The following is a 57,671-nucleotide window of genomic DNA, read 5'->3' as shown; positions in this document are numbered from 1 at the left end:
CTGGGTTTCATCGCCGGGGTTCTGCCCGGTGCCGGGGCTTCGCTCGGGTCGTTCATCTCCTATTCGATGGAGAAAAAGCTGGTCGATCCCAAGGGGAAGACATTCGGCAAGGGCGATCCGCGCGGTGTCGCGGCCCCCGAGGCGGGCAATAACGCCGCAGCCGGTGGCGCGCTGGTGCCGATGCTGGCGCTGGGTGTTCCCGGGTCGGGCACCACTGCCGTTCTGTTGGCCGTGCTGCTCAGCCTGAACATCACACCCGGGCCGTTGTTGTTCTCGCAGAACCCCGATGTCGTCTGGGGTCTGATCGCAGCGCTGTTCATCGGCAACTTCATGCTGCTGGCGCTGAACCTGCCCATGGTCGGGCTGTTCGTGCGGGTTCTGATGGTTCCGCCGCGTATCCTGATGCCGGTGGTGGCGATGATCAGCTTTGTCGGTATCTATGGCATTTCGGGCAGCAGTTTTGATCTGATGGTGATGGTCGCCTTCGGTGTCTTGGGCTGGGGTCTGCGCAAGTTGGACGTGCCTCTGGTGCCGGTGATTCTGGGCACGCTTCTGGGCAACGAGATGGAGGTGAACATGCGCCGCGCGGTCACCATTAACGACGGTGACTATTCGATCCTGATCGGCTCGCCGCTTACCATCGTGCTTTGGTCGATCGCGATTGTCGGGTTCATACTGCCGATCTTTGTCGGTGGCGTCTTGAAAAGCAAAATGAAAAGCGCCCGCGATCAGGAAGCCGCGCAGAGCGACTGAGCGGCGTAAAGATATCCTGCCCGGTCGTGCCAAAAACAGCCGACCGGGCAACTCAGTGCGCGCGGTTGGTCACGCAGGCGACGATCGGGCGGCGACCGGCCCCACATCAAAATACTCTTTACCCACGGCTCCGCATATGCGATAAGGCCTTGGCGACGTCACCTCTATCGACCCCTGCTCTCTGCCATAGGCTTTGGCGCATTCGATCCAGAACTGACAAAGCCGCGCTGTTGCACTTCCGCGAACAGCATTTGCAAGGAGTACACGGAATGGCCAACGGCACCGTGAAATGGTTCAACACCACCAAGGGTTACGGCTTTATTGCCCCTGAATCCGGTGGCAAGGACATCTTCGTTCACATTTCAGCTGTCGAACGTTCCGGTCTGACCGGTCTGCGCGACGACCAGAAAGTAACATTTGACATCGAAAACGGTCGTGATGGCCGTGAAAGCGCCGTGAACCTGCAGTTGGTATAAACCGCTCAGTCACGGCCAATTGGTTTCAGGGGCGTCCGTGTCAGCGGGCGCCCCATTTCATTGGGTCTGATTCAATCGGGCCGGCTGCAATCAGGCCAGCGCGGTCTGCACCTCGGCCAGCAGGGCCTCGATCTCGTCGCTGGCGGTGCATCGCCCCTGTTCCTGAACGCCGCGTCCCAGACCCAGCGTTTCGGCATAGACAACCCGGTTGCCCAGCGTCGTCTTTGCCAGTTCCACATCCATCTCACTTATGGCCGCGCGCACATCCGCCGCAACGCGGGTGCCTGCCTTGTATCGGTTCAGCACGACCAGCGCCGATTTACGCTCTCGTGCGGTAAGTTCCAGCACAGACTCAACTGCCCAGACATCGACCTGGCTTGATGCAACCGGCACGATCACCAGATCGCTGACCTTGAGCGCCGGACGCAGATCGGCATCCGCCTTGGGCGGCGTATCCAGCAGCACGATATCGCAATTTTTTTTCAGCTTTTCGCATTCATACCCGACGCCCCAGGCACTGGCGGTCGAAAATTCCATATCCTCGATCCCCGCCGCGCGCCGCGCCATGAACCAGCGCCCCAGCGACCCCTGAGGATCGGTATCCAGCAGCGCCACAGAAAACCCCGCCCGCGCGTATGCGACGGCAAGGTTGGCCGCGATTGTCGTCTTGCCAGCGCCACCCTTTTGCTGCGCCACCGTAATCACTTTGCCCTTCATGTCGCGCCTCCGGTTATTATTCTGCACCGCAGCATATGTCGCCAACCGCTGTTCTTGCCAGTTCGGGCGAGGTGTTGCTGCACGCCGCCCCCGCATCCTGTCATGGTTCAGCCTGCGTAACGGTCATCTGACCGGGACGTTCGAATTTCAGATCGGAATTCGGGACCGGGTTCGGCATGGCGGTTGCTCCGCTAACACTGCGTAACTGTCACCGATAAGGCCCGTTTGGGCAAGCCTGCTATCCGCTGACCACCTGACTGACGAAAAGTGCCGGAACAAGGGCCGCGATCACCCCCAATCCGCTGGCCAGCAACAGGAACACACCGTCGCGCACCATCAACCCGACCGCGACAAAACTGACCATCGCGCCAAATAAAGATGAGGAGAACGGCACCAGTTCAAGCACCGGAATGACCAGCCCTGCCACCGCACATAACAACAATGCGCCAAGGCTGAACGGCGGACTGACCAAACGGACCAACCGTTCACGCGAATTTCGGTCCAGCCAGTCTGCCACACGCCCAAGCGCAGCCGCGCCCCGGTGCAGAACCCGCCCCTTGATCGACCGGCGCATCAGAAAACCCGGAAGCCAAAGGGTCTTGCGCTGCAGTGCAGCCTGCAACGCAATCATAGTGATCGTCAGGCCGCAAAGCGTTGAGAAGAAAGGAATCCCGCTGAGCGGCGACACAAGAAGCAATGCGGGGACAAGCAGTACGGGCAGAAAAGAAGCACTGCCGAATGAAGTGGCGATCTGGCCGAATGTCACCGTCTCGGTGTCGCTGAGCGCGTCCAGTCGTTCGACGATCTGGCGAACGGGGCGGCGTGACGCGGCAATTGCGGGTGCGTCGTCATATTCAGACACGGGTTCCGCATCACAGACGGATTTAGAATCCGTTCCGGACAACAAACGACCGTCATCGCAGGCAACGACTTTGTCCGACCGTATCATGCAAGACTCTCCGGATGCTTCGGCCTCAACGCGTCTGACGTCAAAACAGTTCCTGTCCTGCGATGTGCCGGGATGCGGTCACAGTGTCAACTGCGCCGATGACGCCCTGAAACGCCGCCGTTCACCGCCTATCGGTAAACTTCTCCCAACCCAAAGCATCGATCGCGCCTACAATGCTCTTATATGCCTGAAAAGTGCTGTTCCTTAGGAAGAAAACGTTTAATTTTCTCGGGATATACCCAATTAGTGTCAGCCTAGACATCAACTCTTAGCAACTGCTGTGCGCTCAAAGCCGCACCACACAGGCGGATCCGCGATAAACCCAAAGTGATCTCAGTTGTGTCGCCGGATTTCGATATCCCGGGTTCAGTCGGCCAGCCAACCAGTTCCAGCCGGTCCCGAGCATTCCAGTCGGTGATCAAAGCGACTCCGCCATAGGCCACACGGTATTGCGTCGCCCCCGGCCCGCCGGTCAGTTCATTATGACCGGTGCCCACGTGAATCACATCATCACCGCCCAAAGACGTCACCAAATTGCGCCCCGGACCGGTGAATATCTCGGACGCTCCGTCGTCGTCGATGATGGTGTCGTTACCGGGACCGCCCCGGATGACACTGTGCCCGGTTCCGCCGTGGATGGTGTCGTCGCCGGGTCCGCCATCCAGAATGTCGCGGCCGGCCCCACCTTGGATAAAATCGTCGCCCGGCCCGCCAAAGAAGCGGTGCACCGATTTCCCTCGCCCGGAACGCGCGATGAGCCGGTCATTGCCCGCCCCGCCGTGAAACGTTGCACCGTCGTATTTCGGGCCGATCATTTCGTCATTGCCGTGGCTTCCGGTCACCTCGACCGTCACCCGCTCAGAGGTTTCGAAATTGATCGGACTGTCGGGATGAGCAACGATGCGCAGCACCTTTTGCGTCGCCGGATCGTCCTCGTACCGAGCTTGCACCGTGGCGACGCGCACCGCTTCGACATTCTTCGGCAGGTTTAGGGTGAAATCATCCGGGCCGCCCATGTACCACAGGGTATCATGGCCGCCGTCGGAGTCTTCGACGATGCTCTCGGCATCCGCGCCATACGCCCAATAATGGTTATCGCCACTGCCCCCGGCCATGGCCACCGTACCGTCCACCGCCATCATCGCATTCACTCCGACCGCCGGATCGGCCATCCCGCTCAGGTCAAGGCCCAGATCCAGTGCACCGCGCACCAATTCGTCACGCAGCAGCGCAAGAGGCGCGGTTTCAGCCAGATTTACCGTCTCACCGGGGTCGGCGACCACGTCATAGACGTGCTCCTCGCCATTGGGATAGCGGAAGTACCGCAGATGCTCGAATCCGGGCACCGAAGGGCGCACCGACAGGGTGCCGAACACACAGGTGATCGGCGATTTCGTTTCATCGAAGCTGCCGAAGGACGGATCAATCAGCGGCAGCAGGCTTTGCCCCGATGTCCAATGCGCACGGGGCGGCCGCCCGGCAAGGTCAAGAACGGTCTTGGGAAGATTGTGCAGCGATATCGGCAGGTCGATCACCTGCCCGCTCTGCATCCTTGGCGACCACAGACCAAGCGGCACATGGGCCGCACTGTCCCACTGGCTCATCTTGTGGAAACTGTCGTGGGTGCCAAGGTTGAACCCGTTGTCCGACAGAAGGACCACCGTCGTGTTCCCGGCAATGGGTGACGCGGCCAAGGCATCGAGGAACCGCCCCAATTCGTAATCCATATGCGAACAGGCAGCGAAATAGCCGCGCACAACTTCGCGCCAGCCATCAGTGCCGAGCTTTTCAGGCGTGAACTGACCGGTGACGATATAGGCGTTCTCATAGGTCGCCATGCCCGGTTGCGGGCCGGTGAAGTCTTCGGGCGATGCGACCTGTGGCCAATGGATCGCATCGGCGTCGTACATCTGATAAAACCGATCGGGGCAGACCAGATCATAGTGCGGATGTTTGAACCCGAGTTGTATCAGATGTCGCCGCGCGGGATCGATACCCGCCAGATGGTCAATGGCATTCTGCGCCACCCAGTAATCATACAGTTTGCAGTCCTGCGATCCGTCGTCGTCGGGCGCATTGATCGATCGGATGCCGGGGCCTTTCTCTAGATAGACCCGGTGACCCGTGCGTTTGCCGAACGCCTCGGCCTTCGCATCCTCGTGAAACAGCACCCGCCGGTATTCCTCGGGCATAGGGTTATAGTTTCCGTCGGTCTTGCCGGTGGTAAAAGTACGGAACCCCGCGCGCCGCAGATCGTATTGCCATGCCTCGGTCGGGGGCAGAACATCGCGCCACAGCCGGTTCAGATCGACCAGCCCGGTGCGAAACGGCGACAGTCCCGTTGTCAGTTCGGCGCGGCAGGGCGCGCACAGCGGCACCGTGGCATAGGCGTTGGAAAACCGCACCCCGCTCCCCAGCAACCGGTCCAGATTGGGGGTCTGGATCGTCACACCATAAGCATCGCGCCAGGTGAACACGTCGATCAGATCGTCGATCCAGATGACCGCGATGTTGTCGCCCGCAATGCTGTCGCGATCAAACCCCATGGCCGAACACCTTTTCCACATAGGCGCGCACGGTATCGCGCAATTGTGCGGCGTCGGGCTGACAGATATCCATGTTGGGCAGGCAGATCACCTCGGCCAGCCGGAGGTCGCCCAGCGTGTTGTGCAGACCCGCCCGCCCGCGTCGGCAGGCCATGAAAACATCGCAGGGACCGGGCTGAAAACTGCCCGGCAAATTGGCCGTCACAGCAGGAGCCTCGGGTCCGATCAGGGCGATCTGATCCGGCGCAATGGTGGCGAACACCGCCTGCATGCCGGGCTGTGCCGCAACCGATGCGACTGCGCTGGCATTGCGGTCGGTCAGGGTAATGGTGCCGCCCCGCTCAACCAGAACGAGGGCACTGTCGCCCTTGCGGGAATCGACACAGGCGATGGTTTCTGCCGCGCCGGTGGGCGAAGCGAAAACACAAATCAGCCCGATCAATGCGCAGTCGATCCTTTCGGTCAGGACAAAGCCGCAGTTTTCGCGTGGCCGGGTTTCCAGAACATCGGCGCCGTTGAACCGCCCCAGCCGGCCATTGCCGGTGTTTGCCTCGGTGCGTCGCGCCCTCATGGTGCCAACGCGAGCGCGCAGAGTGGCGATGGCGCCATCTTCGATCTCGGCCAAGGCGCTGTCGAAACTGAACCAGACACCGCCAAGGTCGCCCAACATCTCATCCAGCGAGACTTGCCCGTGATCCAGCAGCGCGCCTGCGGGCAGGGTCAGCGGCAGGCTCAGCATGGGGCCACCGGCAGATCGGCAGGAATCGCCCAGCGGTGCAGCCCGTCCTGCGCCCAGCCATCGCGCACCCCGCCGCGCCGCCCCACGGCATAGTGCAACCGGGTCAGTGCGCCCTGCGGATGATCTAGCAACAACGCCAGCGGATCACCCGGATCGACATGCACCCCTGTCACATGCACTGCGGCATCCCCGTTAAACAGCGAGAATCCCAGATCGCCCGCCACGCCCCGCAGGGTTTGCCCGTCCAGCACCAGACCGCCCACCCCATCAAACGTCACGCGGATCTGCGCCGGGCCGGTGCTCTCGGCCAGCAGGGGCCGGGGGCAGGACCATGGGGTGCGGGACAGATCCGCGTCGATGGCATGGGATTCCATCGCCGCCATAGCCTCCATCGCAGTGGCCGTGGGCCGGTGATCATCGTCGAAATCGAACATATATCCCGGCGCACTGACCGTTACTCGATGGACCCCGGGAAACACCGCCAATTGCCAATGTTCGCGCACACGCGCCCCGGTTTCGTCACTGCGCAGGTGGAACAACGGCGCTTGCATATGCAGCGCGGCACACAGAGCCGCGATCCGGTCCATGATCCGGTGCATCGCAGCGACAAAGGCGGTCTCACCCTCCACCACATCCTCGGCCCCGAAATCGAGAGCAACCGAGGCGATCCGCGCCCGGGTTCCCAAGACGGTTGCTGCTGCCGCAGTGTTGCGGATCACCTGTTCCAATTGCGCCATCGCCGGTCCATCGCAAAGAGCTGTCGCCGAAACGCTGGCATCGGTTTCGCAGCGCGCGACGATCAACGGCTGCGCCCGTCCCGCCGCGACGCGCCGCCGCAACAAGGCATCTGCCGTCATTGTGTCGAGCGTCGCTTCGGTGACCTGCTGCAACCTGTCGCACGGCACCGCAGGCGACTCTCCCCCGCCGCCGACCGGTCCCAGATCGTCGCCGGGGGACAAAACATGCGCCGGAAATGTCGGGCGCGCCGCGCCTGTCCATGCCCGTCGCGCACCCCCAAGCGAAAGGACCGCCAACACGGGCCCGGCGGTATCGGCCATGATATCGCCACCGGTGACATGCCTGCGAAATCCGCGCGGGCCGTCATACCCCGCCAGCCGTGCCTGAAACCCGATCCAGTCCCCCACACGGCGCAGCCCCCAGGCATCGATATCGCCCAGTGTGGCCGGATCAATCCAGCCATCCGCACCGCCGCCGCCCTGCCCCTGTCGCAGATCAAGCCGCGCCCGAAGATCGGCAAGCGTGGTGTCGGACAGCCGCAGGATCAGCCCGGTTTCATCAAAGCCGATGACGGTTCCATTCTCGACCCGCAGCAGGACGCCGGTCTGACCTCTCAGCATCTTGTCTCTCCCTTCGGGATTGCGGGATCGGTCCGGTTGCACATGGCCGCCAGAAACACTTGCTCGATTGCGTTCGGCCTGACCTGTTCTTGCCCAATGCCCGGCAGGGACGCAACCGTGTTCGCCACCGGATTCAATGCCGTGCAGATGTTATCACGGATGGCCGACCTTGCGCCGCTGGCCAGCGTGATCAATGGCAATGTGGTGTTCGATTTTGGTGACGGCAACACATTGACGCTGGCCAACATCGCTCTGGTCGGTTCGATCATGGATGACATCACCCTGATCTGATCTCGGTTGACCCGGCGGCGGCGCGTGCCGCCGCCGGGTAAGTCCATAAGCGGAAGCCCACAAGCAGCAAACGTCTGAAAGCCACGTGCCGGAGATATTTGGATATGGTGGAGTCGATCGGGATCGAACCGACGACCTCGTCGTTGCGAACGACGCGCTCTCCCAACTGAGCTACGACCCCACTGGTGTGATTTAGGTGGACCATCGACATCGTTCTGTCAAGGTTTCGGCAACGAGCCTGCGCTCAGATTTCCTTGGGAACCTGTTCTGTCCTCGGGTATTGGTGATATATGTCAAGCCCGGCCCAGTTCCTGTCCAGCAACCTCTATAGCCTGCGCCGCTGGTCGCGAAAGGTGTGGGTCCGCTCGGCGCTGATTGCGGGTCTCGGGATCGTGGCTGCGGTCGGCTCGGGACAACTTGCGCCTTTGGTTCCAGACCAAATTGCCAAGGCGGTCAAACCGGAAGCGGTTGAGAAGATACTGCAGATCGTGGCGACCGGTATGTTGTCCGTGGTGATCTTTTCGCTTTCCGTCATGGTCTCGGCGCGTCAATCCGCCAGCACGCAAGGGACGCCGCGGTCCCATCAACTGTTATTGGAAGACACAACGACGCAGAACGTTCTGGCGACGTTCCTTGGTGCCTTCCTGTTTTCGCTCGTTGGGGTGATAACACTGGGAACGCAACTGTATCAGGGGGATGCGGCGGCGGTGATCCTGGCGTTTACCCTGCTGGTGATCGGGCTGATTGTTGTGGCAATCTTGCGCTGGATTTCCCACCTCAGCGATCTGGGCAGCGTCGTGGAAACCACGCGCACGGTCGAAACTGCGGCCAGTCGTGCAATGACCGTTTGGGTAGAGAATCCCTGTATGGGTGGAACGCCGCTGCACGGAGAGCCGTTGGGCGCGCCTGTCCTGTGTCGGCGCACCGGATATGTACAGCATGTGGACATCCCGCATCTGTCGAAACTGGCCGAGGATGGAGATTTTGAAATCTATCTTACCGCCTGCCCCGGCAGCTTTTTGACCGAGGGTCAGATTCTGGCCCATCTGACCGGCATCTGTGATCTTGATCAGGTCCACGAGGCATTTACCGTCGGTGACTCGCGCGAATTCGATCAGGATCCGCGCTTTGGCATTATCGTATTGTCCGAAGTCGCCCAGCGCGCCCTGTCACCCGGCATCAACGATCCGGGCACTGCGATCGACGTGTTGACGCGGCAGCACAAACTGCTGGCACGGTTCCGCGACCGGACAGAACCAGGCGCTGAGCGTTTGTATCCCCGAATTCATGTGGCACCGTTGTCCGCCGGGGCGCTGATGGAAGACGCTTTTGATCCCATTGCCCGGGATGGTGCCGCAATTGTCGAGCTTCAGATCAGATTGCAAAAGGTGCTGGCCGATCTTGGCCGCGATCGCGACACCGAATTCGGTACCGCTGCCCGCGCCTGCGCGCGCCGATCAAAAGACCGCGCGATGCAGGCGCTGACCCTGGAGGACGACCGAAGCCGCCTCCAGGACGTGATCAACGAATTGGCCGACTGACCGCTTATTCCGCCGCGTCCAGATAATCTTCCAGCGGCGGGCAGGTGCAGACCAGATTGCGGTCTCCAAAGGCGTTGTCGACCCGATTGACCGGCGGCCAGTATTTGTCGACCCGGAACGCACCCTTGGGATAGCAGCCCTGTTCGCGGGTGTAGGGCCGATCCCATTCGCCCACCAGATCCTCGACCGTGTGCGGGGCGTTCTTCAGCGGGTTGTTCACTGCATCGCCGCCTTCTTCGATCGCACGGATTTCGGCGCGAATATCCAGCATCGCGTCGCAGAACCGGTCGATCTCGGCCTTGGTCTCGCTTTCTGTGGGTTCGACCATCAGCGTGCCTGCGACAGGCCAGCTCATCGTTGGTGCGTGGAAACCGTTGTCGATCAACCGTTTGGCCACGTCATCGACAGTAACCCCTGCGGACTTCTCGAACGGGCGCGTGTCAAGGATGCACTCATGCGCCACCCGGCCCTGCGAGCCGGTATAAAGCACGTTGAAAGCGCCCTCCAGCCGCTTGGCGATATAGTTCGCGTTCAGGATTGCCACTTTCGTCGCCTGTGTCAGACCCGCGCCGCCCATCAACAGGCAATAGGCCCAGCTGATCGGCAGAATCGACGCGCTGCCGTAAGGTGCCCCGCTGACCGGTCCCTCGGTGCCCTGTTCCGGATGTCCGGGCAGATAGGGCGCAAGATGCGCCCCGACGCCGATCGGACCCATGCCGGGTCCACCGCCGCCATGCGGGATGCAGAACGTCTTGTGCAGGTTCAGGTGCGACACGTCACCGCCGATTTCACCGGGCTTCGACAGGCCAACCATCGCGTTCAGGTTGGCACCGTCCAGATACACCTGACCGCCATACTGGTGGGTGATTTCGCAGACTTCCCTTACCGTCTCCTCGAACACACCATGGGTGCTGGGATAGGTGATCATGCAGGCCGCCAGCTTATCGCCTGCCGCCTTGGCCTTGGCGCGGAAATCCTCGACGTCGATATCGCCGCGCTCGGTGCATTTCACCACAACCACCTTCATGCCGCACATCTGGGCACTGGCCGGGTTGGTGCCATGGGCATTGACCGGAATCAGGCAGACATCACGCTGATCATCGCCGTTCGCCTGATGATAGCCGATGATCGTCAGCAGTCCGGCATATTCGCCCTGCGCGCCGCTGTTTGGCTGCAACGACATCGCCGCATAACCGGTGATCTGGCACAGTTTCGCGGAGAGATCGGTCAGCATCTCGGTGTAACCCACGACCTGATCGAGCGGGGCGAAGGGATGGATCTGGCTGAATTCCGGCCAGGAGATCGGCATCATCTCGACCGCGGCATTCAGCTTCATTGTGCACGAGCCAAGCGGGATCATCGCGCGGTCAAGCGCAAGATCGCGGTCCGAAAGGCGGCGCATATACCGCATCATCTCGGTTTCAGCGCGGTTCATGTGGAACACCGGATGGGTCAGGTATTCAGAGGTGCGCAGCAACCCTTCGGGAATGCGGAAGTCAGCATTCAGACCGTCGCGGCGCCCCTTGATCCCGAACGATTCCCACAGACGTTCGACGGTTTCGGGGCGCGTGGTTTCATCCAGCGTGATCCCCAGCTTGGTCTTGCCGACAACGCGCAGGTTGATCTTCTGACGCCGGGCTTCGTCCAGGATTGCGCCCTGCATCGCACCGACTTCCACGGTGATCGTGTCGAAGAACGCGGCGGGCTCAACGGTGAACCCTTCGTCTTCAAACACTTGCGCCACGCGCACCGTTTTGCGGTGAATCCGTTGGGCGATGGCTTTCAACCCTTCCGGTCCGTGGAACACCCCATAGAACGATGCCATCACAGCCAGCAGAGCCTGCGCGGTACAGACGTTCGACGTGGCCTTTTCCCGGCGGATGTGCTGTTCGCGGGTCTGCAGCGCAAGACGGTAAGCCTTGTTGCCGCGCGCATCGATGGAAACGCCAACGATCCGTCCGGGCATTGTCCGCTTCAGCGCGTCCTTGCACGCCATATAGGCCGCGTGGGGCCCACCATAGCCCATGGGCACGCCAAATCTCTGGGTGCTGCCAACGGCGATATCCGCGCCCATCGCGCCCGGCTCTTTCAGCAGGGTCAGCGCCAGCGGATCGGCGATGACCACGGCAAGCGCGCCTGCCCCATGCAGACCGGCGGTGATATCGGTGAAATCCATCAGATATCCGTGGGTGCCGGGATACTGGAACACCGCACCGAACACGGTGGACGGGTCAAGATCGGCAGGATTGCCCACCACAACCTCGATATCCAGCGGGGTGGCCCGGGTGCGAATGACCGCGATGTTCTGCGCATGGCATTGCTCGTCCACGAAGAACTTCATGGACTTCGATTTGCTGGTTCGCAGCGCCATTGTCATCGCTTCGGCGGCCGCTGTCGATTCGTCCAGCAGCGAGGCGTTGGCAATATCCAACCCGGTCAGATCGCAGACCATGGTCTGATAGTTCAGCAGCGCCTCAAGCCGTCCTTGCGAGATCTCGGGCTGATAGGGGGTATAGGCGGTGTACCATGCCGGATTTTCCAGAATGTTCCGTTGGATCACGGGCGGCGTGACGGTGCCATGATACCCGTGGCCGATCATGCTTGAGAAAACCTGATTTTTCTTCGCCACCTGAGCCATGTACCACAGCAGTTCACGCTCGGACTTTGGCTTGCCGAAATCCAGCGGCTCGGCCTGCCGGATCGATTTGGGCACCGTCTGGTCGATCAGTTCGTCAAGAGTTGCAACGCCCAGCGTCGCCAGCATATCGGACATTTCCGCAGGCGAAGGCCCGATGTGGCGGCGGTTGGCGAAATCATAGGGCAGATAGTCAGTGGGCTTGAAGGTCATCGCAGGACTCCGCGGCGGAAATGAAAGGGAAAGGCCGCAAGCGGCCGTGCCACCGGCAGGGATAATCCAGGAAGCGGTGATCGGGCGGTCGCCACAATCCATTTTCCCGAAATACCCCTGCCGGAAGCGTCGAAAACTCATCCGGGCCGGTTCAGCGCCCGATCAGCCTCCGATCAACCGATGAACTTGAGATAGGCTTCTTCGTCCATCATATCATCAAGCACCGACATGTCCTCGATCTTGAGCTTGAACATCCAGCCGTTGCCTGTGGCGTCTTCGTTGACCAAAGATGGGTTGTCGGTCAGCACGTCGTTCACTTCGACGATTTCACCATCAACCGGGGCCAGGATGTCGGATGCGGCCTTGACCGATTCGATCACCACAACCTCTTCGTCCTTGGTCACGGGGCGGCCCACATCGGGCAGCTCGACGAACACCAGATCCCCCAGCTGTTCAGCCGCGTGCTCGGTGATGCCGACGACGACAAGGTCGTCTTCGACCCGCAGCCATTCGTGTTCTTCGGTAAATTTCATGGGCAGGCTCCTGTCTGCGTTTAAATATGTCAGCGTTTGACCGACGGGGGACGGAACGGCATGGCGGTGACCGTGACCGGCACCCGCTTGCCGCGCAACTCGGCGTAAATCGCAGTTCCGGGCGTGGCAAGGGCTGTGGAAACGTAACCCATGGCCATGGGCCGTCCGATGCTGGGACCAAATGCGCCCGACGTGACCTTGCCGATGGGTTCACCACCCGCTTCGGCGGCAAACAGGTCAATGCCCGGACGGATCGGTGCGCGTCCTACGGGGAGCATTCCGACCCGGCGGCGTTCGGTTCCACCGTCGATCTGTTGCAATATCTTGTCAGCGCCGGGGAATCCGCCAGCACGTTCGCCCCCCGTACGGCGCGCCTTCTGGATCGCCCAGGTCAGTGCCGCCTCGATCGGAGTCGTCGTGGTGTCAATGTCATTGCCGTAAAGGCAAAGTCCGGATTCCAACCGCAACGAATCCCGCGCGCCAAGCCCGATGGGCTCGACCTCGTCCATCGCCAAAAGCGCCTCGGCCAGTCCCATGGCGCCCGCGTCCGGCACCGAAATCTCGAACCCGTCCTCGCCGGTGTACCCCGAGCGTGAGATCCACAATTCGCCAAACAGAGTGTCGACTGAAATGACATCCATGAACCGCATGGCCGCGACATCGGGCACCAGCCGGGCCAGAGCATCTTCGGCTTGCGGCCCCTGAAGCGCGAGCAAACCGCGATCGGTGATAACCTCGATTTCGCAGGTGTCAGACAGCTTTGCGCGCAAATGCGCGAAATCGGCCTCCTTGCAACCGGCGTTAACGACCAAAAACAGGTGATCGCCACGATTGGCCACCATGAAGTCATCCAGGATTCCGCCGGCCTCATCGGTGAACAGCGCATAGCGCTGCCGGCCCTCGGCCACCCCGATGACGTTGACCGGAATAAGAGTTTCCAGCGCCCGCGCTGCGTCAGTCACATCGCCGGACTTGGGGCGCAGGATCACCTGCCCCATGTGCGACACGTCGAACAACCCGGCCGCGGCGCGACAATGCAGATGTTCCTTCATCACGCCCGCAGGATACTGCACCGGCATGTCATAGCCCGCAAAGGGCACCATACGCGCACCCAGCCGCAAATGCAGATCGTGCAGACCGGTTTTCAGCAGCTCATCCATATACTTCCCCTCTGCCGGCACGCAGCCGGGCATGTGTCCGGGCCTTCCGACCCGCTCCATGCCCCCTCTGTCCTTGTGCCTGAGATCGCTATCCCTTCGGCGGGCGCGCTAACGCCACTCTCCAGAGTTCCTAAGCCGTCGACGGTCCGTTTGCCTGAGAGTTTACCGGGGCGGTTGCTCCTTCGGCACCTCGGGACGGTAAAACCTCCCCGGGGATTCTCCCGTCGATAACTTTTATCAACATGCCACAATTGGCAGGATTGGCAAGAGGTTGTGTCAAGACTTGCGTCGAGCTTCGTGGCGGGGCAAGGCTGTGTCCCATGAATGATCCGGTTTTCTTTGGCTATGGATCGCTCGTCAATCGGGCGACCCATGGATACCCTGACGCGCGGCCTGCCCGGCTTGAAGGCTGGCGCCGGGTCTGGCGTCATACCGATGTGTCGGACAAGGCATTTCTGACGGCAGTTCCCGCAGCCGGCGCAGCCATTGACGGGCTGGTGGCACGGGTGCCCAATGGAGACTGGGCAGCGCTGGACCTGCGCGAATCGGGCTATGACAGAGTACAGAGCGGCGGCATTTCGGGCGCGCATGGACCTCTGGCGGCGGTCGCCGTCTATTCCATCCCGCATGACAAACACGGCGCACCACCCAGCGCCCTGCCGATCCTGCTCAGCTATGTCGATGTGGTGGTTCAGGGGTTCCTGCGCGAATTTGGCACCGATGGGGTGGCGCGGTTCTTTGCCACCACCGATGGCTGGGACGCGCCGGTACAAAACGACCGCGCCGCGCCCGGCTATCCCCGCCACCAGACGTTAAGCCCGGCAGAGACCGCATTGGTCGACCGCCATCTGTCGGCGGTCGGTGCGCGGGTCATCCCCCGGTGAGATGCAGCCGCGCCGGGCTCCCGGTCAAGCGGGCGAACCCGCGCGTTACAGCTTTGGCGGGGTCTGCAACAGTGGCATCAGATCGGCCATCTCCGGCCCCCGCGCCTGTCCGGTCACGGCAAGACGCAGCGGCATGAAGAGCCCCTTGCCCTTGCGGCCTGTCGCCTCTTTCACCGAACCCGTCCAAGCGGCCCAAGTGCCTGCGTCATAGGGCTGTGGCGGCAACAGGGCAAAGGCCTGCGCGATGAATTCGCGATCCTCGTCGGCCACCACCGGCACCGCCCCGTCGCGCATCAACGCCCACCAAGGGGCGATATCGGCGCGGGTGGCGACGTTGCCCTTGACCACATCCCAGAATTGCGGCGCGATGGCGTCGGGCACGCCCAGCGCAGCAATCTCCCCCGCCACCCGGGCAAACGGCATGGCAGCCACGGCCCGCGCCGTCAGGGGTTTCAGATCGTCGGAATCGAACTTGGTCGGCGCCGATCCGAAGTTCGAGATATCGAAGCCTTCAATCAGGTCATCCAGCGATTCGAACAGTTCGACCGGCTGGCTCGACCCGAGCCGTGCCATCAGTGACAAAAGCGCCATCGGCTCGATCCCGCCAGCACGCAGATCGCGCAGCGACAGGGTGCCAAGGCGTTTCGACAACGCCTCGCCCTGCGGACCGGTCAACAGCGAGTGGTGGGCGAACGTGGGCAGGGTACCGCCCAGCGCCGCGATGATCTGAATCTGCGTTGCCGTGTTGGTCACATGGTCCGATCCGCGCACGATATCCGTAACGCCCATCTCGGTATCGTCGACCACCGAGGCAAGCGTATAAAGGACCTGCCCGTCACCGCGGATCAGAACCGGATCGCTGACGCTGGCTGCATCAATCGAAATGTCGCCGAGAATACCATCGGTCCACTCGATCCGTTCGTGATCCAGCTTGAATCGCCAGTGCCCCGAACGGTCGGCCCGCAGGCGGGCCTTTTCATCGTCCGACAGGGCCAGCGCGGCGCGGTCGTAGACCGGTGGGCGGCCCATGTTCAGCTGTTTCTTGCGCTTCAGGTCCAATTCGACCGGCGTCTCGAACGCCTCGTAAAACCGCCCCTTGGCCCGCAGATCATCGGCGGCTGCGTGATAACGGTCCAATCGGTCGCTTTGGCGTTCGATCCGGTCCCATGTCAGGCCGAGCCATTCCAGATCAGTCTGGATACCGTCGGCATATTCCTGCTTGGAGCGTTCGGCGTCGGTATCGTCGAGCCGGAGGATAAAGGTTCCCCCCGCCTGTCGCGCGATCAGCCAGTTCATCAGCGCGGTGCGCAGGTTGCCGATGTGGATATATCCGGTGGGCGATGGTGCGAAACGGGTTGTGGTCATGGGGTTCTCCTGTTGCGCGTTCTGTCACACAAGCCGCGGCGCTTGTCCAGAAAACGCGGCACCGGACCTGCCATCGCCAATACCCGGGACTATGCCGGATGAACCGGCCAATGCGTCGCCAGATCATCCAGACCAGCGCGGATCAACCGCGCCAGCACGTCGCAATCGATTTTGTCCAACGGCCCCAGATACAGGCAGGACTTGCCAATCTTATGCGGCCCAAGATCGGCCAGAATATGGGAAAAGTCTTTATATCCCGGCAGGATATAGACCACCATATGCGCCTTGCGCGGCGCGAATCCGGTGGCCAGAAACGATCCCGTCCGCCCCGAGTCGTAGCGATAATCGTACCGCCCGTATCCAACGATGGACGGCCCCCATATCTGCGGCGCATATCCGGTTACCTTGCGAAATAGCGCATCCAACGTCACAGCATCATCGCGCCGGCGGGCCGGTTCCACCCCGGCCAGAAAATGGGCAACGTCGGCACCTGTGGGGATCGTCTTTGCACCAGCCACACCCCGATCATAGCACAGGCGGGCCGCCACAGCATCTTGCCGATCCGGGCGTCGCTCCGCATATCCACCGGATGGATACGACCCAGACAGCCCCTGACATCGACACGGTGCACGCACTGGCCGAGGCGGCGCGTGACGCGCTGCCCGAACCATTCCGCGCCCCGGCCCTTCAGGTTGCCATAAGGGTCGAGGATTTCGCCCCCGACAGCCTGCTTGACGAATTGGAGATCGGCGACGCGTTCGAGCTGACCGGGTTGTATGACGGTATTCCGATGACGCAGAAGTCATTTGCCGATCAACCCTCTGCTCCGGATACAATATGGCTGTTCCGGCGTCCCATTCTGGATGAATGGGCTGCGCGGGGCGACATCGGGCTGAGCGATCTTGTGGCGCATGTGTATGTGCACGAACTTGCACATCATTTCGGCTGGTCTGACGCGGATATCGCGCGGATCGACCGCTGGTGGGAATGACCGCGTAACGCCAGCCTGCCCAGTGACAAGAAACCAACCGGGAGACTGCAACATGACCCTTCGCACCCCATATCTCACCCGCCGCAGCGCGCTGCTCGGGGCTGCCGCCCTGCCCGCCGCCGCCGCGCTGAGCCGTCCGGCGCTGGCCGCTGCCCATGCAGGCGCAGCTGCCCCCGCGCCAATCCACAATGCCTTTGCCATTGGCGATTTCAAGGTCTCGACCCTGCTTGCCGGGACACGGCCGGTGCCCGATCCGCAGACCATCTTTGGCATGAACGTACCGGCCGAAGAATTCGCCGGGGTCAGCGCCGAGAACTTCCTGCCCACCGATGTCAGCCAGTTCTTTTTCACTCCCACCGTCGTGCAATCGGGCGATGAGGTGGTGCTGTTTGACACCGGGCTCGACCCTGCAGGCATCACCGCCGCGCTTGCCGCCGCCGGACATGCGCCCGACGACATTACCACCGTGGTGCTAACCCACATGCACGGCGATCACATCGGCGGTCTGATGACGGACGGCACACCGACCTTTGCCAACGCGAAATATGTGACCGGTCAGGTGGAATATGACGCATGGGCCGCCATGGGCAACGAAGGGTTCGACGCCAATGTAAAGCCGCTGGCCGACAGGATGAGCTTTGTCAAAGAAGGCGACAGCCCCCTGCCGGGTATCACGGCTATCGAGGCTTTCGGCCACACGCCCGGCCATATGGCGTGGCACCTTGAATCCGGCAGCGACCGGTTGCTGCTGATCGCGGATACGGCCAACCATTATGTCTGGTCGCTCGGCTATCCCGAATGGGAGGTAAAGTTCGACATGGACAAACCGACCGCCGCCGCCAGCCGCAAAAAGGTGCTGGGTATGGTCGCGGCTGACCGGATTCCCATGGTCGGCTATCACATGCCGTTCCCGGGCATCGGATACGTCGCACCGCGGGGTGAGGGCGGTTTCAAATACGTTCCGGTCAGTTATCAGTTGATGCTGAAGGGCTGACCACCGCCGAAGTCTTTGCGATCCGGCGGATTGATCGCCGCCGGATCTTCATGATTTCAGGTCGGATCGCGCCAGCGGTTGACGATGGGATATCGCCGGTCCAGCCAGAACGAATGCTTCGTCAGCCGCGGCCCCGGCGCCGCCTGAAACCTTTTGTATTCGGAAATATAGATCAGGTGCTCGACCTTTTTCACCATGTCCCGGTCAAACCCCAGAGCGACGGTGTCGGCCACTGAAGCATCACGGTCGATCAACTGTTCAAGGATCGCATCCAGCACCTCGTAGGGGGGCAGCGAATCCGCGTCTTTCTGATCGTCGCGCAACTCGGCGCTGGGTGGTTTATCGATGATCGCCGGGGCAATGACTTCACCCGCCGGGCCCATCATCCAGTCGCGGTGATTGGCATTGCGCCAGCGGCAGGTTTGAAACACCCGGGTCTTGTACATTTCCTTGATCGGATTGTACCCGCCCGCCATATCGCCATAGATCGTCGCATATCCAACCGCCACCTCGGACTTGTTGCCCGTGGTCAGCAGCATTTCGCCGAACTTGTTCGACATCGCCATCAGCAGCAAACCGCGCAGGCGGCTTTGAATGTTCTCTTCGGTCAGGTCGGGCGCATGCCCGTCAAACAGCGGCGCTAAGGTTTCGGTGATCGCCGTGCGCCCCTGCGAGATCGGCACGAAATCGTATTGGCAACCGAGCCGCTCTGCCACATCCTTGGCATGCTCGAGCGACGCGCCGGACGTATATTCTGACGGCAGCATGACACAGCGCACGTTGTCCGCGCCCAGAGCATCCACCGCAATCGTCGCAACAATCGCCGAATCGAGCCCACCTGACAGGCCCAGCAGAACCTTTTTGAATCCGGTCTTAGCCATATAGTCGCGCAGCCCGGTGACCATGACGCGGTAATCCTGCTCCCATTCATCGGGCAGCGGCGCTTTTTCGCCCGGCACGATCCGCCAGCCGTCAGCCCCGCGTTCGAGATCGACATGGGCCAGCCCGGCATCGAACACCGGCATCTGAAACGCCAGCCCACCGCCGGGGTTCAGACCGAACGACCCGCCGTCAAAGATCTGATCGTCCTGCCCGCCGACCATGTTCAGATACAGAAGCGGCAGTTCGGTTTCGATCACACGCGCGACCATCATGTTGACGCGCGTGTCCATTTTCCCCCGATAATAGGGCGATCCGTTTGGCACGATCAGGAATTCAGCCCCGGTCTCGGCCAGGGTTTCGGCCACTTCCGCGTGCCAGGCATCCTCGCACACCGGGCTGCCGATGCGGACATCCCCGATGGAATACGGCCCGCCAAGTGGCCCCGGCGCGAACACCCGCACCTCGTCGAATACGGTTTCATTGGGCAGTTCGTGTTTCATCACCCGATACGTCACCTTGCCGCCCCGGCAAATGTGATAGGCGTTGAACAGTTCGGCGCCCTCGATCCATGGCCCGCCAATGGCCAGAGCCGGACCATCCGCACAGCGCACGGCAAGGGTTTCGATCGCGGCAATCGCCGCCTGATGGAACACCGGCTTTTTCACCAGATCCTGCGCATTGTACCCGGCGATGAACATTTCCGGCAGCGCCACCATGTCGGCACCTGCGTCGCGCGCTGCCGCCCATGCGGAAAACGCCTGTTCGGCGTTGCCGTCGATATCGCCGACGGTGGGGTTCAGCTGTGCCAGCGTAACGCGGAAACGGTCGGGCGGGGTCTGGGACATGGGCGTTCCTTTCGGCTGTTTGCCGATCTAGCAGACTGGTCGGGAATGGGAAGCCGCCAGCCCGCATTTTGCCCCGTTCCGGGCAGTATCCGACGCAACCCTGCTGCTCCGAGGGAAAAACCGTTGCGGGGGCGCTGGCCCACGGTTAGGTTCTACATCGATCCGGCAGGCAGGATAGGGGCAGTCGTGCAGCAGCAGAACGTCAGTGGAAAATCGCAACTGAAACGCACCTTGATCGGCGGGGTTGCCGCGCTGGCTGTATTGGCCGCGCCCATGGTCGTGGCGCAATCCTCGGATATCGAGACGAAACAGTATGACGATGGCGGCGTCTATGAGGGCACGTTCAAAAACGGCCGGCAAGACGGCAGCGGCACCTATCGCCTGCCCAACGGCTATGAATACACCGGCGACTGGGCCGAAGGCGAGATTCGCGGCACCGGCACGGCGCGCTTTCCCAATGGATCGATCTATGAAGGTCAGTTCGCCAAGGGCAAACCCGAGGGGATCGGCAAGATCACATTTGCCGACGGCGGCACCTATGAGGGTGACTGGACCGACGGCACGATCGAGGGCTCTGGCGTCGCAACCTATGCCAATGGCGTAACCTATGAAGGCGGGTTCCAGAACGCGCTGCATCACGGGTTGGGGCGGATGGAGACGCCGAACGGCTATGTCTATGAAGGGGCCTGGGTGAACGGCGCCAAGGAAGGCCGCGGCAAGATCACCTATCCCGACGGCGCCGAATATGAAGGCGATCTGATCGCCGGGCTGCGCGACGGCGAAGGCACGCTGATCATGACCGACGGACTCACCTATGTGGGCGCTTGGAAAGCGGGCGAGATCAACGGCACCGGTGTGCTGACCCAGCCCAACGGCGATGTCTATGAAGGCACGCTGGTGGCGGGGGAAAGATCGGGGTCGGGCAAGGTCAACTATGCCAATGGTGACGTGTTCACCGGCGAATTCCGCAATGACCGCCGCGAGGGCGAAGGCACATTCACCGGCAGCGACGGTTATGTCTATGTGGGCGAATGGGTTGCCGGGCGGATCGAGGGTCAGGGCACCGTCACCTATCCCGACGGATCGGTCTATGTCGGTCAGTTCCGTGACGATCTGGCCGATGGAACCGGCAAGATCACCTACCCCAATGGCAATACCTATGACGGCGCATGGGTGGCCGGGGTGATTGAGGGCGAAGGCATCGCCACCTATGCCAACGGTCTGGTCTACGAAGGTGAATTCAAAGGCGCACGCAACGAGGGTCAGGGCACGATGACCTATCCCGACGGTTATACCTATGTCGGCGCCTGGAAAGACGGCCAACGAGACGGTCAGGGCAAGGCGACCTATCCTGACGGCACCGTCTATGAGGGCGAGTTTTCAGGCGGCCAACGCGCCGGCACCGGCACGATCACCATGGCCGATGGATTCACCTATACCGGCCAGTGGAAAGACGGCGAAATCGAAGGAACCGGCAAAGCCACCTATTCCAACGGCGATGTCTATGAGGGCGATTTCGTCGCGGGCAAGCGCGAAGGCCGCGGCACCATCCAATATGCCACCGGGCAAGAGGCGACGGGCACTTGGCAGAATGGCGCGCTGACATCCAGCGGGTCGAACTGACGCAGCACGCCAACACAACGAGGCGCAGCAATTCGAGACCGCCGCGATGGCCGATCCGATCGAACCTGCGCGCCGTAGCCATCCGCGACATTTCGGGGTTTTCAAATCGAAAAGCAGGGTTATAGTGGTCGCCATGGAACACCGCGCCCATATTCACGTCCTGCCTGCCGTTTCGGCCGGATGCGCGTTGCGTGGTCTGCTGCTGCTTAGTCGCCTCTGAGCGTGCCTTCGGCGCGACCGCTCAGGGGTGGACCAGCGCCGAAAACTTCAGACACTGCCAAGACGGCACTCAGCAGAAAGACCCCTGAAATGGCCTCCAACATGAATGACGACAAGAACCGCGTGGTGATCTTTGACACCACTCTGCGCGATGGCGAACAATCCCCCGGCGCGACGATGAGCCATGCAGAAAAGCTCGAGATCGCCGAGCTGCTTGATGAAATGGGCGTCGACATCATCGAAGCCGGATTTCCCATCGCATCCGACGGCGATTTTGCCGCCGTGGCCGAGATTGCAAAACGCTCGAAAGACGCGGTGATCTGTGGGCTGGCGCGGGCCAACATCAAAGACATCGACCGTTGCTGGGACGCGGTGAAACACGCCGCGCAGCCACGCATCCACACCTTTATCGGCACTTCGCCGCTGCATCGCGCAATTCCCAATCTGGACAAGGAACAGATGGTTGAACGGATCCACGACACCGTGACCCATGCGCGCAATCTGTGCGACAACGTCCAGTGGTCACCGATGGATGCGACCCGAACCGAGTTGGATTACCTGCGCCGGGTGGTCGAAGTGGCGATCAAGGCGGGCGCCACCACGATCAACATACCCGACACCGTGGGCTATACCGCGCCGGTCGAATCGGCTGCGCTGATTGCCATGCTGATTGCCGAGGTTCCGGGCGCTGACGAGGTAATTTTCGCCACCCATTGCCACAACGATCTGGGCATGGCGACGGCCAACTCTCTGGCCGCCGTGGCCGGTGGCGCACGACAGATCGAGTGCACGATCAACGGTCTGGGCGAACGCGCCGGCAACACCGCACTAGAAGAGGTGGTGATGGCGCTGAAGGTGCGTCGCGACATCATGCCCTGGACGACCCGCGTGGACACAACCAAGATCATGCACATCTCACGCCGGGTTGCCGCCGTGGCGGGCTTTCCGGTGCAGTTCAACAAGGCGATCGTCGGCAAGAACGCCTTTGCCCACGAATCCGGCATCCATCAGGACGGCATGCTGAAAAACGCCGAAACGTTCGAGATCATGCGCCCTTCTGACGTTGGACTGAAGGAAACCAACATCGTCATGGGCAAGCATTCGGGCCGCGCGGCGCTGCGATCCAAGCTCAAGGATCTGGGGTTCGATCTGGCCGACAATCAGCTGAACGACGTGTTCGTCCGGTTCAAGACGCTGGCCGACCGCAAGAAAGAGATTTTCGACGAGGACCTTGAGGCACTGATGCGCGATCAGGGCAATGTCGGTCAGCGAATCGAGATCAAGCACCTGCGCGTGGTCTGCGGCACCGAGGCGCCCCAGACGGCGGATCTGATCCTGACCATCGACGGCGTGGATCACTCTGCGTCAGTTCAGGGCGACGGTCCGGTCGATGCAGCGTTCAAGGCGGTGAAACAGGTGATGGGTCACAACGCACGGCTGCAGCTTTATCAGGTGCATGCGGTTACCGAAGGCACAGATGCGCAGGCAACCGTCACCGTCCGGATGGAAGAAGACGGTATGATCACCACCGGCGAAGCGGCGGACACCGACACGGTGCTGGCCTCGGCACGGGCCTATGTATCAGCCCTGAACCGTCTGGCGATGCGCCGCGACAAGGCCGGGCCCGATGCTGACCGGCGTGAAGTAAGCTATAAGGACGTTGGGTAAACCCATCGAGGGGCGGCGCATCCTGTGCCGCCCCTAACCCATATATTGTCGGGTTGTGTACAGTATCCTTGCAGTTTTTCGACAGGCACAGAACGGCCCAAACCGCCCGATCAAACTTTTTTCAAACCGTTCAATCTTGCATAAATCTCGTAATCGCGACGAAAAGATGCGATATTTAGCGTCGAATTCTAGTACTTTTTCAACAATCGTCCCATTTCCCAACCCCGCCCCGAACTTCACAAGGGCGGGAAGCAGCCGAATATCATCCAAGCAGGCCTTTCCGCCCGGACGCACTGTGTTTATAAGATCGTCGGCCTGTCCCGGGTTTAAAGCCCCGGGGCCGACGGGCGTGCCGCGGGTCCGCCGAACAATCTACACAGGGGTGGCGTGCCATGGGAAGTTTGACTGGTCTGTTTTCGTCCGACATGGCGATCGATCTCGGAACGGCCAATACACTGGTCTATATCCCGGGCAAGGGCATCGTTCTGAACGAACCCTCGGTCGTTGCGTTCCACATCAAAGACGGTCGTAAGCAGGTGCTGGCGGTAGGCGAGGATGCAAAGCTGATGCTGGGTCGGACACCGGGCAGCATTCAGGCCATCCGCCCGATGCGCGAAGGCGTGATCGCCGATTTCGACGTGGCCGAAGAAATGATCAAGCATTTCATCCGCAAGGTGCACAAGCGCACGACCTTCAGCAAACCCAAGATCATCGTCTGCGTCCCCCATGGCGCCACACCGGTGGAAAAGCGCGCGATCCGGCAATCGGTGCTGTCGGCCGGTGCGCGCCGGGCCGGTCTGATTGCCGAACCGATCGCCGCCGCCATTGGCGCGGGCATGCCGATCACCGATCCCACCGGCAACATGGTGGTCGACATCGGCGGCGGCACGACCGAGGTCGCGGTGCTGAGCCTTGGTGACATCGTCTATGCCCGCAGCGTGCGCGTCGGCGGCGACAGGATGGACGAGGCGATCATCAGCTATCTGCGCCGCCAGCATAACCTTCTGATCGGCGAGGCGACGGCCGAGCGGATCAAGACCACCATCGGCACCTCACGCATGCCCGACGACGGGCGCGGCGCGTCGCTGATGATCCGCGGGCGCGATCTTTTGAATGGCGTACCCAAGGAAACCGAGATCAATCAGGCGCAGGTCGCCGAGGCGCTGGCCGAACCGGTACAACAGATCTGCGAAGCGGTGATGGGCGCGCTGGAAGCGACTCCGCCCGATCTCGCGGCCGATATCGTTGATCGCGGCGTGATGCTGACCGGGGGCGGCGCGCTGCTGGGCGATCTTGATCTGGCGCTGCGTGAGCAGACCGGGCTGGCCGTCTCGGTGGCCGATGAGTCGCTGAATTGCGTGGCACTGGGCACGGGCAAGGCGCTGGAATATGAAAAACAGCTGCGCCACGTGATTGACTACGACAGCTGACAGGCGCGCTGCGAAAGGGCCCGAACGCAATGGGCCCTCTCGCAATGGACCCGAGCGCAAAGGCTCCGACGTAAGCATGACGGAAAGGCACCATGGCACGCGACAGAGGCAACAGCGACGCTTATGTGCGGCCCGTCCGACGAATCCTCGTCGGGACGATCGTGGTCCTGTGCCTTGCCATCTTCCTGTTCTGGCGCATCGATTCCCCCCGGGCAGAACGGTTCCGCGCTCAGATCATCGACCGGGTCATTCCGTCTTTTGACTGGGCGCTGGTGCCGGTGACGCAGGTGGCCGGGATGATCGAGAACTTCCAGAGCTACAGCCGGATCTATGCGCAGAATCAGGAATTGCGCCGCGAGTTGCAGCAGATGAAAGCGTGGAAAGAGGCCGCCCTGCAACTTGAGCAACAGAACGCCAAGTTGCTGGATCTGAACAAGGTGCGGCTGGATCCTGCGCTGACCTATGTCACCGGAGTGGTTCTGGCTGACAGCGGCAGCCCGTTCCGCCAGTCGGTTCTGCTGAACGTCGGGGCGCGCGACGGGATCCAGAACGGCTGGGCGACCACCGACGGGCTGGGGCTGGTTGGACGGGTTTCAGGCGTCGGGCATACCAGCGCACGGGTGATTCTGCTGAACGATACGGCCAGCCGGATTCCGGTGACCATCCAGCCCTCGGGCCAGCGCAGCTTGCTGGCGGGCGACAACAGCCCCCTGCCCCTGCTGGACTTTCTTGAAACCCCCGAGGCCGTGCGTCCCGGCGACCGGGTGATCAGTTCGGGCGACGGCGGTATGTTTCCTGCCGGTCTGCTGGTCGGGCAGGTCGTGCTGGGCGCGGACCAACTGCTGCGGGTGCGTCTGGCCGCCGACTATGAGCGGTTGGAGTTCCTGCGCGTGTTACGCAGTCACGCAGGCGAAGCGATCACCGATCCCGGGTCACTTGTGACCCCCTACCGCACGCCGGTTTCCGGACCCCCAGCCTTGCCATCCACGGGCGGAGGCACCGATGGTTGACCCGATCACGCGCACCCGCATGTCGTTCAGGCTGTTTTTCGTGCTGCTGGTGTGTCTTCTCGCCTTTATCCAGGTCCTGCCGTTCAGCGTCGGAGACCGGCGCTGGCCCCTGCCCGATCTGGTGACGCTGCTGGCCTTTGCCTGGGTCATGCGGCGCCCTGATTATGTGCCGGCCATACTGGTTGGCGTCCTGGTTCTGCTTGGCGATATCCTGTTCATGCGTCCGCCCGGCCTTTGGGCGGCGCTGGTGGTCATCGGGCTTGAATTTCTGCGCGCGCGTGAGCATCTGTCTCGCGATCTGCCATTTCTGGTGGAGTGGATGCTGGTGGCGACCGTGCTGCTGTTCATGACACTGGGCCATGCCCTGATTCTGGCGGTTTTTCTTGTCGATCAGCCGGTGCCGGGCCTTACATTTATGCAACTTATCGTGTCGGCGGTTGCCTATCCTTTGGTGGTCGCCGTTTCCCGTTTCGTCCTTGGCATCCGTAAAATGGCCCCGGGCGAGGCCGATGCACTGGGGTACCGCCTGTGAAACGTTCGCCCAAGGATACCGAAGCCAGCGTTCGCAAGATAACCCGTCGCAGTCTGGTGTTGGCCGGTGCGCAAACCGCCGTGCTGGCCGCCCTGGGGTTGCGGATGCGCCAGATGCAAGTCGAGCAGGCCGACGAATTCCGCCTGCTGGCCGAGGAAAACCGGATCAACATGCGGCTGATCGCCCCGGCGCGCGGTTTGATATTTGATCGCAACGGCGCCCCTGTCGCCGAGAACACCCAGAATTACCGCATCGTCATCGTCCGCGAAGATGCCGGCGATGTCGACGAGGTGATCGCCCGGTTGCGTCAGTTGATAATCATCGATCCCGAGGAACTTGAACGTGCCCTGCGCGAGATGAAGCGCCGCAGCCCCTTCGTGCCGATCACCCTGACCGATCAGCGCAGTTGGGAGGACATCGCGACCGTTGCCGTCAACGCGCCTGCCCTTCCCGGCATCACCCCCGACGTCGGGCTGACCCGGTCCTATCCCCTCGCCGAAGATTTCAGCCATATCGTCGGTTATGTCGGACCGGTCAGCGATTATGACCTGTCGCGCATCGAAGACAATGATCCGCTGTTGCAGATCCCCAAGTTCCAGATCGGCAAGACCGGCGTCGAGAACAAGTTCGAACGTGATCTGCGTGGCAAGGCCGGCAACAAGCGGATCGAGGTGAACGCGGCGGGCCGGGTGATGCGTGAACTGGGCCGGGATGCGGGCACGCCCGGCGCGAACCTGCAACTTACCGTCGATGCAGGCTTGCAGAACTTCGTCGAAGCGCGGCTGACGCTGGAAGAAAGTGCCGCCGCTGTGGTGATGGATCCGCGCAACGGCGATTTGCTGGCCGTGGGCAGCGCGCCCACCTTTGATCCGAATGCATTCGTGCGCGGCATCTCGGTCGCTGACTATGCCGGGCTGACCGACAATCTGTATCGTCCACTGGCCAACAAGGCCGTTCAGGGCGCTTATCCGCCGGGATCGACGTTCAAGATGGTCGTCGCCATGGCCGCACTGGATTACGGGCTGATCACGCCGAATGACACCGCCTATTGCCCGGGGTTCACCACGCTGGGCGACCGGCGGTTTCACTGCTGGAAACGCGGCGGGCACGGCTATGTTGATCTGGAAAAGAGCCTGCAACAGTCCTGCGACGTCTATTATTACGACCTCGCACAGAAGGTCGGTGTCGACAAGATTGCCGAAACCGCACGCCGGTTCGGGCTGGGCGAACGGTTCGACATTCCGATGTCGGCTGTCACGTCCGGCACCATGCCCGACAAGGCGTGGAAGAGTGAACGCTATGGCACCGAATGGCTGGTCGGCGATTCTCTGAATGCCTCGATCGGTCAGGGATTTGTGCTGGCCTCGCCGCTGCAAATGGCCGTCATGACGGCGCGCCTTGCCTCGGGCAACTCGATCGTGCCGCGGCTGGTCAAATCCGTCGACGGGATCGAAGCCGAAATCGAGGGTGCGACCCCCATGGGGTTCAACGAAAACCATTTGCGGCTGGTCCGAAAGGGTATGTATTCGGTGACGAACACCCGGAGAGGTACCGGATTCAACGTGCGCATCGATGACGACAGGATGCGGCTGGCGGGCAAGTCGGGCACCAGCCAGGTGCGCAACATCACCGCCGCCGAACGGGCCCGGGGTGTCACGCAGAACGCCGACCTGCCCTGGGAGCGGCGCGATCACGCGCTGTTCGTCGCCTATGCGCCCTATGAAAATCCGACCCATGCCGCCGCGGTGGTGGTCGAACACGGCAGCGCCGGGTCGTCGGTGGCCGGACCGGTGGCGCGCGACATTCTGCTTTATGCCATGCACGGCAAGCTGCCGCCGCTTGAAAGCTATCCTGCGTCGCAACGCGGCAAGGTCGGACAGATGCTGAACAGTATGAACCTGCGCCAAACCACCGGCGCCGCTGCGCGTGACAGGGCCTGATCGCCATGAGTTACCTTGAACACAACGTCAAAACCGTGCCCACCGGATTGTCGAAACTGCTTCGGCTGAACTGGGCACTTGTCTTGCTGCTGACGGCGGTCGCCTGTTTCGGATTCCTGATGCTGTATTCCGTGGCTGGCGGGTCGATGCTGCCCTGGGCCGAACCGCAGATGAAACGCTTTGCGCTGGGCATGGGCATGATGCTGTTCATCGCCATGGTGCCGATCTGGTTCTGGCGCAATATGGCCGGCCTCGCCTATTGCGCGTCGATCCTGCTGTTGCTGGGGGTCGAATTCTTTGGCGCTGTCGGAATGGGTGCGCAGCGCTGGATCGATCTGGGTTTCATGCGATTGCAGCCCAGCGAACTGTCCAAAATCACCTTGGTGATGATGCTGGCCGCCTATTACGACTGGCTGGATATCCGCAAGACATCGCATCCTTTGTGGGTGGCGATTCCGCTGCTGCTGATCGTGCTGCCGACCGCTCTGGTGCTGACCCAGCCTGATCTGGGCACCGCGATCTTGCTGGTGCTGGGCGGCGGGGCAGTGATGTTCCTGGCCGGCGTCAGCTGGTGGTACTTCGCGGTGGTGGCCGGTGCGGGCGTGGGGCTGGTGTGGGCGGTGCTCAGTTCGCGCGGCACGGACTGGCAACTGATCAAGGATTACCAGTTCCGGCGGATCGACACGTTTCTCGATCCATCGACAGATCCGCTGGGTGCGGGATACCACATCACGCAGTCGAAAATCGCGCTGGGGTCGGGCGGCTGGACCGGGCGCGGATTCATGCAGGGCACGCAGACGCGGCTTAACTTTTTGCCCGAAAAACACACCGATTTCATTTTCACCACCCTCGCCGAAGAATTGGGCTTTCTCGGAGCCATTTCACTGCTTTCACTGTATGCGCTGATCATTCTGTTCTGCCTTGCCTCGGCGATCTCCAACAAGGACAGGTTCGGATCACTGATGACACTCGGGATTTCCGTGACGTTCTTTCTTTTCTTTGCCGTCAACATGTCGATGGTCATGGGGCTGGCCCCCGTGGTCGGCGTGCCTCTGCCATTGGTCAGCTATGGCGGATCCGCGATGCTGGTTCTGTTGGCGGCCTTCGGTCTTGTCCAATCGGCCCATGTGCACAGGCCGCGCGGACGATGATCAACGTTCTTTTCTCGGCCCTGCCAGCCCGATGGGACGTCTATGGCCCCGCCCTGAACGAAGCCTTCACCGAGGCAGAGCTGAACGTGGCGCTGTCGACAGATCATCCACCCGAAACCGTCGACTACATCATATTTGCGCCAAACGGTCCGGTGAGCGATTTTACCCCCTACACCGGCTGCAAGGCCGTGCTGGGCCTTTGGGCCGGGGTGGAAACCGTTGTCGGCAACCCGACCCTGACACAACCGCTGGCGCGGATGGTCGATGTCGGGCTGCGTGACAGCATGGTGGAATGGGTCGCTGGCCATGTGCTGCGCCATCATCTGGGAATGGACGCGCATATCGTGAATCCGGACCGGATCTGGAACCCGCAGGCGGCCCCACTCGCACGGGAGCGTCGGATCGGCATTCTGGGGCTCGGAGAACTGGGTACCGCCTGTGGCAATGCGCTTGCCGCGTTGAATTTCGACGTCGCCGGATGGAGCCGCCGGCCAAAGACCATTGCCGGTATTGAATGCTTTGATGGCAATGCCGGGCTGGACGCCATGCTGGGGCGCAGCGATATGATCGTGCTGCTGCTGCCGCAAACCGCCGAGACCGAAAACCTGTTGAATGCCGATCGGCTCGCCCGGCTGCCCCGGGGAGCGGTGGTGATAAACCCGGGACGTGGCCCGCTGATCGATGACGAAGCCCTGTTGGCAGCGCTGGACGACGGGCAGGTTGGACATGCGACACTGGATGTGTTCCGCATCGAGCCTCTGCCGCCGGAGCACCCGTACTGGGACCATCCCCGGGTCACGGTGACGCCACATATCGCCAGTACAACCCGCCCCGACACCTCCGCCCGGGTCATCGCCGAAAACATCCGCCGGAGCGAGGCGGGTGAGGCTTTGCTGCATCTGGTGGACCGGCGCGCGGGATACTGAGCGGGTCGTCAGGCAGGAGAGGTCACTTGAAAAAAGTGCCTCCGGCGGGAGTATTTCTGCAAAGAAGAAGCCGCGACGTCAGCGCAGACGCGGCGGCCGATCCGGATTCATCCCGGGGTTTTGGCCCGGTGTTTCGTCCTGAGCAGCGCCGTGTTCGGACTGCGGCAGATCGAAGCGCAGACCGACGCGCGCCAGACGTCCGGCGATCGGATCCTGCGCCGTGACGAAGGCCACGTCGAGCCACCCTGCCTCGATCCCTGAAAAGGTCAGCGCCTCGGCCATGGCGCGGGTCAGGGCGGATTCTGCCCCCGGGCGCGGATCGACGAAGGCCAGCATATGGCCCTTGGCGCCTGTGTCATAGGTGACCGCCACCAGCCAGGCCGCCTGTGCCAGACCGGTCGCGGCCGCCAGCTTTGCGTCCAGCGCCGTCAGCAGCAGTTCGGGCAAGCCCTTTGGCGTCGAGAGGGCGGTGGGGCGCGCGGCGATGGATTCCGGCTGCTTTGCAAGGGTTTCGACCAGCCAGACCAAGGCATCAGCCGGCAGCAGGATCGCTGAAGGCGCGACATCCGGGTTCAGCGCCAGCCCCACCCCCTGCCCGGCCAGCATCGCCGCCAGTGCCCGCCCCGAAAGCGCGGCATAGGGGGTGATCTTGCCGGCGAACTCGGCAAACCGCTGCTCGGTGTCAAACGCCAGCGCAAAGCGTCCTTCGGCGGTATCGATCAAGTCGGGGGAGAGGGTGTCGCCCGTCGGCTCCTCGGTCAGCATCAGGAACAGTTCGGCGTCGGTCAGCCGATCAAAGAACCGCAGGCGGGCCGTGTCATCGCCCGATGCCTCCATCGCCGCATGGGCAGTATCCAGCGGCGTCATTGCAGCACCTCCGCCACCCGGGACCGCAGGACTGGCAGCAGATCAGTTTCGAACCATGGATTGCGGCGCAGCCAGGCGGTGTTGCGCCAGGACGGATGCGGCAGGGGAAAGACCCGCGGCGCATGGGCGCGCCAGCCCGCCACCCGGTCGGCGACCCGACCCGGGCCAAGGTGCCAGGTCTGCGCATGGCTGCCAACCAGCAATATCAGGGGCATATCGCCCAGAAACTCCATGACCCGGGCACGCCATGTCCGCGCACAGACCGGAGGCGGCGGCAGGTCGGACCCCTTGGCGTTGTAGCCCGGAAAGCAGAACGCCATTGGCACAATGGCCACCCTGTCACGATCATAGAACGTCGCATCATCGACTCCCATCCAGTCGCGCAACCGGTCGCCTGACGGATCGGTGAACGGTTTGCCCGACGCATGGACCCGCGCGCCCGGCGCCTGCCCCGCGACCAGAATACGCGCGCCGGGGTTGAACCAGACCACCGGACGCGGCGCATGGCCCGTCGCAGTGGCGGCGAGACGCGGTGCACAGAGCGTGCAGGCAGCGAGGGCATCGCGGGGATCATCAGTCATGGGAGTGCACATAGCGCGTGGCACCGGGCGCGGCAATCGGCGAGCGCACAAGATGTGGCGATCCGGGCTTGCATATCCGCTGTTACTTCTACAATACTAGTAATATGAAAACACACCCCGACTCCACCCTATCCATCGTCGAGGTCGCATCGACCTTTGCGGCCCTCGGCTCGGAACAGCGCCTTTCGGTTCTGGGTGCACTGGTGCGCGCCGGGCCTGACGGGCTGAGTATCGGCGCCCTGGGCAAAAAATGTGGCGTAACGGGATCAACCCTGACCCACCACATGCGGATTCTGACACAGGCCGGGCTGGTGCAGCAAAAGCGGACCGGCCGTTCAATCATCTGTGCTGCCGTCGAATATCAGCGGATCGAAGCGCTTTCGGCGTTCCTGCTGCGCGAATGCTGCGCCGATTGCGACGCGACCGAAGGACACAAGCATGACTGACCATTCCCACCCCGCGCCCCTCACAGGTTGGTGGCGCCCGAATGGCTGGATGGCCAGCGCGGCCATCGTGATCGGCGTCGCATTGTTCGAACCCGGTTACCTGCGCGAAACATTGACCTTTGTCGCCGGGGCATTGGCGGGCACCGCGCCGTTCATCCTGTTTGCCGTTCTGGCGGTGGCTTTTCTCAAGGCGAGCGGAGCGGAAACCCTGCTTTCGCGCGCCTTTCAGGGGCCGCAATGGCGGATGATCCTGTTTGCGGCATTGCTTGGCGGGCTGTCGCCGTTCTGCTCCTGCGAGGTGATTCCGTTCATCGCCGCCCTGCTGGCCGTCGGCGCACCTTTGGCGGCGGTCATGGCATTCTGGCTGGCGTCGCCACTTATGGATCCTGCGATGTTCGCGATCACGGCTGGCACGCTGGGGATCCAATTTGCCATGGCCAAAACCGTGGCCGCCGTCGCACTGGGACTGCTGGGTGGCGCGGTTGTGGCCATGGCAGCGCGAAGCCCGGTCTTTGCGGACCCGCTGAAGCCGCAGCCGGTGCGCAGCGGCTGTTGCGGCGTGAAAAAACCGTTCTCGGGCGCTCCGGTCTGGCGGTTCTGGTCCGAACCAGCGCGGCGCGATACATTCCGCGACACGGCCTTTGACAACACGCTGTTCCTGACGAAATGGCTGACGCTGGCCTATTTGATCGAGTCGCTGATGATGCGCCACATCCCTGCCGAAATGATCGCGGGGGTTCTGGGCGGAGAAGGTGTGGGGCCGATCCTTTTGGGTGCGTTGGTCGGGGCACCTGCCTATCTGAACGGCTATGCCGCTGTGCCTTTGATTGACGCGCTTCTGGCTCAGGGGATGGCTCCGGGTGCTGCCATGTCCTTTGTCATCGCAGGCGGAGTCAGCTGCATCCCCGCTGCCATCGCGGTCTGGGCATTGGTCAAACCCCGCGTGTTCGCCGCCTATATCGCGATTGCTCTGACTGGCGCGGTTCTGGCCGGGCTGGGATGGGCTGTTGTTGCCTGAAACTGTGTCGCTTCAGGTCAGTGTTGCCTGCCGCCCGGTCGCGCGACCTGCGTTTCGGTGGCCCCATGCGCGACAGGCGCTGCGCCAAGGCGATCCTGCTGGGCCGGGTGGTATCTGGCGCGCCGCCAAGCGTTCTGTTTGTGGCATTGCGCATGGTCGAGCTGCCGTCGGCATCATTGACCGGAGAGCCGTGGTTTTTGCAGCAATGCGGTGAAAGCCATCGCAAACAGCACAGCCGCGCACCCCGCGAATTTCGTGACATCGACGCCAATGCGGTTGCCCCAAACAGCACGTTCCACTAGGGCTGCAAGCTGGATTCCCGGAGGAACCTTGCATGTACCGCGTCTGGAATTTCGTAACCAACTATTCGCTTTTGCTGATCCTTGGCGCGCTGAGTGCACTGATCTGGGCAAACGTCGACGCGCAAAGCTATCATTACATGGTCGAATATCCGATCTGGTTCAATGATCTGCTCGGGTCCGATGCATCGCGGTGGCTGCATGCTTATGGCGACCTTTTCGGAGTCGAATATTTGGGCGATGTCACCCGGGTTCTGACCTTTCATTTCCTGATCAACGATATCCTGATGGCCTTCTTTTTTGCCATCGCTGCCAAGGAAGTGTGGGAGGCGGTCATTCTGAAGAATGGCAGCCTGCGCGGCAAAAAGGCGGCGACGCCGCTTGTGGCGACTCTGGGCGGCATGGTCGGGCCGATCACCGTTTATCTGGGTCTGGCGGCATTTCTCGGGTCGGATGTCTATGACGCGGTGGCCCGGGGCTGGGCGGTTCCGACAGCGACGGATATCGCGTTTTCCTATCTGGTCGGACGCCTTGTCTTTGGCGCCAGGCATCCGGCGGTTCGGTTCCTGTTGCTGCTGGCCATCGCCGATGACGCGGCGGGATTGATCATTATTGCGATATTTTATCCATCGGGCGACTTGGCCCCGGCGATGCTGCTGGTGTCACTGGCTGCGGCGGTCACTGTGTTTGTCCTGTTCAACTGGCTGCCGCGCAAGCTGGACGTCGGTAACCAACTGCGCACGAACTCCACCTGGGTGCGGGAAAAACTGTCGTTCTGGCCCTATCTTGCAGCCGGTGCCGTCAGTTGGTGGGCGTTTCAGGCCAGCGGGCTGCATCCGGCACTGGGCCTGTTGCCCATCGTGCCGACCCTGCCCCATGCCGACCGCGCCTTTGGCATCTTCAGCGAGGCCGAGCAGTATCTGACCGACCTTCTGAACCACACCCAGAACCTGATGCAACGCCCAGTCGAATGTATTCTGTTCTTTTTCGGACTGCTGAACGCAGGGGTCGAATTCAACACTATCGCGGCACCGACATGGCTGGTGCTGGCCGGTCTGCTGATCGGCAAACCGGCCGGGATCATGCTGTTTGGTTGGATCGCGGCGGGGCCGATGCGGCTGGGCCTGCCAACCGGGATGCGCACCATCGACCTCTTCGTGATCGGTTGTGTGGCCGCCATCGGGTTCACCGTATCGCTGTTCATCGCCTCGGTCGCGTTTCCGTCCGGTCCGATACAGGATGCCGCCAAAATGGGCGCGTTGCTCAGTTTCGCTGCGGCAGGCATATCACTGCTGGCCGGTGTCCTGACCGGTGTGCAAAAGCAAAAGGGCTGATCGCTGGCCTTTGGGGATTTGCCGGTATTCCGATCGGAGATTCCCCTGTGATAACCGCTCCGAGGGACATATTGTGGCCCGAAAGAGCATCTATGCATCCTGTTAACCACGCTCGGCTAGAAGCGTGGGATGCGGCAATGCGCCGGGGCGCTAATGATCGAGTTCGAAAATGTCAGTAAGTCCTATTGGACCGGATCGCATCACAAGGTGATCCTGCACCGCGCGTCTTTTCGCGTGGAGCTTGGCAATTCGCTGGGCATTCTGGCGCCGAACGGCACCGGCAAGACAACACTGATCAACATGATGGCCGGGCTGGAAAAACCCGACGAAGGCAAGATCACCCGCACCAGTCGAGTTTCATTTCCGCTCGGGTTCATGGGGGGCGTCGTCAACAAGCTTTCGGGCACCGAGAACGCGCGGTTCATCGCCAAACTCTATGGCATCGACCCCGATTATCTTGAGGCATTCTGCCGCTGGCTGTGCGGCTTGGGTGAATATTTCGACATGCCGGTCGGCACCTATTCGGCAGGGATGCGGTCACGCCTGTCCTTTGCGCTGTTGCTGGCTCTGGAATTCGATATCTACCTGATCGACGAGGGCATGCCGTCGACCACCGACGTTGAATTCAATCGCAAGGCGGGGGCGATCCTGCGTGAACGGCTGGAAAGCTCGACAATCGTTGTGGTGTCGCATCAGGCGGAAACGCTTGAAAAGTTCTGCAATTCGGCTGCTGTGCTGATGGACGGGCGGTTGCACATGTTCGACACTCTGGAAGAGGCGAAGCATCTTTATGACTACGAAACCCAAAGTTAAAAAGTTTCGCATCCGCCGTTCCAGCCCCCTTGCCGGAGCGGTTGCAGCACCCGGGACCGCAACAGCTTTGCCCCTGAAAAACAATCCGGATCCTGTGGGGGTATCCGAACCCCATTCGCCCGCCCGCGCCGAACTGCAGCCGACCGCAGCGGCCACCGCGCCGCGCCTGACCCGGGTTAAGGCCCCCGAGGCCCTGGGTGACGGCTTCGGCACGCCCCCCTCTCCAAGCATCACCCAGAACGCCAGCATCAGCTCCACCGATGAGGTCAACGAAGAAACCGGCATGGACGATCTGCGCCGCGAGGGTTTGACCGGTCGGCAACTGCGTATGGCGCGGCGTCTGGCACATAAACACGGCTTGGCACCGACATCGGATTTCGACGCCGTTCGCCAGTTGCGGGCGCGCGGTATCGATCCGTTCGAACGCTCCAACATGCTGGAACTGGTCGTTCCGCAAAGTTCGGCACAGGGATCGGACGCAGACCAGCGGGTTCAGTTGCCGCAAACCATACACCCTGCCGGCGTGCCATCCACCGAAGTCGGACCGCGCCCCAGCCCCCGGGCCGAACGGGCGCGCGAGATTCACGACATTCAGCGCGATATCTCGCGGCGTCGCCGCCGCAAATCGCTTTTGCTGTTGGCCCGGCTGGCGTTTTTCGTCGGCCTGCCGACGCTGATCGCCGGATATTACTATTTCGTCATCGCCACGCCGATGTATGCCACGAAATCCGAATTCGTGATCCAGCAGGCCGATTCTCAGTCGCCCGGCGGGTTGGGTGGGCTGTTCTCGGGCACCGGCTTTGCCACCAGTCAGGATTCGATCGCGGTGCAAAGCTATCTCCAGTCGCGCGACGCCATGCTCCGGCTTGACCGGGACGAGGGATTCAAGGCGCATTTCACGGCACCTGACATCGACGCGATCCAGCGCCTGCCTGCGGATCCGACCAACGAACAGGCCTATAAGGTCTTCAAGAATAACGTCGAAATCGGCTATGATCCGTCTGAAGGCATCATCAAGATGGAGGTTGTGGCAGCCAGCCCAGAGGCAAGCGCCCAATGGTCGAACCGCCTGATCGGCTATGCCGAGGAACAGGTCGACAACCTGACCCAGCGCCTGCGCGCCGACCAGATGCAGGGCGCAATGGAGAGCTTTCAGGTTGCCGAAGACAAGATGATGGCGGCCCAGCTCCGGGTGCTGGAGTTGCAGGAGCAATTGGGCGTGCTTGACCCGACCGCCGAAACCGGTGGCGTGATGAGCCAGATCACCAGCTTCGAAGTGCAGTTGCAACAAAAGCGGCTGGAGCTGCTGCAATTGATGGACAACCGCCGCCCCAATCAGGCCCGTGTCGCCGGGGCCGAGGGCGATATTTCACGGCTTGAACAGCTGATTGCCGCCCTGCGCAGCCAGTTGACGGACGGCACCGGATCTTCCAGTTCTCTGGCCCGGATCGGCGGCGAATTGCGGATGGCCGAGGTTGACCTGCAAACGCGGACCTTGTTGATGCAACAATCCCTGCAACAGCTTGAAACCGCCCGGATCGAAGCAAATCGTCAGACCCGCTACCTGTCCATGGGGGTGACCCCCGTCCCCCCGGACGAAGCGACATATCCCCGTGCGTTTGAAAATACGCTGCTGGCGTTCCTGATTTTTGCTGGTGTCTATCTGATGATTTCACTGACCGCATCTATTCTGCGGGAACAGGTTTCGGCCTGACGCGACGTCTGACTGATTGGGGCGGGGCATCCTGCCTGCCCCTTTTCATGGTCCATCCTCCCCGCTAGCGTGGTGGCTCCTGCCGCTGCCCGGAGTGTCGCCATGTCGCGTTTTGCCCTCTGTCTTGCACCGCTTCTGATCGCCCTCCTGCTGGCTGTACCAATGCCCGCCGGTGCGCAGGACACCCGCGTGGCCGAAGAAACGCTGAGCCGCGCAGCCTTGGAAGACGCCATCGCAGCCGATGCGCGGATTTCCGAACGTATGCGCGCGATCCTGACCGAACTTGACGGATACGAAGGCGTCTATGTCTCGGTCCGGTCGGGTATCGTGACCCTGACCGGCGAAGTGCTGGACGGCGCCGCCATGGTCCGGCTGGAGGAACTTGCCACCAAGATCGAGGGCGTCATTGCCGTCCAGAACGAGATTTCAGAAACCACCGATCTCTCCAAGCGCCTGGACCCCGCGATCGAGCGCATGAAGGCCCGGCTGCGTCAGGGCATCGCGGCGCTGCCTTTGGTCGCTGTGGCGCTGAGCGCAGCGGCGCTGATGATCGTGATCGGGATCCGGATCGCCCGCATGCACCAGCCTTGGGAACGGCTCGCCCCAAACGCATTCATCGCCAACATCTATCGGCAACTGGTGTTCCTGGTCTTTGTGGTCAGCGGTATGGTCATCGGTCTGGACATTCTGAACGCCACCGCCCTTCTGGGCACCATTCTGGGCGCCGCTGGTATCATCGGTCTGGCCATCGGTTTTGCCGTCCGCGACACAGTGGAAAACTTCATCGCGTCGATCATGCTGTCGATCCGCCAACCGTTTCAACCCAATGACGCGGTCGAGATCGGCGGCGATGAAGGCAAAGTCATCCGTCTGACCAGCCGCGCGACGATCCTGCTGTCCTTTGACGGAAACCACATCCGGATTCCCAATTCGACTGTTTTCAAAAGTCGGATCGTCAATTTCACCCGCAACGCCGAACGCCGGTTCCAGTTCGATATCGCGGTCGAAGCCGACAGTGATCTTGCAGCGGTGCGCGGGTTGATCGAACAGACGGTAAGCGCGATGCCCTTCACTCTGGAAACGCCGGGCACATCTGTATGGATCAAAGATCTCACCGACGCCGGTGTCGTGTTCACTGTCACGGGTTGGATCGATCAGACCCAGACCTCGTTGCTGCGCGCCCGGGGCGAAACACTGCGGCTGGTCAAGCAGGCCATCGAATCGGGCGGCTATGCAATTCCCGACACGACCTATCGCATCCGCATCGATCCGCCCTTGGCATCGATCACCGCAACTCCGGCTTCAACCGCTCCGGCGGTGGTCGCGCCCGCGAAACAGGTAGTCCCACCTGCCCCGGTCGAAACCGCTGCGATCGGTGTCGATATTCAGGACGATCAGGCGTTGGAACAGATGATTGCCGAAGAACGCAACGATGAAAGTAACCCAGACCTGCTGCGCGCCGACGCTCCAAGCGAATAACCTTGCGAATTCCATCTGTTTGATCGCCTTTTGCTCTTGCGCGGTCGGGCCCAGGCCAGTACATACCGCCCTGCGTTGGGGTGTGGCCAAGTGGTAAGGCATCGGTTTTTGGTACCGTGTACCGTAGGTTCGAATCCTACCACCCCAGCCAAAGATTGTTTTTCGTTATGTTTCAGATACTTAGGTGATCCCAGCGGATCGTCTCCGGAACACTTTTCCGGCTCAATCGTGCGGAACAATATCACCTCATCGCGACCTTCAGCGACTCGCCACTGAAACTCGCCGGATGATCGGTAGCCTTGTTGATTTTGCGGGCGATGACGCAAACCAACATCCTTCGTCAATGAACTGCTCAGCATTGCTGAGAGTCAATCGCGACACATGCGACCCACGGGTTCCGTCATCACGAAGGCGGTCAGACATTTGGGCAATATTGAGCGTCGGTAGAGCGGACCTTGTGAGCTTTCGCTGCACTCGCGCCTAGGGTTGCTCTGGCGTCAAGCCTCCCCAAAGGTTGTTACTTTCTATTGTAAGGATTGCGCCACCGCGAGTGTTGAACGTAGTCTTGTTGCAAACTGAAAGACACATTCATGACGATGAAAATACATTTCCTTCTGACCGAACGCCTTGACGGATACGTGTTCAATCCGCATCGACCTGAAGGGTTGAGTTTTACTGACGCCGCAACAGGTGTAAAGATAGAAATCCGAGCGGACGGTGAGGAGGGCGATTTCGGGTTTGGTCACAGGAATTTAAAACTTCGAGCCAACATCTCTTGTGATGCAACGGAACGCCAAGTTGGCTTTGTCGAATCTTTGCTCAATGAGCGCATCATCAGACCTAACGAAACGCCCATTACATTGCCATACTTCATAGACCAGAGAGAGGTGATCGCGTCTGATGGTGAGATTGCCATAGGTTACAGCCCAACTTCGGATTTTTTACCGACAGAATTGCAAGAGCTTTGTGTTTTCATAGGCAGAGAACTTGAAGAAAATGCTGTTCGGTTCGTTCAATTACTTAGATGGCTTGTAAAGGCAGGCGGTCCGGTGAATGTCCGGGATCGTGGTGTCCCGTGTTTCAGCTTGTATTGGAAAACCACTCAAGAGGTTTATCATAGTGTCCCGTGGCCGAAGCAGGGACCGATCACAATAATCGATTTTGGCTCTGGTGGTCTTACCTGGTCGGATGAAGACCAACAGACGCTTTCGCGGCTATGGGATACTAGAAACGGACAAGAGCCACTGGCGCACCAGCTCTTACGCGAGGCAAAAGGCATTGTTGAACATAATAGCAGAAGTGCATTGCTAATCTGCTACTCGGCGCTTGAGGTAGGCATAAAGCAACACATTTCCAAGTGCGCGCCTGATGCTGCTTGGCTTGCAAAGTATGCTCCCTCGCCACCACTATTGAAGATACTAAAGGGATACTTGCCAGAGATTCACCGCGACAAACCGGACTTCGAGAATTGGGCCGCGATCAAACTAAAATTGAATTTGGTTAATAAGTTTGCGGAAGATAGAAATAAACTTGCACATAGTGGAGAAAGCATTGCGGGCTCACTAAATGATTATATTAGGATTACAGAGGATCTGCTGTTCGCTTTTGATGTGTTTGAGGGGCATGCTTGGGCCAAAAATCGTGTTAGTAGGGAGTTCGGGAAATTGCTTGGCTGGAACTCGGGCGCAGACTAAATCGCTAACGATTCGACTTTATGACTATTGAGTTCCGCCGAAGGGAACCTTGGAATTGGCCGTAGTTTCTACTCCTACATATTTGACATATCGATTTTGCCTCTCTAGGGATCACTCGGCACAAAGAAAGGGCGAAGCCAAGGCCCCGCCCTTCCAGACTGCCAGAAACAGCCCGTGCACCGCGCAAGGCGAGAAATCCCTGCCGTGCCATGTCGGGGTTGATAGGCATAGCCTGCGCACTAACCGACTGACCGCAGCGCCTTCGGAAGCCCCTGAGGCCCAAGGTGCGCCAACCTTATCAAAGCCTATAGTGCTATCTGGTGAATCTGTTGGCTGGGATGGAACGCAAAATAGGCACCCGAAGGTGCCTATTTTCATCGTAGAAAATATTAGCTAAGCATATCCACTCATTTGCTAATCTCGAACTCGTCAAACTTGAGTTAAATAGTATCTGAGCAACTCCGTTTGTCTGTTTAGATTGAACCTGTGCAACTCCGCTTGTTTGACAATCTCGAACTCAAGCGAGATAATATCTGGGTCAGCATTGGGATTGCATATTTCAAAACCTGCTTCATAGCCGATCTCAGGAAGTCGATCCAAGAGGAAAGCCTTGCTCTCATTTGCGCGAACAAGATCGGCCTTAATCTCAATAATGCAATCACGGATGGTCGCCAAGTGATGAAGATGCTCACGCAGTGCATTCGCAGCCGACTGTTCAACCAAATTATTCAGAATCGGGTTCAACGCCATTATACTTCCTCTTTGATAGTCAAGGTTTCCGATTGAGCGCAAGTTGTGTGTGCAAGGGCGTCCTTCTGTTCGATAAATTTTTGGTAGTGCTTCCGAAGCAGTTTTACGTTCGCCAAAAGCCCGGAAAGATGATCAATTAAGTTGCAAAACTCAAAATCTGGATCATCAGATTCGATGATTTCTTCGATCCAGATTTCAGCTACGTCACCAAGGCCAATGTCCTCAACCGGATCACGCAACATACATTTTGGCGTATATTCGAAGCTTCCAATTTTGAACGAACGCGACATAAATACTTGAATATCTATGGATCGGTCGGGGGACATTGCGGCTTCGGTAGTGGTTATGTTATCAAGGGCCATGCTGGCCTCCTATTTGAATGAATGGGGTTCGGCGTGGTCTTCGGACAAGGGCGGCGTGGTCTGCAAACTGGTGCCGCCCTTGTTCTTCTTATAGGCTTGTTCAGCCAGTAACCTTCCACTGCGGGAAGGTATGTCGGACCTGCTTATCAAGCTGGTCCAGCATCTTGTTCAACCTTGCGGCTTCTTTTAGCGCGGCTTTCTTGACCTCGGGTTCCGACAGGTCGGAAGCCTCGATTTCAGCCATGCGGGCTTTGATCTCTTTGCGCTTGTAGTCACTCACATACCAAGCAAGGTCTTGTGCCGCTTCGATCAGGGCCGTCACCATGATCTCGGCACGTCCGAGAGAACGCGGGTTATCGGCAAACTGCGCACCGGCAACCTCGGGGCTATAGTTAGTATGTCCCTCAGGCCCACGGTCATCTTTGAAAGCAGGCGTCTCCATGCCCATAAACTCAAAGTTATCCGCGAACGCGGAATCGTGGTCGTAATCTTTGGGCAGCGTTTCAAAGAACGGGGTCTTGAACACACCTGATAGAGTTAGACTGGCGTTCGTCATCCGTTCCTTCTTGCGGTCCATGTATTCACGCTGCCGTTCGGCGGGGGTCTTAGCCATTGTGATTCTCCTTCCGTCACCGTCAGCAATAGTGATGACGCTGACGACCCGCCATAACAAAATGCATTTGTGACTGCATTACCTTACGTCAACCCAGTGCTGCCCCTTCACGCGTCCGCCTCAAAGTCACCACGGCAGACCTCGGGCATCACGTCCACGCCACCAAGCACCTCAGCAATGGCGCAGCGCCAATCACCGGCCCGTGCGGCTTCGCGTAGTTCATTCAAGAGTTGGGAATAGATTTCGTCAGTGATGAAATGTGGCAAGTTCGTCGTGCTCCTGCGTTGATGATTGCAGGAATCTAGTGCGCTCGACTTCGTGACGTCAAGAAGATTGATAAAAAATGTCATTTAAAACCGCTAGTTAGCTAAAAGTTTATCTAGCTGTTTGTCGAAACGAAAACACCCTGCCGGGGGCAATTCACCGGCAGGGTGTTCAATCAGGGCATAGTTGGAAGCCAGCCCATAATTGTTATACTATAACACCTAAGCTGATAAGCCTTCAAGGGGCTTCTTGCGGTCTCTGCAAGAAACTCATCTTAGTGGAAACTTCGTCGCGTTCTGCGATTTCCACCAGCTCAGTCGGAAGTTCACGACAGGATCGCAACCTTGCCGCACGCCGTATCGGGTGCGCCCAAGAGCCTGCCAGTGCTTGGGCCAACGATTGTGCATCAATTAGTTTCATTTTCATTCCTATACTCGCCGCCTCTGGCGGCTCACTGCGCCTCGGCCTTCGGCCTCGTTTCAAGCCTTCGCGCTGCGCGCTCCGGCCCCGTTTTCTCTGTTCACCTATCCGCAGAAGCATCATTCGCTCTCACATGGTATGAATATAACCTGCGGAAATAGACTATCCCCCCCCTCTCCATCCCATGACGCAAACAGGCTTGCGTCATATGTGCGGGATGAAGAAAGGGGATGTGTTCTGCGTTTAACAGTGGTGGACCAAACCTTGCTTGTCGAGCAAACCGGGCGGCTTCCATTACCCGGCGATATTCGGCGCATCCTGATCTTGCGATCAAAAGCGGTTGCAATCTTTCGATTGCGCAACGTGACCGGCTTTCCTTCAACCTGCGTCACGTCCGGCAGTTGTCACCCCATCCTTTCGGAATTGGACATTGCTGCCGTCTATTCGTGCTTCCTTCCCCTCGCGGGCGGCGGCGGCGTTTACCCCGGAACAATCCGGGCGCGTTCCTGCGTCCTACCAACTGGACGACTTCCCCGCACCGTCTCGTATTCGGCTTTCTGGGGTTCTTTTGGCGAGGTTGGCAACTTGTCACTAGGCGATTGACGATCAACCTAGTTTGTCAGTGAGCGTCATTCCCAAGGGTGTCTGCTCAAACCTAACGACTTTGTGCTTTTTGCTGCCTGTAGCGGCACGATCAAGATACCTGAATCAAAAAGCGGATTCAAGTGCTTATGTTAACGCAACACCCCGCCCGGTCTCATCTGCCGAATGAGTTCTTGTTGCACCAATCCCCGAAACATCCGTTCGGTCTGTTCTGCCATCTGGTGCGCAAGGTCGGCGTTCTGTTCGGGTGTGCCACCACTGGCGTTCACCGTGATTGGGGCACTGATGGCGATGCTGGGCGTGGGTGCGCGCTCAGACTCGCCAGAACGCCCGCTGGTGGCCCTTGCGACCTTTCCGGCGTCACCGACTAGGCCACCGCCTGCATAGCCGTTGCGAGCGCTCTGGTGGAGTCTGTCAAGGTTCCCCGCGCCAAGTCGCTGCACCGTCTCCTTACTGAATACATATTCACCGCGATGCACCACGCCAGCCGGTTCATACTTGCCACCAGCGCCAGTGTAGCCGCCATCTGCAAAGCCAAGCAGACCACCGACAACGTTGGACGGACCAGACAGCGGCCCGCTGAACAAACCCATCAGTGTCTTTTGGAACTGCATCTTGGCGATCTCCAACAGCAGATCGGCCACCGCTTCTTTGGCGCTCTTGGAACCGTCCAGCACCGACATGAATACATCGGTCAGGGCTTCGGCGCCTTTCTTGCCACGCTCTTCCACCGATTGCAGATCATCAGCAGCTTTTTGCGCTGCATTGCCTGCATTTAGGTGCGCCTGCGCCAGACGGTCCACCTCGGCAGTAAGTTCCGGCGTGATTTGCTTGCCATCACGTTGCGCGGCACTCAGCAGTTCGGCGCGGGTGCGGGCGTATTCGATAGCATCCGCGTATTTCAGTCCAGAGGCAGAGGTAGCAACCAGCGCCACGGCTTCGGCGTTCAGTGCCGCCGTCTCGCGTTGCAGCGATTCAATAGCCTTGGTGTAATCATCTTGCGAACGGCCACCACCACTGCCACCACCACCGGTTGCGACCTTCGGCAACTCGGGTTCGCCAAGCATGGCCGGTGCAGCGCGTGGCCGGGGCGTGGCAACAGGTGCGTAGACGTTGGCCGGGTCAGGTGGGAAATTAGCATCGTCGTCCATCCAGTGCGTCGCCTGTCGCGCAGGGGTCACAACGTTGGATGATCCATCTGGATTGGCACCGGGCAGTGCCGCGCGCAGTTCGCGGGCTTTGGCAGCCGCCTGACCAAGCCGGGTGATCAGACCACCAATACCGGCGATCACACCGCCGAATTCTGCCGTGTCGATAGTGGCAACGTCAAGAAACGCGGTGCGCGCCGCCTGCGCGGTGTCGTCCAGTTGCCTTTCAAAATCATCGGCGCTGATCGTGCCCGCTTCAAGTTCGCCGGACAGTTCACGCATGTTGACGGCAGCGGTCAAAAGGTCGTCAGCAGCCTTGTCATATCCCCATGCGCGCAGTTGCGCTGCGGCCTGCATCATCTGGCCGGACAGCGTGTCAGCTTCGGTGCCTAAGCCTTCATAGGTGCGTCGCAGGGCGTGGATTTCGGCTTCGTGGGCTTTGATCGCTGCACTATCCTCTTCCAGTGCGTCAGTAACACCATCGCCCAACAGGCTGCGGCCCTGATCGGCGGTGCGGAACAGGTCTTCAATATCGGTGCGCAGTGTTGCGATCTTGACGGCGGTATCAACTGCACCGACAGCGAATTCCTTGAAAAACGAACCAATCCGCGTCTGCAAAGCCTGAAACCGTCGATCCAGTTCGGCGGCTTTCTGGATCAGTTCTGCATCCAGCACAGCACCGGAATCGCGGGCCGTCTGGATAGTCTGGCGCAAGGCGGCTTCGCCCTGACCCAGCAGTTGCACAAACTGTTCGCCCCCAGAACCACCGAACACTTCATCGGCAATCCTGATCTGTGCGGCCTTATCCAGACCTTCAAGCCGTCCGGTGATCTCAAGGAACAGGTCGGACGGGTCGGCCAGCTTGGTCTTCAGTTCCGTCGCGCTGTATCCCAAACGCTTGAAAGCATCGGCGGCGCTGCCTTGACCGGTGACAACGAATTCGTCGGCGCGCAACGAAAGCTCTTTCAAGCCGTCGATCAGGGCATCAACACCGACGCGGTTCTGATCGCCCAGAAATTTCAACTCCTGAAACCGTTCAATGCTCACACCAGCGCGTGCTGCGGCGTCTCCGATCTCTGCGGTTTCCTTCACGATTCCGCGCATACGTCCAGCAAGGGCATCTAGCGCACCGATGGTCACTGCACCGGCCAGACCACCAGCCAGACCGGGGGCAAGCCTCTTGAACATAGCAAGGGCGCTGTCACCGGCCTTGCCGTAACTGGCGCGCATACGCTCGGCAGACTGGCGGGCGCGGCGCTCCATCTGTGTTGATGCGCCTTTCTGTGCGGCACTGGCGCGCTTGAGACCTTTTTCGAGCTTGTCGATACGGGCTTCAATCGGGACGATCAGGCCGGGTAGTTCAGTCATTTCTATATCCTCAGAAAACGAACAGTTCGGCGTCATCGCCGGAATATTGTGATTTGTTTGTTTCACCGGCGCTGGCGCGATGAACGGCAATTGCGCATGCAACTGCCCCGTCGATCCGGTCTGTCTTCTTACCCTTATGCATGCGCGTCAGGCCACTTTCAGAACGCGACGCCACAACGCTATCGAAATGGTGGCGCAATACAGGGTGGCCGTTCTGGCGGATCATCTCGCCATTCACAGTGCGCTCAAGATCGCCAATCGCGACGCCCATGTTCAGCGGTGTTTGGCGTAGCTCCACCACCGGCAAGCCGTCATCGTGCAAGCCCTGCATCATCCGACGGGCAAGGTGTGGATCAAACGCGATCTCTTGCACGTCGAAGGTGCCACATAACTCGCGCAAGTGATCCTCGACGATCTCTGCATCGATGATCGGGCCGGGTGTGGCGGTAATCAAACCCTGATCAGCCCATTCCTGATACGGGACGCCATCGCGCTCAGAGCGGCCTTTCAGGTCATCGCCGGGTATGAAGAACCACGGCTTAACACTGATCTGCCCATCGTCATGTAACCATGCAGCAACAACGGATGCAGTGTCGCCACTCAGGGCCATATCGACGCCAATCCAACAGGGCAGCGACTCAAGGTCGGTGTCGTCATCGTCAAACTGACGCGCGTCCCATGTATCCATATCGAAAAGGGGCGATCTTGAAGCACCTTGCCACATATTCAGGTTGAATTGCTGAAAGGCGTATCTCTCGGCAGGTCTATGCTCAGCCTCTTTTGCCAATGCGCGCAGGCCAGACAGTGACGGGAAACCATGTTTCAAGCCGGGGTTGGCTTTTAGCCAGGTGTTTTCATCCTGCCAATCGTCGTCAGGTTCGGCGGCAAACAAGATCGGCAAATATTCGGGGTTGTCGATCTCACCAAGGGCAACGCGACGGGCATAATCATATTGCTCAGCGGCCAATGTCTCGGCACCACGTCCGGCTGTTGTGGCGATGACGATCAAGCTATCGTCGATCTTGGCCGTTCCTGATTTCAGCGCTTCCCACAAATCGCGGCCTTTCCAAGCATGGATTTCGTCGATCAAGGTGAACGAGGGTGTCAGGCCATGTGCTGCGCCGCCATCGCTGGCAATCGCGGTCAACGTCGATCCATTGCCGGGATATGTAATCTGCTTTTTACTGTTGAAAGCGTCTCTGATCGAGGTGGCCGCGATCAACCGCTTATCCTCGCGCACGATATTGGCCGCTTCTTTAAAGCCGATAGAGGCTTGTTCACGATCACACGCGGCAAAGATGATTTGACCAGCGGGGCGTTTCTCGGGGCCGAACAGGTGCAAGAGCGCCAAGGCGGCGGCTAAGCTGGTCTTGCGGTTGCCACGCGGTAGCAGCATGAACACGGTCTTCACGACGCGCGTTCCGTCTGCATGGCGCGGCCCATAGATGCGTCGCACGATACGTTCCTGCCAGTCGAATAGCTGGAACGCCCGGTTCGGTGCCGTGCTGTTTGGATGGCGCAGTCGGCGCAGAAACTCGACAGCGCGCGCACCATGGCCCAGCGGATCAGGAATTTCCGAACCGTCATAAATCCAATCAGGGAACGCGCTCTTGGTCATGCGTCTAGCGGGTTGTCATCGTTGTCATCAGCAGGCTTCGCATTACCGATGCGCGCACGGCTGGTCGGTGTCAGGCCGTATTCAGCGGCCAACTGGCGCGCAGTCTGTGCTGCGCGGTTCAACACGCCGAACAGGCGCACATCGATTGCACCGCCAGCAGCAGCGCGCTCTTCTTCGATCTGTCGGACGATGCCAGCGCATGTGCAGTAATGCTCCACGCCTGCCAAATCGGCACGGGTGATAATGCTGCGGGCGATCAGTTGCGGCATGATCCTGCGCCATTCCGCCTTGGCCTGTGCTGACAAATGCTTCGGCGCGACTGGTGCGCGTGTCAGGGCGTCATCGTCTGCACTCAGGGTCGGCTTCACGCCACGGCTATGAACGCTCACCCTGCACCGCCTTTGACGCGCAACTCTAGACCACGCCTGCGGCCCAGCTCGACAATTCGGTTAAGGTCATGGGCTGTGCCGTTGTAGGTCACGCGGTCAGCGGTTGTGATGCCTGCCAGATACCGGATACGAAACACGATGTTGCCTTGCTCAGCAGCGCCATAGCCGGACAGGTATTCGTCTGTTGATTGCTGCACGATTTCAGCGCGCACAGTTGCAACTTCGGCCCATGTCTTTGTGACAGCACCGGACGGCATGACTGTTTCGGTTTGGCGCTCAATGGTGATCTGGCGATCAAGTTTACCGCTGTTGATCACGCCTGCCACCGAACGGCGGCTTCAACCGTGCCAACGCCATGCGAGTATGCAAGCTCCGGGTCAGGGTCGCGCATGTAGCGAAAACTTGGCCGGGTGTATTCGGTCACGTCTGCAATCGGCAAAGGGCTGTCCCAAAGCGCCAGTGCCACCGCACCACCGATCTGGCGGGCCATGTCTGCCCCGTCTTTAATCGCCCAGATATGCAGGTCGATAAAGACGCGCGTGAGGTATCCATCACCGGACGTGCGCCCAAGGTGGATGGTTTGCGGGTTCGCAAGGATGATGCAGGGCGTCTTATCTGGGCGCGTCGTGCCCGCGCGCACATGATCGGGATGCACAAGGGCGTTCACTGCCGGGTGATCCAGCAACGCAGCCCTGATTGCGGTCTGCAATGTGATGCTTGGATCGATCATGCGCTGCCCTTCCCTGCATTTCTGATTGCCTTGCTGATCGCCGCCGTGATGCGCCGCTGCGCCTTGGGCTTGGCGATCCGAAAACCGGGCAGCATGAAGGGCTGCGCCTCGTGATGGACGGTGCCGAACTCTTGCAGATGGCCGTGACGAACGTCCGTATTCCCAACGGTGACAGCGGCCATATTCTCCGGCAGGGTCATACTGCCACCGCCCACCGCATATGGCGGGGTAGTCTCGCCGGGGCCGGTGACTTGGATACTGCCCAGCAGATCGCCTTCATCCTCTGGCACCAGCAGTTCCATCGCGGCTTCGACATCCTGAGCGCCCTTGATCAGCGCCGGACGCAACTCGCGCACCACGTCAGCCGGAATAGCCAGTAGGCGCTTTTCCAAGGCGCGTGATTGCTCAGCCAGTGACTTGTATTTACGCGCCATGGCCCGTCACCTGATCTTTGAAACTTTCCAGCAGATCGCGAACGCCGAACGGGATTGCTTTTGAGCTACCGTCGAACGCGGCTTCGCGTTGCTCAAACCAATAGGACGCGAGTTGCAGCGCGGCCTCAACCTGTGCCGCGTTGGCTCCATCGAACGGAACGCCGGTATAGTTCGCAATCCAGATTTCAGCAGCGCCCAACTTGTGCGCCAGCAGCGCACCGTCAAGATCGTGATCGATGTTCAGTTGCGACTTGAGAAGGGCAACGGGTGTCTGTGCGGTCATTGGCTTGCGCCCTTTCTATCTGAAAAACCTATTTCGGGCGTATCTTGTGCGGACCTCCCCCCGCCGGTCCCCTGAGAAGCTCCCAAGTCGGAACCCACCCCCGCGAACGAAAATGGGTAGATGCTAATTTGACATCTGCTAGTCTGGACTCGGGTTAGTGAGAGGTTGCAAAAGCAACGTCGCGCAACCCGGTGCTGGATCTGAGGTTTTCCGATCAGATCAATCGCGGAGCGCAGGAGGTCACAAATGATTGAAACAATAGAAAGGAATTCGTCTCGGCTAAATATTTCCAACTTACAATAAGTCGGTTTGCCAAGCGACATTCTACAAATAAAGGCAAACTGAATGAAGTATATGAAAGAGAAAATCACACGCGAAAGTATTGACCAAAAGAACGGCAAAACTCTTCGAGAGACAACAGAGCGCGTCGAATTCGAAATTTTGAATTGGGCTACACTGGCTTCTCTAGGCGTCGCCCTAGTGAAGTTCTCAGGTCTAATGTGATAAAAAGTTGCCACGTGCGGCAACGTTGAAGGCCTACTGGCCTTCAACTCTACTCCGTTATGAAAACTCAATGCCCTCTACTTTCCTGTTTTTGCTTGCGGCGATTGTGGCAGGAGGTGCAAAGCGGTTGCCAATTCGAGCGATCCCAGAACAGGCGCATATCGCCTTTGTGCGCGACGATGTGATCGACAAGGGTTGCCAGCGCCCTGCAACCGGGCCATGCGCAGCGGTCATTGATCTTTAGGAACAGATCACGCGCTTTGCGCCATGCACTGCCATAGCCGCGCTGTGAGGCTGTGGGGCGTGTTCGGTCATGGCGTTTGTTACGCGCGCGTTGTGTGGCGACCTGACAGGCGCAACGGGTGCCGTGTGACACGATCACGTTACAGGCTGTGCATAGATGCGGTGGGCGGCTCATGTCGCGCTGACCTTGTTAGACAAGGCATGAAGTGCTGCACGATCAAAGGCCGGATCGAACCCTTGCTCTTCGATCTGCTTGAGGCGTTCCGATGTATAGATGTTGTCTGCGACTGTAGCTGTGTCGTCATCGGCTGCGCCGTGAATGGCTTTCAGCTTCTCAATATGCGCGGTGAATGCGTCGGTGATCTCTTGCGGTGTGGCGCTCCAAGCCGCGTCGGGCGTCCAGCCAAGCCAACCGGTCGCGATGCCGAATAGGTCTTGAAACGCTTTGGCCCACGGCTGGAGCGTGCTGGTGCCTGTGGCAGCGCTGGTCGCGTCGTCGGGTGCCCCTGAGGGCTGGGGCAGCAGGTTCGCGACCAACTCGATTACTGGCGCTTGGGTGGCCTGTTTGAACGTCGATAGTGGCCCTGTTGCGGCGTAGATAAAGAGGTTCTGCGCAGCCTGTCTGTCGGGTGCGCCTGCGGTGATACAAGCCGCGATTGTTCTGGTGTCGAATTGTTCGATTTTGCGCAGCAATGCCGGAAAGCCATCATGCAGGCGTTCAAGCTGGATGGCCGCGCGCAAAGACGGGCGCAAAGCTACGGCGTGATTGCCATAGCTCAGCGTGATCTCGTCACAATATGCGCGCGGGTTAGTCATTGATCGATCAGACTGCGCAACGCAGTTTGATGAAACGATCAGGGTGCGTCAGGTCTGCACCGACACGCTTGCGCGCATGGAAGCGGATCTGACCATTCGTGGCGAGCGTGAACGGGTCGCGCAGTGTCGAAAGGCCGATGCGGTCAACGATGCGATATCCGCTCATATCGCCGAACAGGATCGGGGCTTTGCCTGCGCCGATATCGTCCATATCCAGCATTTCCACGACAGGACGGCCCAGCAGTGTTGACGGTGCGCCCTCACTGATCGGGTCCAGAACCAGATAGCGGCCATTGCCATCTTTCCACTGACGCACGATTGCCAGCGTGTTGCGGTTCATCAGCCAAACGCCGGACTGTGCGTAGGTCGTGGCGATCTTGTGATACATCGCGATCAGCACGTCGGCAGGGTTCGCAGCCGGAAAGTTCGCGGCCACTCCGGTCTTGATCTCGGCAATGTCGGCTGCGGTCATAATGCCAACCGGCTGACCGATGCCGGTGCCTTTGACGAACGCCAACCCTTCGGTTTTACCGAACGATTCCGCGAAGTCTGCCAGCAACTCGCCTTCCAGATTGTAAGCGTTGTCTTCCAGCAGGGCGTTACTGATATCGGTGAAAGTCGCCAACTCGTGCGGTGTCAGCGTCACTTGCTCAAAGGTCATGCCGGACGCGGTGCGGTTGGCGATCTCCGAGACCCATGCAGCAGACGTGCCTGTCAGACGGCGCGGATAGGTGATCGACTGCGCACTGATCTGCACCACCTTGGCATACTGGCGCAGCGGGCTGAATTCGGTCAGCAGCTTGATCAGTTCACTGCCGGTTTCTTCAGGGGCCAAAAAACCGCCATTGGTATTGTCAGCGACGGTCAGCGCCTTCATTTCGTCGGGGCTGATACGCTCGACACCACGGCGCAGGAACGATTCAAATGCTTTCCGCTCAGGGTTGGCAACGGGGCCGGTGACGTGAACGCCTTGGGGGCGGCTGGTCTTGGCTTCCATGCGATCAAGACGGGCGTTGATTTCATCAAAGGCTTTGGTGTCGATCAGCGGTGCATTGGCCGGGGTGGCAACGGGTGCCGGGGTTTCGATTGCTTCGGGGTCCATGTGGGTTTCCTTGTTCATGGGGTCGTGTGTGGCATCCGATTTCAAAGACGTGATCTGTGCGCCCGGATGACACGGCACGGCGACAACAGAGATTTCATGCAGGTTCAGGGCGGTGATATTCCGGCCCTTGGCGGTGCGGGTCGCCTTTGTGGTAACAAAGCCAATGCTCAGGCCAGTGACTGCACCGGCACGGATCATGGCGCGCACTTCACGGGCGCGCTCTACATCGTCAATCAGCAGCTTGCCCTTAACGGTCAGCGCCGTGTCGGTCTCTGCGATGTTATCCCAGACGCCAATCACTTGAGCCTGATCGTGGCCAAACAGCATAGGCAGGGTGGCTGGGGAGATGATTGCACCTTTGGTGATCACGTCGCCAACACGGTCGGCGGAACCGAACGGCCAAGCGATGCCTTCGATCTCGCCTGTGTCGGTGACGGTCAGTTGTGCCTTCAATTCAAGCCGGGTCGTCATGCAGATTCACCTTTTGTTTCCTGAATCCCGTTCCAGCGGGCGTCTAGGATATCGAGAGCTAAAGGGAAGGTTTCAGCGAACGGGCGATTTCGCACGTAAATGTCTACGAGACGCATGGCCTCTTGCGGCGTCATGTCCGCGCCGATCAGGGAAAGCCGGATGATCTCGATAAGATCAGCGAGCTTGAACTGCATGGCGATTGCACGTTGATAGAGCGCGCCGATACCAAGATCGGTGATGCGCTCAAGTTCGGTGATCATGTCGTCGGTCAGGGCAAAGGCGTGTTCGCCATCGCCAAAAAATGCGGTGTGTTTCATACCGGTGCGCCCGTGCTGGTGTAGGGATTTTGCAGATCGTCACCGTCCGAACGCGGTTGCAGGTTCAAGCCTGAACGAACCTCATTTGCGGTCATCGCGCCCATGCTGCGATATTGGCCGTAAGAGGCGGCGCGCGCCGCTGCGTCTGTGGTCAACAGATCGTCGGTGACAAACTCGACATAGAATGTGGTGCGCTCTTCAGGTGTCAGCAGGCAGCGCGCGTAAGCCCATGCCCAGCTTGCCAGCCACGGCTTTAGCGTGATCGCGTAAAACTGCCGGGCCATCTCTTCGGTGTTCGACCAAGTTCCGCGCGACAACTCGAACAGCATGGTTGGTGGAACGCGAAAGACACGCGCAATCTCGCGAATCTGTTCAAGCCGGTTCTCACTGAATTGAGCGTCTGAAAGTGTCATGGCGACAGGCGCGTATTTCATACCCTCATCCAGCAACGCGGTTGCGCCAGCGTTCTTGCCACCGTGATTTGCGAACCATGATGCAGCCAGTTTTCTCTTCGCCTCTGCATCCAAGCTCTTTTCGGCAGTGATAACACCGGACGGACGGCCACCATTGGCGAACACCCCGCCGATGTGGGCTTCAAAGCTCAGCGCAAGTGCAATGGCTTCACGCCCAAGGGTGATGGGTGCCACGCCACCAAACGCTTCAATGTGCAGAATATCTGTGTAGCTGTGAAGCCGCTGGCCTTGATCGTAACTGACACGATAGGTCGGCTCGCCATCGTCGGCTTGCTCGCGCTGCACCTTGGCCGGGTCTAGCCGGTGAAGCTCAAGCGGCTGGCCTGCCCCGTTGCGTGTCACCAACGCGTAGCCGTGGCCGGTCAGTAGGGCGTCAGCAGTCAGTTCTTTGCGCAGTTGCTCGGCACTGGTCCAAGGGTTCACTTCGTCATGTATCAGGCGGTAAATCGGATGACTAGTAAGTGCTGACTTATCATCGCGGTTGAAGAGCTTCGCAGGCAGCGCTCCAATGGTTTCTGAGATCAGCGAAACAGCACACGCGACAGCAGGAACGCGCATTGCATTGCCCGGACCTACATGAATTCCGCTGGTGGTCGGGACAGCACCGAACAGGCTGAACGCCTCGGGGTTGGTCAGGGTGAGCGCCTTGGCCTCGGGCTTGAAGCCCAAGGCAGATTTGATCTTGTCGAAGGCCACGTTTCACCATGCGATTATCTGCGTTGTTGCAAATATAACACATTCTGAGTCGGGTGAAAAGGACAATGTTATATTATAACACCTTCTCAATTTCACAAAACGCAATCCTAAAATTGTTTTTCAGGATAGTCCTTGGCCAGCTAGCTTCTATACATACGAGTCAATCTATAGCGCGTCGTCGCCCGCCTTTGATAGCGCAGCTTCACAAGCTGAACTATTCGCAAACCGGTATTGGATATGAATCCAAGCGGTATCATGAGACATGGCTCTGATCGTTAGAAGAATTTCAGTAATGTCATCTGGAAGCGTCGACCCCGTCTCATTGCTCCAAACAGACTGCTTAACTCTCTCATTCTGACGAATCGCCATTACCCATTCGTCAGAATCTCTCCAAAGCGCTCCATTTCGAATAAAATCGAGGTCTTCATACTTACCATACTTCTTTGAAAGAGCGGCATCGAGTTTATCAAACGAAGCTAGCACATTTAGGCCATAGCTATCGTTCCCATATCTCCCACCGATCCCAGTCACCATGCAAACACCAGTCGAATCTGCTGAATTAACTAGATAAGATTCAAACTCGCTATGCGTTACGGGAGCAACTACTTCAAACTTCCCGTTTCCAATCTCACTCTTCACTTCCAAATTTGAAATAGAGGTCCCCATTTCAATTCCGAAAGCTTGCGCGAATGCTACCGTTCCGCAGAAATTCATAACGACACATGACGCCGCTAACCACTTTAATTTCAAAGCCATTTCCTCACACTTCCCGCGTTTTTATCTCACTAATATCAGCCTATCTATAACAAGTAAAAGTTGAAGTCTCGTGGAGTTACTTGACAATGCAATTTTACAATATGTTGCCAGATAGCAACTTTTCGAAAGTGTTACCTGTCATATTTTTCTTGCAAATCTATCAGGTAGAAGGTGATCCAGATCAAGACCCGGATAGGAGATCGCGCTGATCAGTTCCGCGCGCTTCTCAAGCATCCCCTGTGGGATCACCCCATATCGCCCCGTCATCGATGTATCGCCATGCCCCATAAGGAACCGGAATTCATGGTCAAGATAGCCTGCGCGGCGTAGTGCGTCTGCCGCCCCATGCCGAAAGGAATACTGACTGTAACCGCGCCCGTTCTTGATCCCCAGAGCGGTTAGGTATCGTGAAAACATGCGCGAGAAGTCTGCGATCATCTGGCCGCGTGAATTGCGCTCTGCGTCAGGAAATAGACGTTTCTGCCCGGCACCTAACATGAAGTTACGATACTCGATCAGGCCCAGCTTGATCAGCTTATCATGGACCGGCAAGATGCGTTTGGAGTTTTCATTCTTGACGCTCTTATCCTTATCGCCATCATCTGTGATATGCAGAATCCATCGACCATGTTCCTCGCGCACGTCAGCGACAGAAAGTTGCGCGATCTCGGCGGGCCGTGCGCCTGAGAATAGCATAATCAGAGGAACCCAATACCTGTGATCTCTGATTAGCACGTTGCCGGGCTTCTGAATAAAGCGCGGATGTGTATCGCTCTGGCATCCTGCGAACAGTGGCGACTTGAAAAGGGTATTCATCTGGTCTGATGTGAAGGTCAGCGTCTTGGTGTTTTTCTCCTTATTCAGCGCCATACCTTCCACCGGATTCTGATCGAGATAGCCGTGACTGACCAACCAACGGCAGAACGCGCCCAAGCTCGACAAGTGGCGGTTGACCGTGCGCGCGGTAATCGTGGGCTTGCTGATCTGTTCGTTGTGCTTGACCACCTGCCCTATTGTCATGCCCTGAAAAACGTTGGTTTCCGCCGCCTTCACTGGATATTTCAGCAACAGTGCTTTCCACTCGCGCACATTCTTCTTGTCGATTTGTGCAACTGGATAACTTGAACCGACATGCTGAACGAACAGGCCAATATCGCGCCGCGCTTGATTGAGAGTGTCGATCTTCACTTGGCTTGGGTTCTCAGAAACGTATTGTTCAAAGACTTCCATGACTGACTGCCCCGGTTCAGCGACGGCCCTATGCACCCCGCTGGCGGGCCTCACAAGCGGGTCAAGCGGAATGCCGGTGTAGTCGCCTTCATCACGCTCTATCGTGCGCTGCAACGCCTCTATCTCGGCGCGCATCATCTGGCGGGCCAGCACGTCACGGTCGGGCGATCTCGCCTCGATATACAGCCGGTTTTCGGTAAGGAATTGATCGACCTCGTGATTGATTAGAGCCGTGTTACCGCTGGTCAAGTGTTTACGCATCTCCGACAGTTTCTTTCGTCGCGCCAATGCGTCGATACTGGCACCGCCCTTCCGTCGATCTTGTAAAACCTGAACTTCGAGCGCTGCGTCAAGCATCGCCAGCGTGTCGGCTATGTCGATCTCTTCATGCTGTATGCGCTCGACGGCCTTCTCTGTCGCCGTCTCGATATCCGAGTCGGTTGGCACGTTGCCGCGCTGGCCTTCGTCGCGCTCTATGCTCTGTGAGTAATGTTGCCAGACAGCAGCGGCCTTATGGTCATCGGTCAGCACACCACGTGCGCGCAGGTCGTCAAACTCGCGTCGCCATCGCTCGATAACAGGCCATAGCAACCGCTTAGCCGTCGCCTCATCCTTGGTCTTTAGCGACTGTTTCCGTGTCGTAGTGCCGATGATTGATACCAGATCGCTCGGAACGTCCAGCCGTGCATAATAGGTCGCACCGCGTCGCCAAAGGTATGTCTGTCTGCCCATATCCGCACCACCATTCCGGAACACCATTCCGGAACAGTTGTAGAGTTATAAGTGATGTGTTAGCAATAGCTTATAGGATTTCAAGAGCTTAGAAAAAGTTGGATTTTGTTCCTACCACCCCAGCCAACTTTCTCTTACATGACAGACCGTGGGCACCAGCGCCTCTCTAGGGGCCAAAATGCCCCTGTTAATGCCCCCGCCTGGGGCACACCTAAGCACGAACCAACTGTGGCCTTTTCTGGGGTGTTAGCTGCCGGTCTCTGGGGCCGAGGGGATGATGGGCCCCCTGACCAGAGCCACCTCTAAGGGAATAATTCTCCTATAAGAGCTCTATCCATATAATAGGTATAAGTAATGGATAAGAAGGAAGAAGAAGAAAGAGGAGGAGGTCCTAGAAAGGGGAGTTATAAAAGGGGGGAAGCCCTAATAACACTTGTAATTTTCAGTTGCTTCCTCTTCCCTGCTGGTTCCTCCTAGCCGCGACAAGGCCCCTCAATGGCAGTGATAGAAGACCCCCGACATTCTAGGCTCTGGACTCATAACCAAAAAATCACTGCTGCGGCGAGAGCGATCGCTGAGAGGAACACTTTGGGGCTGCGGTCGTATCGCGTGGCTACGCGCCTCCAGTCCTTCAATCGCCCGAACATGATCTCGATCTGTTACCTGGCAGCGCATGTTTACATGCGTGAGAAGGCGGTTGCGCTTTCTGTAACGGCGCTTGTCGTATTTGACG

The 57,671-nt window shown here is 59.6% G+C and carries 54 protein-coding genes, 2 tRNA genes, 1 pseudogene and 1 riboswitch (1 of these 58 running past the window's edge); of the genes and pseudogenes, 24 read left to right on the top strand and 33 right to left on the bottom strand.

Translation table 11 applies throughout. The features are described 5' to 3' along the window. On the top strand, positions 1–753 hold the final stretch of the coding sequence (locus FQ320_RS18830; protein WP_148474883.1) for a tripartite tricarboxylate transporter permease. 792 nt of this gene lie to the left of the window's left edge; only the last 753 of its 1,545 coding nucleotides appear in the window; its start codon lies beyond the left edge, outside the window; it ends in the stop codon at positions 751–753. Positions 754–1,022: 269 nt separating this feature from the next. After that, entirely contained in the window at positions 1,023–1,229 is a 207-nt protein-coding gene (locus FQ320_RS18825; RefSeq protein ID WP_148474882.1) for a cold-shock protein, read from the top strand. A gap of 90 nt (positions 1,230–1,319) precedes the next feature. Here FQ320_RS18825 and parA read toward each other — a convergent pair whose 3' ends face one another. From parA to FQ320_RS18800, 5 genes are all read right to left on the bottom strand, one after another. Then, complete coding sequence (parA, locus tag FQ320_RS18820) at positions 1,320–1,946, bottom strand: ParA family partition ATPase (RefSeq protein WP_148474881.1); 627 nt, start codon at positions 1,944–1,946, stop codon at positions 1,320–1,322. Positions 1,947–2,184: 238 nt separating this feature from the next. Then, the gene (locus FQ320_RS18815) at positions 2,185–2,808 is read right to left on the bottom strand and encodes an exopolysaccharide biosynthesis protein (RefSeq protein ID WP_255509601.1); all 624 of its coding nucleotides are present in this window, start codon (positions 2,806–2,808) and stop codon (positions 2,185–2,187) included. 341 nt (positions 2,809–3,149) lie between these two features. Further along, positions 3,150–5,441 carry a sulfatase-like hydrolase/transferase gene (locus tag FQ320_RS18810; RefSeq protein ID WP_148474879.1) on the bottom strand — a complete coding sequence of 764 codons (2,292 nt, stop codon included), beginning with the start codon at positions 5,439–5,441 and terminating at the stop codon, positions 3,150–3,152. Next, complete coding sequence (locus tag FQ320_RS18805) at positions 5,431–6,180, bottom strand: hypothetical protein (RefSeq protein WP_148474878.1); 750 nt, start codon at positions 6,178–6,180, stop codon at positions 5,431–5,433. Before FQ320_RS18805 ends, FQ320_RS18810 begins: the two co-directional genes overlap by 11 nt. Beyond that, positions 6,174–7,538, bottom strand: coding sequence for a hypothetical protein (locus tag FQ320_RS18800; protein WP_148474877.1), 1,365 nt, complete (start codon positions 7,536–7,538; stop codon positions 6,174–6,176). Before FQ320_RS18800 ends, FQ320_RS18805 begins: the two co-directional genes overlap by 7 nt. A 117-nt stretch (positions 7,539–7,655) precedes the next feature. Between FQ320_RS18800 and FQ320_RS25795 the strand changes: the two genes are divergently transcribed. Further along, a complete protein-coding gene (locus tag FQ320_RS25795; protein WP_187393967.1) occupies positions 7,656–7,829 on the top strand; it encodes a hypothetical protein in 174 nt (57 codons plus the stop codon). Between the two features lie 105 nt (positions 7,830–7,934). Here the strand turns inward: FQ320_RS25795 and FQ320_RS18795 are convergent. Then, a tRNA-Ala gene (locus tag FQ320_RS18795) sits at positions 7,935–8,010 on the bottom strand. A 109-nt stretch (positions 8,011–8,119) separates the two neighbouring features. On the opposite strand from FQ320_RS18795, the gene FQ320_RS18790 reads away from it, so the two are divergent. After that, positions 8,120–9,370 (top strand): DUF2254 domain-containing protein, encoded by a 1,251-nt coding sequence (locus tag FQ320_RS18790; protein WP_148474876.1) that lies wholly within the window; start codon positions 8,120–8,122, stop codon positions 9,368–9,370. A 4-nt stretch (positions 9,371–9,374) separates the two neighbouring features. Here FQ320_RS18790 and gcvP read toward each other — a convergent pair whose 3' ends face one another. The 3 genes from gcvP to gcvT all read right to left on the bottom strand — a co-directional run bounded on the left by gcvP (position 9,375) and on the right by gcvT (position 13,911). Continuing rightward, positions 9,375–12,218, bottom strand: coding sequence for an aminomethyl-transferring glycine dehydrogenase (gcvP, locus tag FQ320_RS18785; RefSeq protein WP_148474875.1), 2,844 nt, complete (start codon positions 12,216–12,218; stop codon positions 9,375–9,377). Between the two features lie 173 nt (positions 12,219–12,391). After that, positions 12,392–12,751: a glycine cleavage system protein GcvH gene (gene gcvH, locus FQ320_RS18780; RefSeq protein WP_148474874.1), complete on the bottom strand. Its 360-nt coding sequence runs from the start codon at positions 12,749–12,751 to the stop codon at positions 12,392–12,394. 29 nt (positions 12,752–12,780) lie between these two features. Further along, positions 12,781–13,911: a glycine cleavage system aminomethyltransferase GcvT gene (gcvT, locus tag FQ320_RS18775; protein WP_148474873.1), complete on the bottom strand. Its 1,131-nt coding sequence runs from the start codon at positions 13,909–13,911 to the stop codon at positions 12,781–12,783. A gap of 132 nt (positions 13,912–14,043) precedes the next feature. Next, positions 14,044–14,145: riboswitch (glycine riboswitch) on the bottom strand. 86 nt (positions 14,146–14,231) lie between these two features. Between gcvT and FQ320_RS18770 the strand changes: the two genes are divergently transcribed. Beyond that, positions 14,232–14,795, top strand: coding sequence for a gamma-glutamylcyclotransferase family protein (locus tag FQ320_RS18770; protein WP_148474872.1), 564 nt, complete (start codon positions 14,232–14,234; stop codon positions 14,793–14,795). A gap of 45 nt (positions 14,796–14,840) precedes the next feature. On the opposite strand, the gene gltX is transcribed toward FQ320_RS18770, so the two are convergent. Together gltX and FQ320_RS18760 are read right to left on the bottom strand one after the other, a co-directional pair. After that, positions 14,841–16,160 (bottom strand): glutamate--tRNA ligase, encoded by a 1,320-nt coding sequence (gene gltX / locus FQ320_RS18765; protein WP_148474871.1) that lies wholly within the window; start codon positions 16,158–16,160, stop codon positions 14,841–14,843. Positions 16,161–16,249: 89 nt separating this feature from the next. Then, entirely contained in the window at positions 16,250–16,678 is a 429-nt protein-coding gene (locus FQ320_RS18760) for a DUF1801 domain-containing protein (RefSeq protein WP_222861642.1), read from the bottom strand. A gap of 71 nt (positions 16,679–16,749) precedes the next feature. On the opposite strand from FQ320_RS18760, the gene FQ320_RS18755 reads away from it, so the two are divergent. Both FQ320_RS18755 and FQ320_RS18750 read left to right on the top strand, forming a co-directional pair. Beyond that, the gene (locus tag FQ320_RS18755; protein ID WP_148474869.1) at positions 16,750–17,151 is read left to right on the top strand and encodes a metallopeptidase family protein; all 402 of its coding nucleotides are present in this window, start codon (positions 16,750–16,752) and stop codon (positions 17,149–17,151) included. Between the two features lie 52 nt (positions 17,152–17,203). After that, positions 17,204–18,145: an MBL fold metallo-hydrolase gene (locus FQ320_RS18750; RefSeq protein ID WP_148474868.1), complete on the top strand. Its 942-nt coding sequence runs from the start codon at positions 17,204–17,206 to the stop codon at positions 18,143–18,145. A 56-nt stretch (positions 18,146–18,201) separates the two neighbouring features. On the opposite strand, the gene FQ320_RS18745 is transcribed toward FQ320_RS18750, so the two are convergent. After that, positions 18,202–19,872, bottom strand: coding sequence for an NAD+ synthase (locus FQ320_RS18745; protein WP_148474867.1), 1,671 nt, complete (start codon positions 19,870–19,872; stop codon positions 18,202–18,204). A 273-nt stretch (positions 19,873–20,145) separates the two neighbouring features. On the opposite strand from FQ320_RS18745, the gene FQ320_RS18740 reads away from it, so the two are divergent. From FQ320_RS18740 to FQ320_RS18705, 8 genes are all read left to right on the top strand, one after another. Further along, complete coding sequence (locus FQ320_RS18740) at positions 20,146–21,495, top strand: MORN repeat-containing protein (RefSeq protein ID WP_148474934.1); 1,350 nt, start codon at positions 20,146–20,148, stop codon at positions 21,493–21,495. Positions 21,496–21,804: 309 nt separating this feature from the next. After that, complete coding sequence (locus FQ320_RS18735) at positions 21,805–23,382, top strand: 2-isopropylmalate synthase (protein WP_148474866.1); 1,578 nt, start codon at positions 21,805–21,807, stop codon at positions 23,380–23,382. Positions 23,383–23,774: 392 nt separating this feature from the next. After that, complete coding sequence (locus tag FQ320_RS18730) at positions 23,775–24,812, top strand: rod shape-determining protein (protein ID WP_148474865.1); 1,038 nt, start codon at positions 23,775–23,777, stop codon at positions 24,810–24,812. 92 nt (positions 24,813–24,904) lie between these two features. After that, the gene (mreC, locus tag FQ320_RS18725; RefSeq protein ID WP_148474864.1) at positions 24,905–25,822 is read left to right on the top strand and encodes a rod shape-determining protein MreC; all 918 of its coding nucleotides are present in this window, start codon (positions 24,905–24,907) and stop codon (positions 25,820–25,822) included. Further along, positions 25,815–26,354 (top strand): rod shape-determining protein MreD, encoded by a 540-nt coding sequence (locus tag FQ320_RS18720; protein ID WP_148474863.1) that lies wholly within the window; start codon positions 25,815–25,817, stop codon positions 26,352–26,354. The genes mreC and FQ320_RS18720 overlap by 8 nt, the downstream gene beginning before the upstream one ends. Next, positions 26,351–28,294, top strand: coding sequence for a penicillin-binding protein 2 (gene mrdA / locus FQ320_RS18715; protein ID WP_148474862.1), 1,944 nt, complete (start codon positions 26,351–26,353; stop codon positions 28,292–28,294). The genes FQ320_RS18720 and mrdA overlap by 4 nt, the downstream gene beginning before the upstream one ends. A 5-nt stretch (positions 28,295–28,299) precedes the next feature. Next, the gene (gene rodA / locus FQ320_RS18710) at positions 28,300–29,445 is read left to right on the top strand and encodes a rod shape-determining protein RodA (protein WP_148474861.1); all 1,146 of its coding nucleotides are present in this window, start codon (positions 28,300–28,302) and stop codon (positions 29,443–29,445) included. Continuing rightward, on the top strand, positions 29,442–30,371 hold the full coding sequence (locus FQ320_RS18705; RefSeq protein WP_148474860.1) for a glyoxylate/hydroxypyruvate reductase A: 930 nt from the start codon (positions 29,442–29,444) through the stop codon (positions 30,369–30,371). Before rodA ends, FQ320_RS18705 begins: the two co-directional genes overlap by 4 nt. Positions 30,372–30,449: 78 nt before the next feature. On the opposite strand, the gene FQ320_RS18700 is transcribed toward FQ320_RS18705, so the two are convergent. Beyond that, positions 30,450–31,238, bottom strand: coding sequence for an SseB family protein (locus FQ320_RS18700; RefSeq protein ID WP_148474859.1), 789 nt, complete (start codon positions 31,236–31,238; stop codon positions 30,450–30,452). Further along, entirely contained in the window at positions 31,235–31,819 is a 585-nt protein-coding gene (locus tag FQ320_RS18695; RefSeq protein WP_148474858.1) for a uracil-DNA glycosylase family protein, read from the bottom strand. The genes FQ320_RS18700 and FQ320_RS18695 overlap by 4 nt, the downstream gene beginning before the upstream one ends. Before the next feature lie 104 nt (positions 31,820–31,923). Between FQ320_RS18695 and FQ320_RS18690 the strand changes: the two genes are divergently transcribed. From FQ320_RS18690 to FQ320_RS18650, 9 genes are all read left to right on the top strand, one after another. After that, positions 31,924–32,265, top strand: coding sequence for a helix-turn-helix transcriptional regulator (locus FQ320_RS18690; RefSeq protein ID WP_148474857.1), 342 nt, complete (start codon positions 31,924–31,926; stop codon positions 32,263–32,265). Further along, on the top strand, positions 32,258–33,283 hold the full coding sequence (locus FQ320_RS18685; protein WP_148474856.1) for a permease: 1,026 nt from the start codon (positions 32,258–32,260) through the stop codon (positions 33,281–33,283). The genes FQ320_RS18690 and FQ320_RS18685 overlap by 8 nt, the downstream gene beginning before the upstream one ends. Positions 33,284–33,348: 65 nt before the next feature. After that, positions 33,349–33,585: a hypothetical protein gene (locus FQ320_RS18680; protein ID WP_148474855.1), complete on the top strand. Its 237-nt coding sequence runs from the start codon at positions 33,349–33,351 to the stop codon at positions 33,583–33,585. A 32-nt stretch (positions 33,586–33,617) separates the two neighbouring features. Beyond that, positions 33,618–34,916, top strand: coding sequence for a Na+/H+ antiporter NhaA (locus tag FQ320_RS18675; protein ID WP_148474854.1), 1,299 nt, complete (start codon positions 33,618–33,620; stop codon positions 34,914–34,916). Positions 34,917–35,069: 153 nt separating this feature from the next. Then, positions 35,070–35,729, top strand: coding sequence for an ABC transporter ATP-binding protein (locus tag FQ320_RS18670; RefSeq protein WP_148474853.1), 660 nt, complete (start codon positions 35,070–35,072; stop codon positions 35,727–35,729). Continuing rightward, on the top strand, positions 35,707–37,443 hold the full coding sequence (locus FQ320_RS18665; RefSeq protein WP_148474852.1) for a capsule biosynthesis protein: 1,737 nt from the start codon (positions 35,707–35,709) through the stop codon (positions 37,441–37,443). Before FQ320_RS18670 ends, FQ320_RS18665 begins: the two co-directional genes overlap by 23 nt. 102 nt (positions 37,444–37,545) lie before the next feature. Then, positions 37,546–38,922: a mechanosensitive ion channel domain-containing protein gene (locus tag FQ320_RS18660; RefSeq protein ID WP_255509599.1), complete on the top strand. Its 1,377-nt coding sequence runs from the start codon at positions 37,546–37,548 to the stop codon at positions 38,920–38,922. 76 nt (positions 38,923–38,998) lie between these two features. After that, positions 38,999–39,073 (top strand) — tRNA-Gln (locus tag FQ320_RS18655). Between the two features lie 439 nt (positions 39,074–39,512). Next, positions 39,513–40,616, top strand: coding sequence for a hypothetical protein (locus tag FQ320_RS18650; RefSeq protein WP_148474851.1), 1,104 nt, complete (start codon positions 39,513–39,515; stop codon positions 40,614–40,616). A gap of 429 nt (positions 40,617–41,045) precedes the next feature. On the opposite strand, the gene FQ320_RS18645 is transcribed toward FQ320_RS18650, so the two are convergent. The 19 genes and pseudogenes from FQ320_RS18645 to FQ320_RS18555 all read right to left on the bottom strand — a co-directional run. After that, positions 41,046–41,366: a hypothetical protein gene (locus FQ320_RS18645; protein WP_148474850.1), complete on the bottom strand. Its 321-nt coding sequence runs from the start codon at positions 41,364–41,366 to the stop codon at positions 41,046–41,048. Next, entirely contained in the window at positions 41,366–41,728 is a 363-nt protein-coding gene (locus FQ320_RS18640) for a hypothetical protein (RefSeq protein WP_148474849.1), read from the bottom strand. Before FQ320_RS18640 ends, FQ320_RS18645 begins: the two co-directional genes overlap by 1 nt. Before the next feature lie 100 nt (positions 41,729–41,828). Beyond that, entirely contained in the window at positions 41,829–42,341 is a 513-nt protein-coding gene (locus FQ320_RS18635) for a hypothetical protein (protein WP_148474848.1), read from the bottom strand. A 107-nt stretch (positions 42,342–42,448) separates the two neighbouring features. Continuing rightward, positions 42,449–42,691, bottom strand: coding sequence for a hypothetical protein (locus FQ320_RS18630; RefSeq protein WP_148474847.1), 243 nt, complete (start codon positions 42,689–42,691; stop codon positions 42,449–42,451). Between the two features lie 1,068 nt (positions 42,692–43,759). Beyond that, a complete protein-coding gene (locus FQ320_RS18625; protein ID WP_148474846.1) occupies positions 43,760–46,144 on the bottom strand; it encodes a phage tail tape measure protein in 2,385 nt (794 codons plus the stop codon). 10 nt (positions 46,145–46,154) lie between these two features. After that, positions 46,155–47,762, bottom strand: a complete 1,608-nt coding sequence (locus FQ320_RS18620; protein ID WP_148474845.1) for a terminase large subunit — start codon at positions 47,760–47,762, stop codon at positions 46,155–46,157. Beyond that, positions 47,759–48,151, bottom strand: a complete 393-nt coding sequence (locus tag FQ320_RS18615; protein ID WP_148474844.1) for a phage terminase small subunit P27 family — start codon at positions 48,149–48,151, stop codon at positions 47,759–47,761. Before FQ320_RS18615 ends, FQ320_RS18620 begins: the two co-directional genes overlap by 4 nt. After that, the gene (locus FQ320_RS18610) at positions 48,148–48,468 is read right to left on the bottom strand and encodes a phage head closure protein (protein WP_148474843.1); all 321 of its coding nucleotides are present in this window, start codon (positions 48,466–48,468) and stop codon (positions 48,148–48,150) included. The genes FQ320_RS18615 and FQ320_RS18610 overlap by 4 nt, the downstream gene beginning before the upstream one ends. Then, positions 48,465–48,881 carry a DUF3168 domain-containing protein gene (locus FQ320_RS18605; RefSeq protein ID WP_148474842.1) on the bottom strand — a complete coding sequence of 139 codons (417 nt, stop codon included), beginning with the start codon at positions 48,879–48,881 and terminating at the stop codon, positions 48,465–48,467. The genes FQ320_RS18610 and FQ320_RS18605 overlap by 4 nt, the downstream gene beginning before the upstream one ends. Next, a complete protein-coding gene (locus tag FQ320_RS18600; RefSeq protein WP_148474841.1) occupies positions 48,878–49,315 on the bottom strand; it encodes an HK97-gp10 family putative phage morphogenesis protein in 438 nt (145 codons plus the stop codon). Before FQ320_RS18600 ends, FQ320_RS18605 begins: the two co-directional genes overlap by 4 nt. Further along, positions 49,305–49,598, bottom strand: coding sequence for a head-tail connector protein (locus tag FQ320_RS18595; protein WP_148474840.1), 294 nt, complete (start codon positions 49,596–49,598; stop codon positions 49,305–49,307). Before FQ320_RS18595 ends, FQ320_RS18600 begins: the two co-directional genes overlap by 11 nt. A gap of 571 nt (positions 49,599–50,169) precedes the next feature. Continuing rightward, positions 50,170–50,520: an HNH endonuclease signature motif containing protein gene (locus FQ320_RS18590; protein ID WP_148474839.1), complete on the bottom strand. Its 351-nt coding sequence runs from the start codon at positions 50,518–50,520 to the stop codon at positions 50,170–50,172. Further along, entirely contained in the window at positions 50,517–51,161 is a 645-nt protein-coding gene (locus tag FQ320_RS18585) for a hypothetical protein (RefSeq protein ID WP_148474838.1), read from the bottom strand. Before FQ320_RS18585 ends, FQ320_RS18590 begins: the two co-directional genes overlap by 4 nt. Positions 51,162–51,168: 7 nt before the next feature. Beyond that, positions 51,169–52,734 (bottom strand): phage major capsid protein, encoded by a 1,566-nt coding sequence (locus tag FQ320_RS18580; protein WP_148474837.1) that lies wholly within the window; start codon positions 52,732–52,734, stop codon positions 51,169–51,171. Next, positions 52,731–53,051: a gene transfer agent family protein gene (locus FQ320_RS18575; protein WP_148474836.1), complete on the bottom strand. Its 321-nt coding sequence runs from the start codon at positions 53,049–53,051 to the stop codon at positions 52,731–52,733. The genes FQ320_RS18580 and FQ320_RS18575 overlap by 4 nt, the downstream gene beginning before the upstream one ends. Continuing rightward, a complete protein-coding gene (locus FQ320_RS18570; RefSeq protein ID WP_255509597.1) occupies positions 53,048–54,220 on the bottom strand; it encodes a phage portal protein in 1,173 nt (390 codons plus the stop codon). The genes FQ320_RS18575 and FQ320_RS18570 overlap by 4 nt, the downstream gene beginning before the upstream one ends. 165 nt (positions 54,221–54,385) lie before the next feature. Beyond that, complete coding sequence (locus FQ320_RS18565) at positions 54,386–54,976, bottom strand: hypothetical protein (protein WP_148474835.1); 591 nt, start codon at positions 54,974–54,976, stop codon at positions 54,386–54,388. 138 nt (positions 54,977–55,114) lie between these two features. Next, positions 55,115–56,938 carry a DUF6538 domain-containing protein gene (locus FQ320_RS18560; RefSeq protein WP_148474834.1) on the bottom strand — a complete coding sequence of 608 codons (1,824 nt, stop codon included), beginning with the start codon at positions 56,936–56,938 and terminating at the stop codon, positions 55,115–55,117. A gap of 536 nt (positions 56,939–57,474) precedes the next feature. Further along, a pseudogene (locus FQ320_RS18555) lies at positions 57,475–57,671 on the bottom strand (transposase); the annotation flags it as partial.

Source organism: Oceaniovalibus sp. ACAM 378, from assembly GCF_008085915.1.
Lineage (GTDB): Bacteria > Pseudomonadota > Alphaproteobacteria > Rhodobacterales > Rhodobacteraceae > Oceaniglobus.
This window is presented reverse-complemented; position numbering and strand designations above follow the sequence as displayed.

Coding starts and splice junctions, on each gene's coding strand:
- FQ320_RS18770 (WP_148474872.1), top strand. CDS start 14,232: ATGAATGATCCGGTTTTCTTTGGCTATGGATCGCTCGTCAATCGGGCG.
- FQ320_RS18660 (WP_255509599.1), top strand. CDS start 37,546: ATGTCGCGTTTTGCCCTCTGTCTTGCACCGCTTCTGATCGCCCTCCTG.
- FQ320_RS18735 (WP_148474866.1), top strand. CDS start 21,805: ATGGCCTCCAACATGAATGACGACAAGAACCGCGTGGTGATCTTTGAC.
- gcvT (WP_148474873.1), bottom strand. CDS start 13,911: ATGGATGAGCTGCTGAAAACCGGTCTGCACGATCTGCATTTGCGGCTG.
- FQ320_RS18695 (WP_148474858.1), bottom strand. CDS start 31,819: ATGACTGATGATCCCCGCGATGCCCTCGCTGCCTGCACGCTCTGTGCA.
- FQ320_RS18810 (WP_148474879.1), bottom strand. CDS start 5,441: ATGGGGTTTGATCGCGACAGCATTGCGGGCGACAACATCGCGGTCATC.
- FQ320_RS18670 (WP_148474853.1), top strand. CDS start 35,070: ATGATCGAGTTCGAAAATGTCAGTAAGTCCTATTGGACCGGATCGCAT.
- FQ320_RS18690 (WP_148474857.1), top strand. CDS start 31,924: ATGAAAACACACCCCGACTCCACCCTATCCATCGTCGAGGTCGCATCG.
- parA (WP_148474881.1), bottom strand. CDS start 1,946: ATGAAGGGCAAAGTGATTACGGTGGCGCAGCAAAAGGGTGGCGCTGGC.
- FQ320_RS18825 (WP_148474882.1), top strand. CDS start 1,023: ATGGCCAACGGCACCGTGAAATGGTTCAACACCACCAAGGGTTACGGC.
- FQ320_RS18650 (WP_148474851.1), top strand. CDS start 39,513: ATGACGATGAAAATACATTTCCTTCTGACCGAACGCCTTGACGGATAC.
- FQ320_RS18730 (WP_148474865.1), top strand. CDS start 23,775: ATGGGAAGTTTGACTGGTCTGTTTTCGTCCGACATGGCGATCGATCTC.
- FQ320_RS18605 (WP_148474842.1), bottom strand. CDS start 48,881: ATGATCGATCCAAGCATCACATTGCAGACCGCAATCAGGGCTGCGTTG.
- FQ320_RS18805 (WP_148474878.1), bottom strand. CDS start 6,180: ATGCTGAGCCTGCCGCTGACCCTGCCCGCAGGCGCGCTGCTGGATCAC.
- FQ320_RS18560 (WP_148474834.1), bottom strand. CDS start 56,938: ATGGGCAGACAGACATACCTTTGGCGACGCGGTGCGACCTATTATGCA.
- FQ320_RS18685 (WP_148474856.1), top strand. CDS start 32,258: ATGACTGACCATTCCCACCCCGCGCCCCTCACAGGTTGGTGGCGCCCG.
- FQ320_RS18600 (WP_148474841.1), bottom strand. CDS start 49,315: ATGGCGCGTAAATACAAGTCACTGGCTGAGCAATCACGCGCCTTGGAA.
- FQ320_RS18700 (WP_148474859.1), bottom strand. CDS start 31,238: ATGACGCCGCTGGATACTGCCCATGCGGCGATGGAGGCATCGGGCGAT.
- mreC (WP_148474864.1), top strand. CDS start 24,905: ATGGCACGCGACAGAGGCAACAGCGACGCTTATGTGCGGCCCGTCCGA.
- FQ320_RS18630 (WP_148474847.1), bottom strand. CDS start 42,691: ATGACATTTTTTATCAATCTTCTTGACGTCACGAAGTCGAGCGCACTA.
- gcvH (WP_148474874.1), bottom strand. CDS start 12,751: ATGAAATTTACCGAAGAACACGAATGGCTGCGGGTCGAAGACGACCTT.
- FQ320_RS18665 (WP_148474852.1), top strand. CDS start 35,707: ATGACTACGAAACCCAAAGTTAAAAAGTTTCGCATCCGCCGTTCCAGC.
- FQ320_RS18580 (WP_148474837.1), bottom strand. CDS start 52,734: ATGACGACCCGGCTTGAATTGAAGGCACAACTGACCGTCACCGACACA.
- FQ320_RS18800 (WP_148474877.1), bottom strand. CDS start 7,538: ATGCTGAGAGGTCAGACCGGCGTCCTGCTGCGGGTCGAGAATGGAACC.
- FQ320_RS18635 (WP_148474848.1), bottom strand. CDS start 42,341: ATGGCTAAGACCCCCGCCGAACGGCAGCGTGAATACATGGACCGCAAG.
- FQ320_RS18680 (WP_148474855.1), top strand. CDS start 33,349: ATGCGCGACAGGCGCTGCGCCAAGGCGATCCTGCTGGGCCGGGTGGTA.
- gcvP (WP_148474875.1), bottom strand. CDS start 12,218: ATGACCTTCAAGCCCACTGACTATCTGCCCTATGATTTCGCCAACCGC.
- FQ320_RS18645 (WP_148474850.1), bottom strand. CDS start 41,366: ATGGCGTTGAACCCGATTCTGAATAATTTGGTTGAACAGTCGGCTGCG.
- FQ320_RS18705 (WP_148474860.1), top strand. CDS start 29,442: ATGATCAACGTTCTTTTCTCGGCCCTGCCAGCCCGATGGGACGTCTAT.
- FQ320_RS18745 (WP_148474867.1), bottom strand. CDS start 19,872: ATGTCCCAGACCCCGCCCGACCGTTTCCGCGTTACGCTGGCACAGCTG.
- FQ320_RS18720 (WP_148474863.1), top strand. CDS start 25,815: ATGGTTGACCCGATCACGCGCACCCGCATGTCGTTCAGGCTGTTTTTC.
- FQ320_RS18750 (WP_148474868.1), top strand. CDS start 17,204: ATGACCCTTCGCACCCCATATCTCACCCGCCGCAGCGCGCTGCTCGGG.
- FQ320_RS18755 (WP_148474869.1), top strand. CDS start 16,750: ATGGATACGACCCAGACAGCCCCTGACATCGACACGGTGCACGCACTG.
- FQ320_RS18575 (WP_148474836.1), bottom strand. CDS start 53,051: ATGAAACACACCGCATTTTTTGGCGATGGCGAACACGCCTTTGCCCTG.
- FQ320_RS18620 (WP_148474845.1), bottom strand. CDS start 47,762: ATGACCAAGAGCGCGTTCCCTGATTGGATTTATGACGGTTCGGAAATT.
- FQ320_RS18625 (WP_148474846.1), bottom strand. CDS start 46,144: ATGACTGAACTACCCGGCCTGATCGTCCCGATTGAAGCCCGTATCGAC.
- FQ320_RS18790 (WP_148474876.1), top strand. CDS start 8,120: ATGTCAAGCCCGGCCCAGTTCCTGTCCAGCAACCTCTATAGCCTGCGC.
- FQ320_RS18595 (WP_148474840.1), bottom strand. CDS start 49,598: ATGACCGCACAGACACCCGTTGCCCTTCTCAAGTCGCAACTGAACATC.
- FQ320_RS18585 (WP_148474838.1), bottom strand. CDS start 51,161: ATGACTAACCCGCGCGCATATTGTGACGAGATCACGCTGAGCTATGGC.
- FQ320_RS18740 (WP_148474934.1), top strand. CDS start 20,146: ATGGTCGTGGCGCAATCCTCGGATATCGAGACGAAACAGTATGACGAT.
- FQ320_RS18640 (WP_148474849.1), bottom strand. CDS start 41,728: ATGGCCCTTGATAACATAACCACTACCGAAGCCGCAATGTCCCCCGAC.
- FQ320_RS18590 (WP_148474839.1), bottom strand. CDS start 50,520: ATGAGCCGCCCACCGCATCTATGCACAGCCTGTAACGTGATCGTGTCA.
- gltX (WP_148474871.1), bottom strand. CDS start 16,160: ATGACCACAACCCGTTTCGCACCATCGCCCACCGGATATATCCACATC.
- rodA (WP_148474861.1), top strand. CDS start 28,300: ATGAGTTACCTTGAACACAACGTCAAAACCGTGCCCACCGGATTGTCG.
- FQ320_RS18565 (WP_148474835.1), bottom strand. CDS start 54,976: ATGGCTTTGAAATTAAAGTGGTTAGCGGCGTCATGTGTCGTTATGAAT.
- FQ320_RS18675 (WP_148474854.1), top strand. CDS start 33,618: ATGTACCGCGTCTGGAATTTCGTAACCAACTATTCGCTTTTGCTGATC.